At 61.2% G+C, this 57,671-nt stretch carries 49 protein-coding genes and 2 tRNA genes (2 of these 51 running past the window's edge); 36 read left to right on the plus strand and 15 right to left on the minus strand.

The annotated features are described in order from the left end of the window. The 3 genes in view from asd to HYE77_RS18920 are tightly spaced (at most 58 nt apart) and all read right to left on the minus strand, a layout consistent with a single transcriptional unit that may run on beyond the window. Positions 1-145, minus strand: the start of a protein-coding gene (gene asd, locus HYE77_RS18910) for an archaetidylserine decarboxylase (protein WP_003217535.1). 716 nt of this gene lie to the left of the window's left edge; only the first 145 of its 861 coding nucleotides appear in the window; the start codon lies at positions 143-145; its stop codon lies off the left edge, out of view. 16 nt (positions 146-161) lie between these two features. After that, on the minus strand, positions 162-977 hold the full coding sequence (locus tag HYE77_RS18915; protein ID WP_102367974.1) for a rhodanese-like domain-containing protein: 816 nt from the start codon (positions 975-977) through the stop codon (positions 162-164). A gap of 58 nt (positions 978-1,035) precedes the next feature. Next, positions 1,036-2,571, minus strand: coding sequence for an HDOD domain-containing protein (locus HYE77_RS18920; RefSeq protein WP_177028650.1), 1,536 nt, complete (start codon positions 2,569-2,571; stop codon positions 1,036-1,038). A gap of 166 nt (positions 2,572-2,737) precedes the next feature. Between HYE77_RS18920 and motA the strand changes: the two genes are divergently transcribed. Continuing rightward, positions 2,738-3,589: a flagellar motor stator protein MotA gene (gene motA, locus HYE77_RS18925; RefSeq protein ID WP_003217532.1), complete on the plus strand. Its 852-nt coding sequence runs from the start codon at positions 2,738-2,740 to the stop codon at positions 3,587-3,589. Positions 3,590-3,592: 3 nt separating this feature from the next. Further along, positions 3,593-4,615, plus strand: a complete 1,023-nt coding sequence (gene motB, locus HYE77_RS18930) for a flagellar motor protein MotB (protein ID WP_177069123.1) — start codon at positions 3,593-3,595, stop codon at positions 4,613-4,615. A gap of 75 nt (positions 4,616-4,690) precedes the next feature. Here motB and HYE77_RS18935 read toward each other — a convergent pair whose 3' ends face one another. Together HYE77_RS18935 and rsgA are read right to left on the minus strand one after the other, a co-directional pair. Beyond that, positions 4,691-5,086, minus strand: coding sequence for a type II toxin-antitoxin system PemK/MazF family toxin (locus tag HYE77_RS18935; protein WP_177069124.1), 396 nt, complete (start codon positions 5,084-5,086; stop codon positions 4,691-4,693). Between the two features lie 300 nt (positions 5,087-5,386). Continuing rightward, positions 5,387-6,418 (minus strand): small ribosomal subunit biogenesis GTPase RsgA, encoded by a 1,032-nt coding sequence (gene rsgA / locus HYE77_RS18940; protein WP_177028649.1) that lies wholly within the window; start codon positions 6,416-6,418, stop codon positions 5,387-5,389. A 106-nt stretch (positions 6,419-6,524) separates the two neighbouring features. On the opposite strand from rsgA, the gene orn reads away from it, so the two are divergent. Beyond that, a complete protein-coding gene (orn, locus tag HYE77_RS18945; protein ID WP_003217529.1) occupies positions 6,525-7,067 on the plus strand; it encodes an oligoribonuclease in 543 nt (180 codons plus the stop codon). A 205-nt stretch (positions 7,068-7,272) separates the two neighbouring features. Continuing rightward, positions 7,273-7,890 (plus strand): trimeric intracellular cation channel family protein, encoded by a 618-nt coding sequence (locus HYE77_RS18950; protein WP_172834585.1) that lies wholly within the window; start codon positions 7,273-7,275, stop codon positions 7,888-7,890. Here the strand turns inward: HYE77_RS18950 and queG are convergent. After that, positions 7,869-8,951, minus strand: coding sequence for a tRNA epoxyqueuosine(34) reductase QueG (gene queG / locus HYE77_RS18955; protein ID WP_003217527.1), 1,083 nt, complete (start codon positions 8,949-8,951; stop codon positions 7,869-7,871). The two genes, HYE77_RS18950 and queG, sit on opposite strands and share 22 nt — an antisense overlap. A 62-nt stretch (positions 8,952-9,013) precedes the next feature. Between queG and HYE77_RS18960 the strand changes: the two genes are divergently transcribed. The 12 genes from HYE77_RS18960 (at position 9,014) to HYE77_RS19015 (ending at position 23,369) form a co-directional block, all read left to right on the plus strand. Then, positions 9,014-9,874 (plus strand): NAD(P)H-hydrate dehydratase, encoded by an 861-nt coding sequence (locus HYE77_RS18960; protein WP_177069125.1) that lies wholly within the window; start codon positions 9,014-9,016, stop codon positions 9,872-9,874. Continuing rightward, positions 9,862-10,332 (plus strand): tRNA (adenosine(37)-N6)-threonylcarbamoyltransferase complex ATPase subunit type 1 TsaE, encoded by a 471-nt coding sequence (gene tsaE, locus HYE77_RS18965; protein ID WP_003217524.1) that lies wholly within the window; start codon positions 9,862-9,864, stop codon positions 10,330-10,332. Before HYE77_RS18960 ends, tsaE begins: the two co-directional genes overlap by 13 nt. A gap of 3 nt (positions 10,333-10,335) precedes the next feature. Beyond that, positions 10,336-11,769 carry an N-acetylmuramoyl-L-alanine amidase gene (locus tag HYE77_RS18970; protein WP_202948682.1) on the plus strand — a complete coding sequence of 478 codons (1,434 nt, stop codon included), beginning with the start codon at positions 10,336-10,338 and terminating at the stop codon, positions 11,767-11,769. Between the two features lie 14 nt (positions 11,770-11,783). Next, entirely contained in the window at positions 11,784-13,682 is a 1,899-nt protein-coding gene (mutL, locus tag HYE77_RS18975; protein ID WP_003217520.1) for a DNA mismatch repair endonuclease MutL, read from the plus strand. Next, positions 13,682-14,653, plus strand: coding sequence for a tRNA (adenosine(37)-N6)-dimethylallyltransferase MiaA (gene miaA / locus HYE77_RS18980; RefSeq protein WP_003217518.1), 972 nt, complete (start codon positions 13,682-13,684; stop codon positions 14,651-14,653). Before mutL ends, miaA begins: the two co-directional genes overlap by 1 nt. Positions 14,654-14,746: 93 nt before the next feature. Continuing rightward, positions 14,747-15,010: an RNA chaperone Hfq gene (hfq, locus tag HYE77_RS18985; RefSeq protein ID WP_003217515.1), complete on the plus strand. Its 264-nt coding sequence runs from the start codon at positions 14,747-14,749 to the stop codon at positions 15,008-15,010. 12 nt (positions 15,011-15,022) lie between these two features. Beyond that, on the plus strand, positions 15,023-16,324 hold the full coding sequence (gene hflX / locus HYE77_RS18990; protein WP_003217514.1) for a ribosome rescue GTPase HflX: 1,302 nt from the start codon (positions 15,023-15,025) through the stop codon (positions 16,322-16,324). Positions 16,325-16,420: 96 nt separating this feature from the next. Then, entirely contained in the window at positions 16,421-17,596 is a 1,176-nt protein-coding gene (gene hflK, locus HYE77_RS18995) for an FtsH protease activity modulator HflK (protein ID WP_087692480.1), read from the plus strand. Continuing rightward, positions 17,596-18,462 carry a protease modulator HflC gene (hflC, locus tag HYE77_RS19000; RefSeq protein ID WP_003217510.1) on the plus strand — a complete coding sequence of 289 codons (867 nt, stop codon included), beginning with the start codon at positions 17,596-17,598 and terminating at the stop codon, positions 18,460-18,462. The genes hflK and hflC overlap by 1 nt, the downstream gene beginning before the upstream one ends. A 301-nt stretch (positions 18,463-18,763) precedes the next feature. After that, positions 18,764-19,951: an ATP phosphoribosyltransferase regulatory subunit gene (locus HYE77_RS19005; RefSeq protein WP_003217507.1), complete on the plus strand. Its 1,188-nt coding sequence runs from the start codon at positions 18,764-18,766 to the stop codon at positions 19,949-19,951. 54 nt (positions 19,952-20,005) lie between these two features. Continuing rightward, complete coding sequence (locus HYE77_RS19010) at positions 20,006-21,295, plus strand: adenylosuccinate synthase (RefSeq protein ID WP_003217505.1); 1,290 nt, start codon at positions 20,006-20,008, stop codon at positions 21,293-21,295. A 139-nt stretch (positions 21,296-21,434) separates the two neighbouring features. Further along, positions 21,435-23,369 carry a methyl-accepting chemotaxis protein gene (locus HYE77_RS19015; protein ID WP_177069126.1) on the plus strand — a complete coding sequence of 645 codons (1,935 nt, stop codon included), beginning with the start codon at positions 21,435-21,437 and terminating at the stop codon, positions 23,367-23,369. A gap of 108 nt (positions 23,370-23,477) precedes the next feature. On the opposite strand, the gene HYE77_RS19020 is transcribed toward HYE77_RS19015, so the two are convergent. The 4 genes from HYE77_RS19020 to HYE77_RS19035 form a co-directional block, all read right to left on the minus strand. Next, the gene (locus HYE77_RS19020) at positions 23,478-25,043 is read right to left on the minus strand and encodes an iron ABC transporter permease (RefSeq protein ID WP_177069127.1); all 1,566 of its coding nucleotides are present in this window, start codon (positions 25,041-25,043) and stop codon (positions 23,478-23,480) included. Next, positions 25,043-26,068, minus strand: a complete 1,026-nt coding sequence (locus HYE77_RS19025) for an extracellular solute-binding protein (RefSeq protein ID WP_008439094.1) — start codon at positions 26,066-26,068, stop codon at positions 25,043-25,045. Before HYE77_RS19025 ends, HYE77_RS19020 begins: the two co-directional genes overlap by 1 nt. Before the next feature lie 145 nt (positions 26,069-26,213). Further along, positions 26,214-26,300, minus strand: a tRNA-Leu gene (locus tag HYE77_RS19030). 173 nt (positions 26,301-26,473) lie between these two features. Continuing rightward, positions 26,474-26,560, minus strand: a tRNA-Leu gene (locus HYE77_RS19035). A 224-nt stretch (positions 26,561-26,784) separates the two neighbouring features. Between HYE77_RS19035 and rnr the strand changes: the two genes are divergently transcribed. The 13 genes from rnr (at position 26,785) to HYE77_RS19100 (ending at position 45,042) form a co-directional block, all read left to right on the plus strand. Then, entirely contained in the window at positions 26,785-29,418 is a 2,634-nt protein-coding gene (gene rnr / locus HYE77_RS19040; RefSeq protein ID WP_177069128.1) for a ribonuclease R, read from the plus strand. Beyond that, positions 29,415-30,170, plus strand: coding sequence for a 23S rRNA (guanosine(2251)-2'-O)-methyltransferase RlmB (rlmB, locus tag HYE77_RS19045; RefSeq protein ID WP_003217493.1), 756 nt, complete (start codon positions 29,415-29,417; stop codon positions 30,168-30,170). Before rnr ends, rlmB begins: the two co-directional genes overlap by 4 nt. 307 nt (positions 30,171-30,477) lie before the next feature. Continuing rightward, positions 30,478-30,900, plus strand: a complete 423-nt coding sequence (rpsF, locus tag HYE77_RS19050; RefSeq protein ID WP_003217491.1) for a 30S ribosomal protein S6 — start codon at positions 30,478-30,480, stop codon at positions 30,898-30,900. 28 nt (positions 30,901-30,928) lie between these two features. Then, the gene (gene rpsR / locus HYE77_RS19055) at positions 30,929-31,159 is read left to right on the plus strand and encodes a 30S ribosomal protein S18 (RefSeq protein ID WP_002551829.1); all 231 of its coding nucleotides are present in this window, start codon (positions 30,929-30,931) and stop codon (positions 31,157-31,159) included. Positions 31,160-31,195: 36 nt separating this feature from the next. Beyond that, complete coding sequence (locus HYE77_RS19060; protein WP_003217488.1) at positions 31,196-32,083, plus strand: hypothetical protein; 888 nt, start codon at positions 31,196-31,198, stop codon at positions 32,081-32,083. An 18-nt stretch (positions 32,084-32,101) separates the two neighbouring features. After that, on the plus strand, positions 32,102-32,548 hold the full coding sequence (rplI, locus tag HYE77_RS19065; protein WP_003171376.1) for a 50S ribosomal protein L9: 447 nt from the start codon (positions 32,102-32,104) through the stop codon (positions 32,546-32,548). 120 nt (positions 32,549-32,668) lie between these two features. After that, entirely contained in the window at positions 32,669-34,063 is a 1,395-nt protein-coding gene (dnaB, locus tag HYE77_RS19070) for a replicative DNA helicase (RefSeq protein WP_003217484.1), read from the plus strand. Positions 34,064-34,162: 99 nt separating this feature from the next. Then, positions 34,163-36,466, plus strand: a complete 2,304-nt coding sequence (locus HYE77_RS19075; RefSeq protein ID WP_008439091.1) for a YgiQ family radical SAM protein — start codon at positions 34,163-34,165, stop codon at positions 36,464-36,466. Positions 36,467-36,688: 222 nt separating this feature from the next. After that, entirely contained in the window at positions 36,689-37,609 is a 921-nt protein-coding gene (locus tag HYE77_RS19080) for an NAD synthetase (RefSeq protein ID WP_177022497.1), read from the plus strand. Further along, positions 37,606-38,055, plus strand: a complete 450-nt coding sequence (locus HYE77_RS19085) for a hypothetical protein (RefSeq protein WP_177069129.1) — start codon at positions 37,606-37,608, stop codon at positions 38,053-38,055. The genes HYE77_RS19080 and HYE77_RS19085 overlap by 4 nt, the downstream gene beginning before the upstream one ends. A 187-nt stretch (positions 38,056-38,242) precedes the next feature. Beyond that, entirely contained in the window at positions 38,243-41,533 is a 3,291-nt protein-coding gene (locus HYE77_RS19090; protein WP_177069130.1) for a transglutaminase family protein, read from the plus strand. Between the two features lie 132 nt (positions 41,534-41,665). Further along, on the plus strand, positions 41,666-44,152 hold the full coding sequence (locus tag HYE77_RS19095; protein ID WP_177069131.1) for a circularly permuted type 2 ATP-grasp protein: 2,487 nt from the start codon (positions 41,666-41,668) through the stop codon (positions 44,150-44,152). Beyond that, entirely contained in the window at positions 44,152-45,042 is an 891-nt protein-coding gene (locus HYE77_RS19100) for a transglutaminase family protein (protein WP_003217471.1), read from the plus strand. The genes HYE77_RS19095 and HYE77_RS19100 overlap by 1 nt, the downstream gene beginning before the upstream one ends. Positions 45,043-45,112: 70 nt before the next feature. Here HYE77_RS19100 and HYE77_RS19105 read toward each other — a convergent pair whose 3' ends face one another. Continuing rightward, the gene (locus HYE77_RS19105) at positions 45,113-45,292 is read right to left on the minus strand and encodes a hypothetical protein (RefSeq protein ID WP_003217470.1); all 180 of its coding nucleotides are present in this window, start codon (positions 45,290-45,292) and stop codon (positions 45,113-45,115) included. A 68-nt stretch (positions 45,293-45,360) separates the two neighbouring features. Further along, positions 45,361-45,948, minus strand: a complete 588-nt coding sequence (locus HYE77_RS19110) for a TIGR00730 family Rossman fold protein (protein ID WP_177069132.1) — start codon at positions 45,946-45,948, stop codon at positions 45,361-45,363. Between the two features lie 337 nt (positions 45,949-46,285). Between HYE77_RS19110 and azu the strand changes: the two genes are divergently transcribed. After that, positions 46,286-46,732, plus strand: a complete 447-nt coding sequence (gene azu, locus HYE77_RS19115; protein WP_008439083.1) for an azurin — start codon at positions 46,286-46,288, stop codon at positions 46,730-46,732. 251 nt (positions 46,733-46,983) lie between these two features. On the opposite strand, the gene nadE is transcribed toward azu, so the two are convergent. The 3 genes from nadE to HYE77_RS19130 all read right to left on the minus strand — a co-directional run bounded on the left by nadE (position 46,984) and on the right by HYE77_RS19130 (position 50,068). After that, positions 46,984-47,811, minus strand: coding sequence for an ammonia-dependent NAD(+) synthetase (gene nadE, locus HYE77_RS19120; RefSeq protein ID WP_003217462.1), 828 nt, complete (start codon positions 47,809-47,811; stop codon positions 46,984-46,986). A gap of 3 nt (positions 47,812-47,814) precedes the next feature. After that, positions 47,815-49,029, minus strand: coding sequence for a nicotinate phosphoribosyltransferase (gene pncB, locus HYE77_RS19125; protein WP_003217456.1), 1,215 nt, complete (start codon positions 49,027-49,029; stop codon positions 47,815-47,817). A 142-nt stretch (positions 49,030-49,171) separates the two neighbouring features. Next, positions 49,172-50,068 (minus strand): LysR family transcriptional regulator, encoded by an 897-nt coding sequence (locus tag HYE77_RS19130; protein ID WP_177028643.1) that lies wholly within the window; start codon positions 50,066-50,068, stop codon positions 49,172-49,174. A gap of 154 nt (positions 50,069-50,222) precedes the next feature. On the opposite strand from HYE77_RS19130, the gene HYE77_RS19135 reads away from it, so the two are divergent. From HYE77_RS19135 to HYE77_RS19160, 6 genes are all read left to right on the plus strand, one after another. Next, positions 50,223-51,713, plus strand: coding sequence for an aldehyde dehydrogenase family protein (locus HYE77_RS19135; protein ID WP_003217452.1), 1,491 nt, complete (start codon positions 50,223-50,225; stop codon positions 51,711-51,713). A gap of 170 nt (positions 51,714-51,883) precedes the next feature. Then, entirely contained in the window at positions 51,884-53,167 is a 1,284-nt protein-coding gene (locus HYE77_RS19140; RefSeq protein ID WP_087692468.1) for an FAD-binding oxidoreductase, read from the plus strand. Between the two features lie 376 nt (positions 53,168-53,543). Further along, positions 53,544-54,680, plus strand: coding sequence for a branched-chain amino acid ABC transporter substrate-binding protein (locus HYE77_RS19145; RefSeq protein ID WP_003217449.1), 1,137 nt, complete (start codon positions 53,544-53,546; stop codon positions 54,678-54,680). 252 nt (positions 54,681-54,932) lie between these two features. Then, complete coding sequence (locus HYE77_RS19150; protein WP_003217447.1) at positions 54,933-55,847, plus strand: branched-chain amino acid ABC transporter permease; 915 nt, start codon at positions 54,933-54,935, stop codon at positions 55,845-55,847. 2 nt (positions 55,848-55,849) lie between these two features. After that, positions 55,850-57,127, plus strand: coding sequence for a high-affinity branched-chain amino acid ABC transporter permease LivM (gene livM, locus HYE77_RS19155; protein ID WP_177069133.1), 1,278 nt, complete (start codon positions 55,850-55,852; stop codon positions 57,125-57,127). After that, positions 57,124-57,671, plus strand: partial view of an ABC transporter ATP-binding protein gene (locus HYE77_RS19160; protein WP_003217442.1) — the 5' portion only. The gene runs 328 nt beyond the window's last position; 548 of the gene's 876 nt are visible here — the first part of the coding sequence; its start codon is at positions 57,124-57,126; its stop codon lies beyond the right edge, outside the window. Before livM ends, HYE77_RS19160 begins: the two co-directional genes overlap by 4 nt.

The following is a 57,671-nucleotide window of genomic DNA, read 5'->3' on the forward strand; positions in this document are numbered from 1 at the left end:
TGTCCACTTGATAACGCTTGGCAAACCAGCTGGTGAACGCATTCTTGAACCAGCGCACGCGGCATTCGGCAATGCAACCGGCCAGACGCGACAGCAGGTGGTGGGGCAGCAAGTACTGGCTGAGGATGAACAACTGCTTTTTCATTAACTGTCCTTAAACCTTAAATCTCAACGGGGGTGTCGGGGTGGTTACCCCATTCGCCCCAGGAACCGGCATAACCTTTGACTCGCGGATAACCGAGCGCCTTGGCCACCAGGTAGGTGAAGCCAGAACGGTGGTGAGTCTGGCAGTGGGTGATGATTTCTTTGTCGCGGGTCAGCCCGAGGTCTTCGAGGATCTGCGGCATGTCACGGCGGATGCGCAGTTGGCGTGCCTTGTCCATGCCGGCGGTCCATTCGAAGTTCACTGCGCCCGGGATGTGTCCACCCTTGGCCGCGAGGACTTTCTCGCCGGAGTATTCCAGCGGGCCACGGGCGTCCCAGATGCCGAGGTCGGCAGCGCCGAGACGGCTTTGCAGGTATTCGCGGGTGGCGGTGGGTTCTTCATGCAACGTCAGGCTGACCGGGCCGCCGGCGCTGGCCGGTACCTCGGTGGACACTGGGTGTTTTTCTTCCAGCCACGCCAGCAGGCCGCCGTCGAGGTAGTGGTATTTCTTGTGGCCGATGACGTCGAGCATCCAGATGAATCGCCCGGCCCAGCCACCGCCTTCGTCGTCATACACCACGTAAGTGGCATCAGGGGTGTGGCCCAGTTCGCCGAACAGCTTTTCAAGATCGGCCTTGCCCGGCAGCAGGCCCGGCGCTGGTGGCTGGCCCAGTTGAGTGCGTTTTGGATCAACGAAACGTGCGCCGGGGATATGCCCTTCGGCGTAACGCGCAGCGCTGGTGAGGTCCACCAGGATCAGGTGTTCGGCATCGAGGCGACCGAGCAGGTCACTGGCCTCGATGACCAGCGGCAAGCCAGAGAAGTCAGGCATGTGAGGTCTCCTGGGCATAAAAATTGGGCGCTAAGGGAGGGCGATTGTAGCGCAAGCGTCAGGCACTGCGGTTGGTAAAGCTGTGCAGGGCCTTTTCGATGCATTGGGCGGTTTTGCCGAAGGCCTGCACGGTGGTTTCCGAGAACGGCCCGCCGCCCTGGTCGGCCACCATCAGCATCACCACCCGGCCATTGCAGCTCAGGGAGCGCAGCAGCAGGTGTTCGCCCTTGAACAGGCGGCGCAGTTCCGGCGGCAGCAGTGCCGAGAACTGGGCGTGGTTGTCGGGGTTGAGGCGCACCTGGGCAGACTTGGCCAGCAGGCGTTGCAGCAGGGTGCTTTGCGCCACGTCGAGGCTCATGTGGTCGGCGTCCTTCGGCAGGCCGTCGACTTGATGCACACGCAAGGTGCTCAGGGTTTTGTCCGCCATCAGCAGCATCACCCGTTGCATGCCGCAGGCCACGAGGGCTTCCTTGGCGCAGGTGGTCAGGTGCATGGCATTGGCAAAGCGGCTCGGCTCTACGAGCAATTCGGTGCAGCGCTTGCGCCAGATCGCCAGGGCTTCGGCGGTGGGCGGGGGGGCCGGCAGCAAGCCGTGGTGAACGCGCTGCACATCCCATGGCCAGATCAACGACAGCGCCGGGTGCCACAGGTCGCGCATCAGGGTGCTGCGGGCGCTGATCGCCGCGTGTTGGTGGGACTGTTGCTGCACTTCGGCCAACGGTTGTTGAAGGTAAAGCGCAGTGAGGTATTGCCAGCGCTGGGTGTGCGGGCAGGTCCAGGACTCCTGCGCCGCCAGCGCCAGGCCGTTGGCCAACAGCACAGTGTTGGCCGGCTGGTTCAGCCAGCGGCGCAGGTTCGGGTCGGCATCCAGCAACTGCTGTTGGCGCAACGGCTCGTCTTCACGGGCAATGCTCAGCGCCTTGACCAGCAAGCGTTGTTCCGTCAGCAGCAACGTATAACCCTGAGATACCCAGATCGGCAGGCGCCAGGTGTTGGTCAACCCGAGGCACAGGTCCAGCAGGCGTACGCCGAACAGCTCCTGTTCGACTGTGCGGGCCGATTCACCCTTGTGGATCACCCGCAGCTCCCATTCTTCCAGCAGCTTGGGATAGGCAATCGCCATCGGCCACAGCGGCGAAAGGAACAGCAGGCTGCCCCAGTGAATGTCTTGCCATAATCGCGCCAGGCGGCTGGCGAACAGGCCGCTGGCTTGTTGCGACGCGTGCTGGCTGATCATCTGCAGCTGGCGCAGGGCCACGGGGATTTCATTCAGCGGCACGGAAGGCAGGCGCCGCAGCAGCTCCTCGGTGCGCTTGAGGCCGAGGCGATTGATCGCCACTTCGAGATTTTCTGCCGGCTCCGCGAGGCTGCCGTGGGCCTGGTTGTTGGCCTCGCGCATCACGCTCAGCACCAGCGCCGGGCTGTTCTGCATCAGCTCTGCAATATCCCGCAACGAACTGCGGTTGTCGCCGATGGCCTTGCAAACCCGGTCGTGGCTCGCCTGTGGAACAGGCAACAGCACATCGTCCAGGCGCTTTATCCAAGCGGCGAGGGTGGCGGGTTTTTGAGTTGGGACTGTCGTTTCATTTGCCATGATTGGGGCGCGATCATCACTTGCGGTCAACACGCCCGGGACGGGCCGAACTGGTTTTTCGCCATAACGGGCTATAGTCTGGCGCAGATTTGCCGATAAGTAGAACAAGAGTTTTCAACTCTTGCGAATATGACCCTGAACCCGACGGCGCAAGTACTCATCCCCTATGGCTAAAATTATCGGCATCATCGTCGTCATCGCGAGCGTGCTCGGCGGATACGTCCTTTCCCACGGCAAGATTGCGGCGCTGATCCAGCCTTTCGAAGTGCTGATTATCGGCGGTGCGGCGTTCGGCGCATTCCTGCAGGCCAACCCCGGCTACATGACGATGCACGTGATCAAGAAGTCGCTGGGCATGTTCAGCTCGCGCTTCTCCCACACCTTCTACCTGGAAGTGCTGGGGCTGATCTACGAGATCCTCAACAAGAGCCGCCGCGAAGGCATGATGGCCATCGAAGGCGACATCGAGGACGCCGCGGCGAGCCCGATTTTTGCCAAGTACCCGGCCGTGCTCAAAGACGAGCGCATGACCGCCTACATCTGTGATTACCTGCGCATCATGTCGTCCGGCAATATGGCGCCCCATGAGCTGGAAGGCCTGTTCGACATGGAACTGTTCAGCCTCAAGGAAGAGCTGGAGCACCCATCCCACGCCGTGACCGGCATCGCCGACGGCATGCCCGGTTTCGGTATTGTTGCCGCGGTGCTCGGGATCGTGGTGACCATGGCCTCCCTCGGTGAAGGCGACCAGAAAGCCATCGGCATGCACGTAGGTGCGGCACTGGTAGGTACCTTCTTCGGTATTCTCGCGGCCTACGGTTTCTTCGGCCCGCTGGCCACGTCCCTGGCCCACGATGCCAAGGAAGAAGTGAATCTGTACGAAGCCATCAAGGCCTGCCTGGTGGCTTCGGCTTCCGGCATGCCGCCATCGTTGGCAGTGGAGTTCGGGCGCAAGGTTCTGTATCCGAAGCACCGTCCAAGCTTCGCTGAGCTGGAACAAGCGGTTCGCGGTCGCTAAGCCATGGAAAACAACCAGCCGATCATCATCAAGCGCGTCAAGCGCTTCGCTGCGGGGCACCATGGCGGCGCCTGGAAAATCGCCTTCGCCGACTTTGCGACGGCGATGATGGCGTTCTTCCTGGTGCTGTGGCTGATGTCCACTGCCACGCCGGAACAGAAGATCGCCATCGCCGGGTACTTCAAGGACCCCATCGGTTTCTCCGAGAGCGGCACGCCTTTTGTGATCGACCTCGGTGGTTCGCCGCAACTGGCGCCCGAGCGCACCATCAACCCGGAAATCAAGACCGACTCGCCGCAGGAAAAGATCCCGATCGAGCGCGACACCGTCGAGAGCATGGCCGAACAGGTCGAGCAGGAACGCCTGGAATTGCTGCTGCAGGAACTGCAAACCAAGGTTGAGGAAAACCCGCAACTGCTGAAGTTCAAGGACCAGATTTCCTTCGAGATCACCCCGGATGGCTTGCGCATCCAGATCACGGACGCCGCCAACCGGCCGATGTTCGATTCCGGCAGTGCACGCTTGAAGCCGTACTTTGAAGACATCCTGCTGGCCATGGCCGACACCATCAAGGCGGTGCCGAACAAGATCAGCATCAGCGGCCACACCGACGCCAAGCCGTATGCGGGCCAGGGCGACTTCGGCAACTGGGAGCTCTCGGCCAACCGGGCCAATGCCGCGCGTCGTGCACTGGTGGCCGGCAGCTATCCGGACCCGCAAGTGGCACGGGTGGTGGGGTTTGCTTCCTCGCAGCTGTTTGATCCCAAGGATCCGTTCAATCCGATCAACCGACGCATCGATATCGTCGTGCTGACCAAAAAGGCCCAGCGTGCGATTGAAGGTGACCCGCCTGCGACGCCACCGGCGCCGACCCAGGGTGAAGGCGCGCCGGGCGAGGTGCCGGCAGACCCGAACGCACTGCCGCCGGAGCAGGAGCCGCTGCCAGCCCATGAACTGCGGCAGAAGCTGAACCTGTTTGATGACGGCGGGATGAAAGACCCGACTCTGCCCGCCACGGGTTCATGAGGCCGTCAGACTCAATCGGTTGCTTCGACGATTAAAAAAGCCCCGGGTTCTCGGGGCTTTTTTCTGTCGGTTGTTTCAGAGCGGGAGGTAGGCCTTCACACCGTCAATCACGCCTCGCATATCTTCCGCGCCCAAGCGCGGCACGAAATACTTTCGCCCAGTGGTCCTGGTCTTTCTGTGCAGTTTGTCCAGTCGTTCGAAACTGACCGTGTAGATCATGTCGCATTTCACCCACAGCGCTTTATAGCCATCGGTATGCAGTGGATTGGTTCGTAATAAATGGTGCCAGTCGTGCTGGATGTCAGGCGCTGTGGAGGAAATCGGGACCACTGTGCACAGTTTTCGGCTGTGGGTGACAGTCGGCGAGATCACAACGACTTTGCGGATCTTCAGCATTTCGGGCGCTACAAAGCCCCGAGTGAAGTCGCACAGAAGAACATCGCCTTGTTTGGGATGGTAGTAGAGAGGCAATCGTTGATTCCCCGGAAAAAGCAAAGCCGCCCGAAGGCGGCTTCATTCGACACGCAGTGGAGCTTGCTTCGCCCCTTCTGCGCCGCTGGATCAACCCCGAAAAGGATCCAGACTCCTGCCAGCTTGCGCTGGTGACGGAGCGAGTATGAGCATTGGGAAAATCGAATTCAAGCTGGCTTGCGTCATGGGCCGCCCAGTTGCAGCGGATTCTTGATGGCTGACTCGATTTAATCAATGGGGTCGGGGGTTCCGTGCCGTGCCTTATGTGTATCAAGGCATGGCACGGCACCGGTTTGCTGCTTAGTAACTGGTCTCGGGCAAGCTGGCGATGATCGAGCGATAGCTGTTCATCCGCTGCTGCTGCACGCGGCCGTCTTCCAGTGCCTTGAGCAGGGCGCAACCCGGCTCGCGGTCATGTTTGCAGTCACGGAAGCGGCAGGTGCCGATCAAGTCGTTGAACTCGATAAAGCCCGCTTCAACATCGGCACGGCTCACATGGCCCAGGCCGAATTCACGAATGCCGGGGGAGTCGATCAGTTCACCGCCGCCCGGGAAGTGGAACAATCGCGCGGTGGTGGTGGTGTGGGTGCCCTGGCCGGACAGCTCCGACAATGGACCCACACGGGTTTCGACTTCCGGCAACAGGCTGTTGACCAGGGACGACTTGCCCACACCCGACTGGCCGACGAACACGCTGATGCGCCCGTCCAGTTCAGTCTGTAACTGTTCCATGCCATTGCCGTGATGCGCCGAGACTTCCAGCACCGGGTAGCCGAGGGTGCGGTACACCGCCAGCAGCGCGTTGAGCGCCGGGGCGTTCTGTTGGTCGATCAGGTCGAATTTGTTCAGCAGCAACAGCGGGCGAATGCCGGCGTGTTCGGCGGCTACCAGGTAGCGGTCGATCAGGTTGGCATGGGGTTCGGGCAGTGGCGCGAAGACAATGACGATCATGTCGACGTTGGCCGCTACCGGCTTGAGCTGGCCACGGCTGTCGGGGCGACGCAGTTCGGTGGTGCGCGGCAACTGGGCGACGATCACGCCGATGCCCTGGTTGCCGGCACGCCATACCACCTTGTCGCCGGTCACCAGCGCAGGCAGGTTGGCGCGCAGGTGGCAACGGAACACCTGGCCGGCGTGATCGCCTTCGGTGGCCTCGACTTCGACCTGCACACCGAAGTGCGCGATCACCAGGCCCGTTTGCTCGGGGCCCAGGTCGCCGCCCTCAAGCGCTTCCACGGCGGAGGATTCACGTTTGGCGGCGCGGGCAGCGCGTTCGCCCTGAATCTTTTCGATGCGCCAGTTTTGGCGACGGTTGAGCTGGCGTTTGGCCATTGGTGTTCCGTGTCGATAATGCAAAGGTTAGGTGAAACGGTCGCGAGTCTAGCACGCCCTGCCTGCTAAACTGCGCAGCTACGCCAAGGTGCCAAGGAACCACGACATGCAAAACCCACAGAACCTGATTTGGATCGATCTGGAAATGACCGGTCTGAACCCTGACACCGACGTCATCATCGAGATGGCGACCATTGTCACCGACAGCAACCTCAACACCTTGGCCGAAGGTCCGGTGATTGCCATTCACCACAGCGACGCGGTGCTGGCCACCATGGACGAGTGGAACACCCGCACCCACGGCAACTCGGGCCTGACCCAGCGTGTGCGCGACAGCCGCGTGAGCATGGCTGAGGCTGAAGCCGAAACCATCGCCTTCCTGGAAAAGTGGGTACCCAAGGGCAAGTCGCCAATCTGCGGCAACAGCATTTGCCAGGACCGCCGCTTTCTCTATACCCACATGAAGGCGCTGGAAAGCTACTTCCACTACCGCAACCTGGACGTGTCGACCTTGAAGGAGCTGGCCGCGCGCTGGGCGCCGGAAGTCAAAGACAGCTTCCACAAGGGCAGCACCCACCTGGCGCTGGACGATATTCGCGAGTCGATTGCCGAGCTGCAGCATTACCGCAAGCATTTCATCAAGTTCTGACTTGAGTCGTGGTGAGGCGTTTTTGTGGCGAGGGAGCTTGCTCCCGCTGGGCTGCGAAGCGGCCCTGAAAAATGGGACTGCTGCGCAGTCCAACGGGAGCAAGCTCTCTCGCCACATCAGCAAGAGCTTTAAGCTCTTCAGCGCTCGCCCCCTTTTGGTGCCATCACCAAATGATTAGACTGCGCGCCTCTTTGCAAGGATCGCCATCATGCTGCTGATGCTCTACCTCATCGCCATCACCGCCGAAGCCATGACGGGTGCCTTGTCCGCCGGGCGGCGCGGGATGGACTGGTTCGGTGTGGTGCTGATCGCCTGCGTGACGGCGCTGGGCGGCGGTTCGGTGCGTGACGTGTTGCTCGGCCACTACCCGCTGACCTGGGTCAAACACCCGGAGTACCTGGTGCTGACCTCCGTCGCGGCCCTGGTGACCATCTTCATCGCTCCATTGATGCGCCACCTGCGCTCGCTGTTCCTCGCGTTGGACGCCGTGGGCCTGGTGGCCTTCACCCTGATCGGCAGCATGACCGCCCTGGAAATGGGCCACGGCATGCTGGTGGCGTCAGTCAGCGGTGTGATCACCGGGGTATTCGGCGGCATCCTGCGGGATATCTTCTGCAACGACATTCCGTTGATCTTCCGCCGCGAGCTGTACGCCAGCGTGTCGTTCCTGGCCGCCTGGTTCTACATGCTGTGCATCTACCTTGAGCTGCCAAGTGAGCAATCGATCCTGCTGACGCTGTTCAGCGGCTTTCTATTGCGCCTGCTGGCGATCCGTTTTCACTGGGAAATGCCCAAGTTCGTCTACAACGACGACGTGCACTGACGTTCGGCGTGCTGGTTCAGCGCCCATTCCACATGTTCGCGCACCAGTTCCGAGGGGTATTCCCGACGCGCCTTCAGCGCTTCCAGCACCGGAATGCTTGATGGCGCATTGCCCAGGCCCACCGCCAGGTTGCGCAGCCAGCGCTCATAGCCGGCGCGGCGCAGGGGAGAACCTTCGGTGCTGCTGAGGAATTTGTCCTCGTCCCACATAAACAACTCGGCGAGCTCTGCGTTATCCAGATTGTGCCGTGGCTTGAAATCGCCTTCGTCGGTAGGCCGCGCGAAACGATTCCACGGGCAAACGATCTGACAGTCATCGCAGCCGAATACCCGATTGCCGATCAGTGGGCGCAGTTCTTCGGGGATCGCGCTTTTCAGCTCGATGGTCAGGTAGGAAATGCAGCGCCGGGCGTCCAGCACGTAGGGCCCTACGAAGGCATTGGTAGGGCAGATATCCAGGCAGGCGGTGCAGCGGCCACAATGTTCGGTGGCGTGGGGTGGGTCGACCGGCAACGGCAGGTCGACAAACAGCTCGCTCAGGAAGAAGTAACTGCCCGCCTTGCGATTGAGTACCAGGGTGTTCTTGCCGATCCAGCCCAGCCCGGCCTGCTCGGCGATGGCTTTTTCCAGCACGGGGGCGCTGTCGACAAAGGCGCGGAAGCCGAACGGGCCGATTTGCGCCTGGATGCGGTCGGCCAGTTGCTGCACGCGCTTGCGGATCAGCTTGTGGTAGTCGCGGCCCAGGGCGTAGCGGGAGATGTAGGCTTTTTCGGGTTTGGCCAGCAGTTGGGCCATTTGGGTGTCGCCCGGCAAGTAGTCCATGCGCAGTGAGACCACGCGCAAGGTGCCGGGTACCAGCTCCTCCGGGTGTGAGCGCTTGCTGCCGTGGGCGCCCATGTAGTCCATTTCGCCGTGGTAGCCGGCGTCGAGCCAGCGTTGCAGGTGCTGTTCATGCTCGGCGAGGTCGAGGCCGCTGATGCCCACTTGTTGAAAGCCCAGCTCGCGGCCCCAGTCTTTGATCGATTGGGCGAGGGCGGGCAGGTCGTAGGTAATAGCAGGCATGAACAAGAGAAACCGCAGGTTAGATGCGTATAATTCTGCCAGACATCGGAGCTTGAAGACGCATGCCGCAGACAAAACACGAAATACCCGACGTTCAGCACCTGTTGCCCGGCCAATTGCCGCAACTCGCTGCGCGTTCCCCGGACGCCCATAAAGGCCAGTTCGGCCATGTATTGCTGATCGGCGGCGACCGGGGTTTTGGCGGCGCCGCCTTGCTCAGTGCTGAAAGTGCCCTGCGCAGTGGTGCCGGCATGGTTTCCCTGGCGACCCGTAGCGAACACGTCGGTGTGGCGCTGGCGCGGTTGCCGGAAGTGATGACGGTGGGCGTGCACTCGGCCAATCAATTGATGGGCCTGCTGGAAAAGATTTCCGTGATCGTCATCGGCCCGGGCCTGGGCGAGGTCTCCTGGGGCAAAAGCCTGCTGTCGGTAGCGGCCAATGCCAGGCAGCCGCAAGTCTGGGACGCCGATGCCTTGAACCTGCTGGCGGCGGGCAGCGTCAGCCTGCCGGCCAATTGCGTGATCACTCCGCATCCTGGCGAAGCGGCCCGCTTGATGGGTATTTCGACAGCCGAGGTTCAGGCCGACCGCCTTAACGTGGCGCGCGCCTTGAGTCAGAAATTCAATGCGGTGGCCATCCTCAAGGGCGCCGGCAGCTTGATCGCCAGCCCGGACGGTCGGGTTGCCCGCTGCGATCAGGGCCATCCTGCGATGGCGACCGCTGGCCTGGGCGATGTGTTGGCCGGCCTGGTCGGTGCTTTACTGGCGCAAGGCATGCCGGCATTTGATGCCGCCTGCCTGGCGGTCTGGCTGCATGCCACTGCCGGAGATCGCCAGGGTACCTACGGTCGCGGGCTGGCCGCCAGTGACCTGATTCCTGCCATTCGTCAGTTGCTGGAGGAGCAATCGCCGTGTCTGAAGTAGTTCTTTTCCTGCCTGATGAAGACGCCATGGTCGCCTTGGGCAACCGTATTGCCCGGGTCACTCAAGGCTCAGGGCTGATCTTTCTGGAAGGCGATCTCGGCGCCGGAAAAACCACCTTGTCCCGGGGCATCATTCGCGGGTTGGGGCACGCGGGTGCTGTGAAAAGCCCTACGTTCACCTTGGTAGAACCCTACGAAATCGGTGACGTACGAGCGTTCCACTTCGATCTGTATCGCCTGGTGGACCCGGAAGAACTGGAATACATGGGCATTCGTGATTACTTCGATGAGGACGCCTTGTGCCTGATCGAGTGGCCAGATAAAGGCACAGGCTTTTTGCCAAAGCCGGACCTGACCATTACCATTACCCCGCATAAGCAAGGACGTCAGCTGAAGTTGTTGTCCCAGAGCGCGCGCGGCGAGTCGTGGTGCGCCGCCTTGGCATTGGAATTCAAATAATTGATGGGGTTAGGTATGCGCTTTCGCGCGTTGGTTACTGTCGTAGGGGTGTTGCTTGCGGCAATGACTTTCAATGCACTGGCGGCCTCACAGGTGAAAAGTGTTCGCCTGTGGCGGGCACCGGATAACACGCGACTGGTATTCGACCTGTCTGGCCCGGTTCAGCACAGCGTCTTCACCCTCACGGCGCCCGATCGCCTGGTGATTGATATCAACGGTGCGACCCTGGCCGCGCCGTTGAAAGTCGCCATGGCCAATACCCCGATTACCGCGATGCGCTCGGCCCAACGTACGCCGACCGACCTGCGGGTGGTCATCGACCTGAAAAAGGCCGTGACCCCGAAAAGCTTCGTGCTGGCGCCCAACGCGCAGTATGGCAACCGGCTGGTGGTCGACCTGTTCGACAACGCCGCCGATGCCGCGCCGCCGCCTGCGCCAACTCCAAGCGTCGCGACGATACCTGCGGTGCCGGTCAACCAGTCGCAACCCCAGGTCAAATTGCCGCCGCTGCCACCGGCTCCGGCGGGCAAACGTGACATTATCGTGGTCATCGATGCCGGTCACGGCGGCGAAGACCCGGGTGCCTCGGGCTCGCGCGGCCAGCATGAAAAAGACGTAGTACTGGCCATCGCCCGCGAACTGCAGCGCCAGATCAATGGCATGAAAGGCTACCGCGCCGAGCTGACCCGGACCGGCGACTACTTTATTCCGCTGCGTGGCCGTACCGAAATCGCCCGCAAGAAGGGCGCCGACCTGTTCGTCTCGATCCACGCCGACGCCGCACCTTCGGCCGCGGCGTTTGGTGCCTCGGTGTTTGCCCTGTCTGATCGCGGCGCTACGTCCGAGACCGCCCGCTGGCTGGCGGACAGTGAAAACCGTTCCGACTTGATCGGCGGGGCTGGCAACGTATCCCTCGACGACAAGGACAAGATGCTCGCTGGCGTATTGCTCGATCTGTCGATGACTGCCTCGCTGACCTCCAGCCTGAACGTGGGGCAGAAAGTCCTGAGCAACATTGGTCGCGTCACCTCGCTGCACAAACAGCGCGTGGAACAGGCCGGGTTCATGGTGCTCAAGTCGCCGGATATTCCGTCGATCCTGGTGGAAACCGGGTTTATCTCCAACTCCAACGAAGCCTCGAAACTGGCCTCGGCCAGCCACCAGCAGGCGTTGGCGCGCTCCATCAGCGCCGGTGTTCGCCAGTTCTTCCAGCAGAACCCGCCGCCGGGCACTTATATAGCCTGGCTGCGTGACTCCGGGAAAATCGCCCAGGGCCCGCGTGACCATCGCGTGCAGCCGGGTGACACCCTGGCGATGCTGGCGGTGCGCTTCCAGGTGTCAGCGGCAACCTTGCGCAGTGCCAACAACCTCAAGACCGATGAATTGAAGGTCGGCCAGGTGTTGACCATCCCGGGCACTGAACTGGCGGCGCAATAATGAGCGAAACAGTCTTGAGCAATACCTCGCGCATCGAGCTGCTAAGCCCGCGTCTCGCCAACCAGATCGCGGCGGGTGAGGTGGTCGAGCGGCCAGCGTCGGTGATCAAGGAGTTGCTGGAAAACAGTATCGACTCCGGCGCCAGGCGCATTGATGTCGATGTTGAGCAAGGCGGCGTCAAGCTGCTGCGAGTGCGCGACGACGGCAGCGGGATTTCCTCCGATGACCTGCCGCTGGCCCTGGCCCGTCACGCCACCAGCAAGATTCGTGACCTGGAAGACCTGGAGCGGGTGATGAGCCTCGGGTTTCGTGGTGAGGCCCTGGCCTCCATCAGCTCCGTGGCTCGCCTGACCCTGACTTCCCGCACCCGCGACGCCGACCAGGCCTGGCAGGTTGAAACCGAAGGCCGCGACATGGCGCCCCGGGTCCAGCCGGCGGCACATCCGGTGGGCACCTCGGTGGAAGTACGCGACCTGTTCTTCAATACCCCGGCCCGGCGTAAATTCCTCAAGGCCGAAAAAACCGAATTCGATCACCTGCAGGAAGTCATCAAGCGCCTGGCCCTGGCGCGGTTTGATGTGGCTTTCCACCTGCGCCACAACGGCAAGACCATCCTCAGCCTGCACGAGGCCCATGATGATGCGGCCCGTGCGCGGCGTGTCTCGGCCATCTGCGGCGCGGGGTTCCTGGAGCAGGCGCTGCCGATCGAGATCGAGCGCAATGGCCTGCGGCTGTGGGGTTGGGTGGGGTTGCCGACTTTCTCCCGTAGCCAGGCGGACATGCAGTATTTCTTCGTGAATGGCCGGGCGGTGCGCGACAAGCTGGTGGCCCACGCGGTGCGCCAGGCGTATCGCGACGTGCTGTTCAACGGGCGGCATCCGACGTTTGTGCTGTTTTTCGAGGTCGACCCGTCGGTGGTCGACGTCAACGTGCACCCGACCAAGCACGAAGTGCGCTTCCGTGACGGTCGCATGGTCCACGACTTTCTTTACGGCACCCTGCACCGCGCCTTGGGCGATGTGCGGCCGGATGATCACCTGGCGGCGCCGATTGTCACGGCTGTTGTCCGTCCTTCAGGGCCGGAAGCCGGCGAGTTCGGGCCCCAGGGCGAAATGAGCCTGGCGGCCAACCTGCTGCAATCGCCGCAAGCCCAGCCGAGCTTTACCGCACCTGGTTCAGGCGCCGGCGCCGGTTATCAATACCAGTACACCCCGCGTCCGCAATCGGCGGTGCCGGTGGCCGAGGCCCAGGCGGCCTATCGCGAGTTTTTCGCGCCGCTGCCCGGCGCCGAGCCAGGCGCTGCCGCGTTGCCGGAAGGCCAGGGCGACGTGCCGCCGTTGGGTTACGCGCTGGCACAGCTCAAGGGTATCTATATTCTTGCGGAAAACGCCCATGGCCTGGTGCTGGTGGACATGCACGCCGCCCACGAGCGGATCATGTACGAGCGCCTGAAGATCGCCATGGCCAGCGAAGGCCTGAGCGGCCAGCCGCTGCTGGTGCCGGAATCCCTGGCGGTCAGCCAGCGGGAAGCGGATTGCGCCGAAGAGCACGTCAGCGTGTTCCAGAAGCTGGGCTTTGAGTTGCAACGCCTGGGGCCGGAAACCCTGGCTATCCGCCAGATTCCGGCTTTGCTCAAGCAGGCAGAGGCCAACCGGCTGGTGGCCGACGTACTGGCAGACCTGATGGAATACGGCACCAGTGACCGGATCCAGGCCCACATCAATGAACTGCTCGGCACCATGGCCTGTCACGGCGCCATCCGCGCCAACCGCCGGCTGGCCTTGCCGGAAATGAACGGCCTGCTGCGGGACATGGAAAACACCGAGCGCAGCGGCCAGTGCAACCATGGCCGCCCGACCTGGACCCAGATGGGCCTGGACGACCTCGACAAACTGTTCTTGCGCGGCCGTTGATGAGTGCCTTGCCCCCCGCCATCTTCCTGATGGGCCCGACGGCCGCCGGCAAGACCGACCTGGCCATCGAGCTGACCAAGGTCTTGCCGTGCGAGTTGATCAGTGTCGACTCTGCACTGGTTTACCGGGACATGGACATCGGCACTGCCAAACCTTCAAAAGAGCTGCTGGCCCAGTATCCGCACCGGTTGATCGACATTATTGATCCCAGCGAGAGCTATTCGGCGGCGGATTTTCGCATCGATGCGCTGGCCGCCATGGCCGATATCACCGCGCGGGGCAAGATTCCGCTGCTGGTCGGCGGCACGATGCTCTACTACAAGGCCTTGCAGGAAGGTCTGGCTGATATGCCGCCAGCTGATCCACAGGTGCGCGCCGAACTTGAAGAAGAGGCTGCGCGCCTTGGCTGGCAGGCCTTGCACGATCAGTTGGCCATTGTGGATCCGGTTTCCGCCGCGCGAATTCATCCCAATGACCCCCAGCGCCTGACGCGAGCGTTGGAAGTCTGGCGGGTCAGTGGCCAGACCATGACTGAACACAGGCTGAAACAAACTGCGCAAAGTGCTGAAGCAGGCGCCTCGGGACACTCACAATTGCCCTATACTGTGGCGAATCTGGCCATCGCTCCGACGGATCGCCAGGTGCTGCATGAACGAATTGCACAAAGATTCACAATTATGTTGGAACAGGGGTTTGTGGAGGAGGTCGTAGCACTGCGTTCAAGAGGTGACCTGCATCCAGGGCTGCCTTCGATACGTGCTGTAGGCTACCGCCAAGTCTGGGATCATCTGGATGGCAAGCTGACGTCAGCCGAAATGCAGGAGCGCGGCATCATTGCCACGCGCCAATTGGCGAAGCGTCAGTTCACCTGGTTGCGCAGTTGGAGCGATTTGCACTGGCTGGACAGCCTGGACAGCGACAATCTGTCACGCGCCTTGAAATACTTGGGAACGGTCTCCATATTGAGCTGAGTCCTTGCAATTGCCGTCTATCCTTGGGGGTGTGACGGCCATGAGCTATCTATTTTCCGATTTTTATTATTGATCCTTAAAGGAGTGCGGCACATGTCAAAAGGGCATTCGCTACAAGACCCTTACTTGAATACTTTACGTAAAGAGAAAGTTGGGGTTTCCATCTATCTGGTCAACGGTATCAAGCTGCAAGGTACGATCGAGTCGTTCGACCAGTTCGTGATCCTGCTGAAAAACACCGTAAGCCAAATGGTTTACAAGCACGCTATCTCGACCGTAGTGCCGGTTCGTCCAATTCGTCTGCCTAGCGCAACCGAAGAACAGGGTGACGCCGAGCCTGCACCAGGTAACGCCTGATAGGAGTCTCCTTTGTTCTTTGAGCGCCACGGTGGTGGTGAGCGAGTAATCCTCGTTCACTTGGATGGACAGGACCCTGAGGCGCGCGAAGATCCGCAGGAGTTTCAGGAGTTGGCAAATTCGGCCGGCGCCGAGACCGTCGCGTTTTTTAACGTGCCGCGTCATCGGCCAACCGCCAAATTCCTGATCGGCAGCGGCAAGGTCGAGGAACTGCGCGACCTGGTCCACGCCGAAAAGGCCGATCTGGTGATTTTCAATCACATCCTCACGCCCAGTCAGGAACGTAACCTCGAACGAGTTTTCGAGTGTCGCGTGATCGACCGCACGGGTCTGATTCTCGATATTTTCGCTCAACGCGCCCGTACCCATGAAGGCAAGCTCCAGGTAGAACTGGCCCAGCTTGACCACATGAGCACCCGGCTGGTTCGTGGCTGGACTCACCTTGAGCGCCAGGGTGGCGGCATCGGCATGCGCGGCCCGGGTGAAACCCAGCTGGAAACCGACCGGCGTCTGCTGCGGGTCCGCCTGCGACAGATCAAGGGCCGCCTGGAGAAGGTGCGCAGCCAGCGCGAACAATCGCGACGTGGCCGTATGCGTGCGGATATCCCGACCGTTTCCCTGGTGGGCTATACCAACGCCGGCAAATCCACACTCTTCAACAACGTGACGAAATCGGACGTGTACGCGGCCGACCAACTGTTCGCGACCCTCGACCCGACCTTGCGCCGTCTGGAACTGGACGACCTGGGGCCGATTGTCCTGGCCGATACCGTGGGTTTCATTCGTCACTTGCCCCACAAGCTGGTCGAGGCATTTCGGTCTACGCTCGAAGAGTCGAGTAATTCCGACCTGCTGTTGCACGTGATCGATGCGGCCGAACCGGATCGCATGTTGCAGATTGAACAGGTCATGGTGGTGCTGGGCGAGATTGGTGCCCAGGACTTGCCGATCCTCGAGGTCTATAACAAACTCGATTTGCTTGAAGGCGTTGAGCCACAAATCCAGCGCGACGAAAACGGCAAGCCCCAGCGGGTCTGGCTGTCGGCGCGTGATGGCAGTGGCCTGGAATTGCTTGAACAAGCCATTGCCGAGCTGTTGGGCAGCGATTTGTTCGTCGGCACCTTGCGCTTGCCGCAGCGTTTTGCTCGACTGCGTGCACAGTTTTTCGAGCTGGGCGCGGTACAGAAAGAAGAACACGACGAAGAAGGTGTCAGCTTGCTGGCCGTTCGATTGCCGCGCTCGGAGCTGAATCGGCTGGTCAGCCGTGAAGGCGTTGTGCCGACAGAGTTCATCGAACAACACACTTTGCAATAAAAGCCTGAGAAAGCGGTTGTGCCGCTGTGACAGGCATTCTGTAGCATTGGTCGGCGCGCCGTGGGTGCGTCTTTGCTTTATCAGATGGAGAGCGCTATGGCTTGGAATGAGCCGGGTGGCAACTCGAATAATCAGGATCCTTGGGGTGGTAAACGCCGCAATAATGGCGACCGCAAGGGGCCACCAGATCTCGACGAGGCCTTCCGAAAGCTGCAGGAAAGCCTGAATGGGTTGTTCGGTGGTGGAAAAAAACGTGGTGGTGACGAAGGCGGTCGTACGAGCAAGGGCGGTGGTTACGGCCTGCTCGGCATCGGCCTCGTCGTGCTGGCGGCCGTCTGGCTGTACAGCGCCGTCTATGTGGTGGACGAGCAGGAGCAAGCCGTGGTGCTGCGCTTCGGCAAGTACTACGAGACTGTCGGCCCTGGCCTGAACATCTACTTCCCGCCGATCGACAAGAAGTACATGGAAAACGTCACGCGTGAGCGTGCCTACACCAAGCAGGGCCAGATGCTGACCGAAGACGAGAACATCGTCGAAGTGCCGCTGACCGTGCAGTACAAGATCAGCAACCTGCAGGACTTCGTGCTGAACGTCGACCAGCCGGAGATCAGCCTGCAACATGCGACCGAAAGCGCCCTGCGCCACGTGGTGGGTTCCACCGCAATGGACCAGGTGCTGACTGAAGGCCGTGAATTGATGGCCAGCGAAATCAAGGAGCGCCTGCAACGATTCCTCGACACGTACCGCACCGGTATCACCGTGACCCAGGTCAACGTACAGAGCGCAGCGGCACCGCGTGAAGTGCAGGAAGCCTTCGATGACGTGATCCGTGCCCGTGAAGACGAGCAGCGTTCGCGCAACCAGGCTGAAACCTACGCCAACGGCGTGGTGCCGGAAGCCCGTGGCCAGGCCCAGCGCATCCTTGAGGATGCCAACGGTTACCGCGACGAAGTGGTCTCCCGCGCCAAGGGTGAGGCAGATCGTTTCACCAAGCTGGTGGCCGAGTACCGCAAGGCACCGGAAGTCACCCGTGAGCGTCTGTACCTGGACACCATGCAGGAAGTCTTCAGCAACACCAGCAAGGTTCTCGTGACCGGCAGCAAGGGCGGGCAGAACAATCTGCTGTACCTGCCGCTGGACAAGATGATCGAAGGTGGACGTAGCAGCACCAGCGCACCGGCTACCGGTTCCAATGCTGCTGCCAACGAAGCGAGCGCCCGTGCGGCCGCTGACCTGCTGCAACAGCAAACACGTACCAGGGAGAGTCGTTGATGAGCAATAAATCGCTGACCGCCCTGATTGTGGGTGTCGTCGTGGTCATCGCTGCCTGGAACTGCTTCTATATCGTGTCTCAGACCGAGCGCGCGGTGTTGCTGCAATTCGGTCGCGTGGTCCAGGCGGATGTCCAGCCGGGCCTGCATGTGAAAGTCCCCTACGTCAACCAGGTGCGCAAGTTCGACGGCCGCCTGATGACCCTGGATGCACCGACACAACGCTTCCTGACCCTGGAAAAGAAAGCTGTGATGGTTGACGCCTACGCCAAGTGGCGCGTCAAGGATGCCGAGCGCTTCTACACCGCGACCTCCGGCCTCAAGCAGATTGCCGACGAGCGTTTGTCGCGCCGTCTGGAATCGGGCCTGCGTGACCAGTTTGGTAAGCGCACCCTGCACGAGGTGGTATCCGGTGAACGTGACGCGCTGATGGCGGACATCACGCGTTCGTTGAATGCGATGGCGGAAAAAGAGCTGGGCATCGAGGTGATCGATGTTCGGGTCAAGGCCATCGACCTTCCGAAGGAAGTGAACCGCAGCGTGTTCGAGCGTATGAGCACCGAGCGTGAGCGCGAGGCTCGTGAGCACCGCGCCAAGGGTAACGAACTGGCAGAAGGGATCCGCGCGGATGCCGACCGTCAGCGTCGCGTACTGTTGGCTGAAGCCTATCGCGAGTCTGAAGAGGCCCGTGGTGATGGTGATGCTCAAGCCGCTTCGATCTACGCCAAGGCCTATGGCCAGGACCAGGAGTTCTACGCGTTCTACCGTAGCCTGCGCGCCTACCGTGAAAGCTTTGCGAACAAAACCGACGTCATGGTGCTGGACCCAAGTAGCGATTTCTTCCGCTACCTGGAAAAGTCCAAGTAACCCGCATGTAGTCTGAGAATCGCTCCGTCGGGCGGCTAAAATGCCGGGCGGGGTGATCCTTTCAGAAAACGGGTGTATGATGCGGCAGCCGGGAAATTCCCGGCTTTTTTGCGTCTGCATGTTTGATTGTGGTTTTGCTCCGCAGGCGCCACAGGTTTTTCGAGGAAAGTGCCCGACGAGGCCGATTGTTGGTCGTTCGTCACGTCGCTCTTGCGCGTGGTTTATGCAGGGGCCGGGTATTTTCTGCTTCACTCAAGGCTCGCCCGAGGGCTGGCCGCCCGGATCATAGGGGAATGGCGTAATGGCAACGGTAGACCGCTGGCTGCTGCCAGATGGCATCGAAGAAGTACTGCCACCAGAAGCTGCGCGCATTGAAATCGCGCGCCGCCAGGTGTTGGATCTGTTCCAGAGCTGGGGTTACGAGTTTGTCGTGACTCCGCATATCGAGTACCTGGAATCCCTGCTGACCGGCGCGGGCCAGGACCTGGATCTGCGCACCTTCAAGGTCATCGACCCGCAATCGGGCCGGCAAATGGGCTTTCGTGCCGACATCACGCCGCAAGTAGCGCGCATTGATGCGCACACCCTGCGTCGCGAAGGGCCAAGCCGCCTGTGCTACGCCGGCAGCGTGCTGCATGCGCAACCGCGTGCGTTGTCGTCGTCCCGCAGCCCGATCCAGTTGGGCGCCGAGTTGTACGGTGATGCCAGCCCGAGCAGCGACGTGGAAGTCATCAGCCTGATGCTGGCCATGTTGCAGCTGGCCGATGTGCCGGATGTGCACATGGACCTTGGGCATGTCGGTATCTACCGCGGCCTGGCCCGTGCGGCCGGCTTGTCGGGTGAAGTGGAACAACAGTTGTTCGATGCCTTGCAGCGCAAGGCCATCGATGAAGTGATTGCCCTGACGGCGGGCGTGCCTGCCGACCTGGCCGGCATGCTGCGTGCGCTGGTGGATCTGTGTGGCGGCCGTGAAGTACTGACCGCCGCCCGTGATCGCCTGGCGAATGCGCCGGCTGATGTATTGGCGGCCCTGGACGATGTGCTGGCGATTGCCGAGCAGTTGTCTGCGCGCTTCCCGCAGTTGCCGCTGTATTTTGATTTGGGTGAGTTGCGCGGCTACCACTACCACACCGGTGTGGTGTTCGCGGTGTTTGTCCCGGGTGTTGGCCAGGCCATCGCCCAGGGCGGTCGTTACGACGATATCGGCGCCGACTTCGGTCGCGCTCGTCCGGCGACCGGTTTTTCCACCGATTTGAAAACCCTGGTGACCCTGGGGCGTGCTGAGGTCGAACTGCCGTCTGGCGGTATCTGGATGCCCGACAGTACGGACGCAGCACTCTGGCAGCAGGTTTGCCAGTTGCGCAGTGAGGGTCAGCGTGTGGTCCAGGCCTTGCCTGGGCAGCCATTGGCCGCCGCCCGTGAAGCGGACTGCGACCGGCAATTGATTCAGCAGAACGGGCTTTGGCAAGTATCGCCACTGGCTTCTTGAGTTTTCCTGCCGGCCACTGCCGGCACCAAGTTTGCGCGAATGAGGACAAGTGTTATGGGTAAGAATGTCGTAGTCCTGGGCACCCAATGGGGTGATGAGGGCAAAGGCAAGATCGTTGATCTGCTGACCGAACATGCTGCCGCCGTAGTGCGCTACCAAGGTGGCCACAACGCTGGCCACACCCTGGTCATCGATGGCGAAAAAACCGTCTTGCACCTTATCCCGTCGGGTGTACTGCGCGAAGGCGTGCAGTGCCTGATCGGCAACGGCGTGGTGGTTGCACCTGACGCCCTGCTGCGCGAGATCACCAAGCTGGAAGAGAAAGGCGTGCCAGTGCGCGAGCGCCTGCGTATCAGCCCTTCCTGCCCGCTGATCCTGTCCTTCCACGTTGCGCTGGACCAGGCCCGTGAAAAGGCCCGTGGCGAGCTGAAGATCGGCACGACCGGTCGCGGCATCGGCCCGGCCTACGAAGACAAGGTTGCACGTCGTGGCCTGCGTGTGGGCGACCTGCTCAACATGCCGCGCTTTGAAGACAAGCTGCGTGAACTGGTGGATTACCACAACTTCATGCTGGTGGGTTACTACAAAGAGCCGGCCATCGAGTTTGAAAAGACCCTGGCCGAGTGCAAGGAATACGCCGAGCTGCTCAAGCCGCTGATGCTGGACGTGACTGCTGAGCTGCACGACCTGCGTCGCGCCGGCAAAGACATCATGTTCGAAGGCGCCCAGGGCTCGTTGCTGGACATCGACCACGGCACCTACCCTTACGTCACCAGTTCCAACACCACCGCTGGCGGCGTTGCGACGGGTTCGGGCGTTGGCCCGATGTTCCTGGACTACATCCTCGGCATCACCAAGGCATACACCACGCGTGTAGGTTCGGGACCATTCCCGACTGAACTGTTCGACGACGTCGGCGCGCACCTGGCCAAACAGGGTCACGAATTCGGCGCAACGACCGGCCGTGCCCGTCGTTGTGGCTGGTTCGACGCCGTTATCCTGCGTCGCGCTATCGATGTGAACAGCATCTCGGGCATCTGCCTGACCAAGCTGGACGTACTCGACGGCCTGGAAACCATCAACATCTGCATCGGCTACAAGGATGCGGAAGGCAAGGACGTTGCCCCGACTGACGCGGACAGCTACGTAGGCCTGCAGCCTGTGTACGAAGAAGTGCCAGGCTGGACCGAATCGACCGTGGGCGCCAAGACCCTGGAAGAACTGCCAGCCAACGCCCGCGCTTACATCAAGCGCGTCGAAGAGCTGATCGGTGCGCCGATCGACATTATTTCGACGGGCCCGGACCGCAACGAGACCATCGTTCTGCGTCACCCGTTCGCTTAATAAGCTGTTGATGTAAAAAGCAAAGGGCTCCTTCGGGAGCCCTTTGTCGTTTCCGCCTGGTAAACGGCACGACCCTTGCTATGGTTCTTTCTTTCGCGGTGCTATCAAATTAATGGCACCCGTGGTGGAGGGATTCCCAGTGTCTGCCGTTCTCTCATTGTTACAAAGCCGGCTGTTGCGGCCGGTGTTCGTTACCCTAGGTATCGCTCTTTTGGTGCAAGTACTGGTGGCCGTCGCCCTGACGCGAAGCACCGTCACTGCATTGGAAGCTGATTTGGGCAATCGCCTGGGCGTCGACAGCCAGAAACTGTCCGGCGAGTTGGCGCAAGCCGGCAAGGAAGTGACATCCAGCCTGGACAGTCTGTCTTCCAGCACGCGCCAGCGTCTGACGGCGGGGCTTTCCATGCGCCTGCAGGAAGAGCAGAAGCAACTGCGTGCGACCCTGGAAAAAGACCTGCAGGACTCTGCCAATGACATGGCGCAACTGCTCGCTTCGGTGGCGCCGCGCGCCATGTGGGACAGCGACGTGCCGACGCTGTCTGAGTTTGCCCGCAGAGCCCAGCGCAATCCCAACGTGTTGTTTGTGGTGTATGACGACGCGGCTGGTGAGCACCTGACCCGTTACCTCAATCGTGAAAACCCGATCAACCAGGCGCTGCTGGAAAAGGGCAAGGGCGAACGTGCCCTGGATAAAGTGCTGGATGCGGCGAAGAATGATCCCTCGGTGTTCTACGTCGAAGCGTCCATCAGCCCCAATGGCGTAGAGATCGGCAAGGTCCGCATGGGGGTTTCGACTGCCTCGGTCGAGGCTGACCTGGCCGCGCTGGACAAGCGTTTTGCTGCACTGATTGCCAGCGGTGACCAGTTGGTGGGCGACAGCCTCAAGGGTGCCGCGGCTGACAGCGCGGCGGCCATGGGCGCGCGTTTGCAGTCGGCGCAAGCCACCGCCACCCAGATGACCGCCAATACCACCAGCGCCGTGCAAGAGGCGGCGGGCACGTTGCGCTGGCGCATCGGCATGGGCCTGGCGGTGGTAGGTTTTGGTGTATTGCTGTTGATTGCTGTAGTGCTCGGCCGTCGGGTGGTCAATCGCCTGAAGCTGCTGATTGCAGCGATGGACGATCTGGCGGCAGGCGAGGGCGACCTGACCAAGCGTGTGCAGATCAACAGCCGGGACGAAATCGGCGACATGGCCTCGGCGGTCAATCGCTTTGTGGATAAATTGCAGCCGATCGTGCGTGAAGCCGGTGATGTGGCCCAGCGTACCGGTGTGGAAATCGGCGCGATGACCCTGCGCAATGCGGGTGCCGATGCGGCCGCCGGCTTGCAGCGTGATGAGGTTGCCGAAAGCCTGCGGGCGCTGTCGCAAATGGCGGATGAGGCCCAGGCGGAAAGCCATGCGATGCAGGCGGCCTTGCAGCAGGTGGTGGATATTCGCCAGGCGACTGATGAAAATTCCCGCACTTCAGCCGAAGTTGGCAGCTTGATCGAGGCGTTGGCGGGGCAGGTGCAGGCCGGTTCCAAGGTGATCGAGCGGCTGGCGCAGCAGAGCGAGCAGATCGAGGTGGTGTTGACGGTGATCCACGGGATTGCCGAGCAAACCAACCTGCTGGCGCTCAACGCGGCTATTGAGGCGGCGCGAGCCGGTGAGACCGGGCGCGGCTTTGCGGTGGTGGCGGACGAGGTTCGCGCCCTGGCCAGTAAAACCCAGAGTTCTACCGGCGACATCCAGGCCCACATCGTGGCCTTGCAGCAAGGCGCCCGTGAGGCCGTGGAAACCATCGGCAAGGCCGGGCGCCAGGCCAGCGAAGGTTTGCTGGTGTTGCGCGACAGCGTGCGCCTGCAGCAGTCGGTGCAGGCCTCGGTGGAGCAGGTGCATGCAGCGATTGGCCTGGCGACGCGGGCGGCTGAGCATCAGGCGCAGGGTGCGCATGCGGTGCGTGGGCGGGTGGAAATCATCCATGCCCAGGCAGAGCGGGCCGCTCAGGCGGTGGTAGAGACTACAGCCAGTGGCAAAGTGCTGGATGGGTTGGCGGCGCAGTTGAAGGCGAGCCTGGGGCAGTTCCGGGCTTGATATCGCCGGTTTCGGCCCTTTCGCGAGCAAGCCCGCTCCCACATTCGATCGAGTTCCACTTCTGGAATGCGAGCAAATGTGGGAGCGGGCTTGCTCGCGAAAGCTATTTCAGCGGCTCAGATACATCCGCGTCGTAAGCAGATACACCGGCAGCCCCGACACTAGAATCAACAGCGCCGCATACGGCGCCGCTGCCGCGAATTCCACATTCGAGGTGTGCGCCCACACGGCAGTTGCCAAGGTATTCAGCCCGGTCGGACTAAGCAGCAACGTCGCCGTCAATTCCTTCATTACATCCAGGAATACCAGCGCAAACGCCGCCCCCAATGCCGGGAAAATAATCGGCAGCGTCACCCGGCAAAACGCACTGAACGACGACGCGCCCAGCGTTCTCGCCGCCTCTTCCAGCTGGGGTGCTGCCTTGTTCAGCGCCGTGCGGATCGGCGCCTGGGCCAGGGGCAAAAACAGCAGCGCATAAGCGATCAGCAGCAATGCCGACGTTTGATACAGCGCCGGCACGTAATGCAGGGCGAAATACACCAGTGTCAGCGCAATCACCAGGCCGGGCAGGGCGTGCAGCAGGTACGGCAGGCGCTCGGCCCACAGTGCGAGCTGGCCCTTGTAGCGCACCACCAGCAAGCCCACCGGCACGGCAAACAACAGGCAAAGCGCGGCGCCGCCCAGGGATAGCGCCAACGAAGAAAGCAGCGCCTCGCTGATCTCGGCTATCGGAAATGCCGCCGAACTGCCCACTGCCAGCCAATAACCGAGCATGCCCAGTGGAATGCCGCTGCCGATGATCGCCAGGAGCAGGCAATACAGCTGCCCCAGCGCCGCCCATTTGCCGAGTCGAACCTGTTCGGCATGCCGCGCCGCGCCCTGGCCGGTACGCACGTGTCGGCCCTTGCCGCGCACCCGCAGCTCCAGCCAGAGCAGCGTCAGGCACATCACCAGCAGCACCGCCGAGAGCATCGCCGCATTGGCGTTGCTGAACTCCAGCTCGAATTGCTGGTAGATCGCGGTGGTAAACGTCTGCAAGCCGATGATCGACAGCGCGCCGAACTCCACCAGCATATGCAGGGCAATCAACAGTGCCCCGGCCAGCAGCGACGGCCACAGCAGCGGCAAGGTGATGCGAAAGAATACGCCCCAGCGATTCAGTCCGAGGGTGCGGGCCGATTCTTCCAGGGATGGATCAAGATTGCGCAGGGTTGCCGCCACCGGCAGAAACACCAGCGGGTATTTGGACAGGGTCATCACCAGGATCGCTCCGCCCAACCCTTCAAAGTTGGCGCTTAACGAAACCCAGGTAAAGCTGCTGACAAACGCCGGCACCGCGAACGGCAGGCACAGGATCACTCCCCAGATCCGCCGTCCCGGCAGGTTGCTGCGTTCCAGCAGCCAGGCCAGGGACAAGCCGATCACGCCGCAGGCCACGGTGACGCCGACCATCAGCGCCAGGGTGTTGCGCAGCAACCCGAATACATAGGGCCGCCACAGCAAATGCACCGCCTCGGCCCATCCTGCCTGCCAGGCCTTGAGGCCGACATACGCCAGCGGCAACAGGCTCAGGCCTACCAGCAGCAGGACTGGTAGCAGCAACCAGATCGAAGGGCGTTTGCGTCTCGGCGTAAAACCCCCGCGCAAGGCGGGGGCGGGGAGCGATGGGTTCATCAGTTCAAGCCAACGTCACGTTCCAGTTCCAGGGCTTCTTCGGCGTTGCCCAGGTCGGCAGGGGTGACTTTCGGCGGTTGCAGCTCGCTGAAAGGCTTGAGGCCACGGTTGGATTCCATGCCCTTGCGCAACGGGTATTCGGCGGAAGTGTTGGTGATCACCCGCTGGCCTTCTTCGCTGGCCATGAATGCCAGCAGTTGCTGGGCTTCCTTTGGATGCTTGCTGGATTTCAGTGCAGCCGCGGCAGACACGGTGATCAGGCCACCGGCATCGCCGTTGGTGAAGTAGTGCAGCTGCGAATCCAGGTTGGTTTTTTCTTTCTTCAGGGCGAACCAATAGTAGTTGTTCACCAAGACAGTGGCGACTTCGCCATTTTCCACGGCCTTGAGCGCAACCATGTTGTTGCTGTAGACCTTGCCGAAAGCGCGCAGGCCGGTCAGCCACTCTTCAGCCGCTTCGCGACCGTGCAGCTTGATGATCGCTACGGCTTGTTCCTGGAACGCGCCGCTGGTGGGCACGAAACCGACCTTGCCTTGCCACTCGGGCCCGGCGAAATCCAGTACCGACTTGGGCAGGTCTTTCTCGGCGATCAGTTTCGGGTTGAAGGCCACGACGCGGGTGCGTGCGGTCACGCCCATCCAGGCGCCGTTGGCGGCCACGTATTCCTTCGGCAGGACGTCGAGGGTGCTGGCGTCGATGGTTGCCAGCAGGCCTTGCTCGCCGAGTTTATTCAGCGGCGGCGATTCTTCGGTGTAGATCACGTCGGCAGGGGAGCGGTCACCTTCTTCGACGACCTGGCTGGCCAGCTGGTTGCTGCTGCCCTTGCGCACATTGACGTGGATGCCGGTCTTGGCTTCGAAGGCCTTGGCAAGTTCATCGCCGACCTCCTTGTGTTGGCCGTTGTACAAGGTCAGTGCAACCTTGTCGGCAGAATAGGCAGCGGGCGAGAGCAGGGTCAGGCCGAGCAGAGTGATGGTCAGGCCACGCAGAAGGGATGTCTTGAGACGGGTATCGCGGATCATCATCCGGGGTTTTCCTCACTTGAGTGCAACAAATCCTTACAAGGATAAACGATAAAACTTCTCAAGTGCGGACGAGGGGGGAAATCACCGGTCAGGTTTTCAAACCCCGGAAACGAAAAAACCCGCTTTCGCGGGTTTGATCTGAATTTGGTGCCCAGGAGAAGACTCGAACTTCCACGACCTTGCGATCACCAGCACCTGAAGCTGGCGTGTCTACCAATTTCACCACCTGGGCATTATCAACGCTTGCGCTGTTGATGGAGCGAACTATACGGAGGGCTTTTTGATCTGTAAACCCCTGATTCAAAAATATAAATCAAGATTCTTGTTAAAAATCAAAGACCTGAAACGCAAAAACCCGCTTTCGCGGGTTTTTGGAGACTCAAGGCATAACCTTGAGTTTGAAATTGGTGCCCAGGAGAAGACTCGAACTTCCACGACCTTGCGATCACCAGCACCTGAAGCTGGCGTGTCTACCAATTTCACCACCTGGGCAGCATCAACAACGTTGCCGTCGTCGATGGCGCGCACTATACGGAGGCTGTTTTGAGCTGTAAAGCCCTGCCATGAAAAAAGTCTGGAATATTTCGCCGACGGTCGCGCAAGGTGCATTCCAAGGGCTACAAAGTGCTTTTACGGGCTTGTTGACACCTGAAATTTCCCGTTTCAATACGCGTATGCCAAACTAACCCGCATATAGACAAGGTGAAAACTCTCTAATGGCCGATTGGCAGTCCCTCGATCCCGAGGCCGCTCGTGAAGCGGAAAAATATGAAAACCCTATTCCTAGCCGCGAACTGATCCTGGCGCACCTCGCCGATCGGGGTTCGCCTGCTAGCCGCGAGCAGCTGGTTGAAGAATTCGGTCTGACCACCGAAGACCAACTCGAAGCCCTGCGTCGCCGCCTGCGCGCCATGGAGCGCGATGCCCAGTTGATCTACACCCGCCGCGGCACCTACGCGCCGGTGGACAAGCTCGACCTGATCCTCGGCCGCATCGCCGGCCACCGTGACGGTTTCGGCTTCCTGATCCCGGACGATGGCAGCGACGACCTGTTCATGAGCCCTGCGCAAATGCGCCTGGTGTTCGATGGCGACCGTGCCCTGGCCCGCGTTTCCGGCCTCGACCGTCGCGGTCGCCGTGAAGGCGTGATCGTCGAAGTGGTGTCCCGTGCCCACGAGTCCATCGTCGGCCGTTACTTCGAAGAAGGCGGCATCGGCTTCGTGGTGCCGGATAACCCCAAGGTCCAGCAGGAAGTGCTGATCACTCCGGGGCGCAATGGCGCCGCCAAAGTGGGCCAGTTCGTCGAGGTGAAAATCACCCACTGGCCCACTGCGCGCTTCCAGCCACAGGGCGATATCGTTGAAGTGGTCGGCAACTACATGGCGCCGGGCATGGAAATCGATGTTGCGCTGCGCACCTACGATATCCCTCACGTCTGGCCTGAGGCTGTGCTCAAAGAAGCTGCCAAGCTCAAGCCGGAAGTCGAAGAAAAAGACAAAGAGAAGCGCATCGACCTGCGTCATCTGCCGTTCGTCACCATTGACGGCGAAGATGCCCGCGACTTCGACGATGCGGTCTACTGCGAAGCCAAGCCTGGCAAACTGCGCCTGTTCTCCGGCGGCTGGAAGTTGTTCGTCGCGATTGCCGACGTGTCCAGCTACGTGAAGATCGGTTCGGCCCTGGACAACGAAGCCCAGGTGCGCGGCAACTCGGTGTACTTCCCCGAGCGCGTCATCCCTATGCTGCCTGAGCAGCTGTCCAACGGCCTGTGCTCCCTGAACCCGAAAGTCGACCGTTTGGCCATGGTGTGCGAGATGACCATCTCGAAAACCGGCGAAATGACCGACTACCAGTTCTACGAAGCGGTGATCCACTCCCAGGCGCGCCTGACCTACAACAAGGTCAGCACCATCCTGGAACAGCCGAAAACCAGCGAAGCCAAAGCCTTGCGCGGTGAGTACGGGCATGTCGTGCCGCACCTCAAGCAGCTCTATGCGCTGTACAAAGTGCTGTTGGGCGCTCGTCACGTGCGTGGCGCGATCGACTTTGAAACTCAGGAAACCCGGATTGTCTTCGGTTCCGAGCGCAAGATCGCCGCAATCACCCCGACCACGCGCAACGATGCTCACAAGCTGATCGAGGAATGCATGCTGGCGGCCAACGTGGCCACCGCAGAATTCCTCAAAAAGCACGAGATTCCTGCGTTGTACCGGGTGCACGACGGCCCGCCGCCGGAGCGTCTGGAGAAGCTGCGCGCGTTCCTCGGTGAGCTCGGCCTGTCCCTGCACAAAGGCAAGGACGGCCCGACGCCGAAGGACTACCAGGCTCTGCTCGCGAGCATCAAGGACCGTCCGGATTACCACGTGATCCAGACCGTCATGCTGCGCTCCCTGAGCCAGGCGGTGTACAGCGCTGATAACCAGGGCCACTTCGGCCTGAATTACGAGGCGTACACTCACTTCACCTCGCCGATTCGCCGTTACCCGGACTTGCTCACGCACCGGGCGATCCGCAGCGTGATCCATTCCAAGCAGAACACCCCGCACGTCAAGCGCGCTGGTGCCATGACCATTCCGAAGGCACGGATCTATCCGTACGACGAAGCGGCCCTGGAACAGTTGGGCGAGCAGTGCTCCATGAGCGAGCGCCGTGCCGACGAAGCCACCCGCGACGTAGTGAACTGGCTCAAGTGCGAGTTCATGAAAGACCGCGTGGGCGAGTCGTTCCCGGGTGTGATCACTGCCGTGACCGGTTTTGGTTTGTTCGTCGAGCTGACCGACATCTACGTCGAGGGCCTGGTGCATGTCACCGCCTTGCCGGGTGACTACTACCACTTCGACCCTGTGCATCACCGCCTGGCGGGCGAGCGCACCGGTCGCAGCTTCCGTCTGGGCGATACCGTGGAAGTGCAGGTCATGCGCGTCGATCTCGACGAGCGCAAGATCGATTTCGGCATGCCCGACAAGCCGGCTGAACCGACTGGCCGTAAAAAACGTGGCAGCGAAACTGCAGCGCCGGCCAGCAAAGGCAAAGGCGCTCCTGCGAAAACAGCGGTCGCCGAGCCTGCGCCAGCCAAGCCTGCGCGTCGTTCGTCTGCCAAGGACAAGGCCCCCGAAGCCTACCGCCCTAGCGATGCCGCGGCGAAAAACGCCGAGCTGCGCAAGAGCCGCGAGTTGAAGCAGCAGTTGCTCAACGAAGCCAAAAGCGGTGGTAAAGCGGCGTCTGGGGGAAAGTCCCGCGAGGCGGAAAAGCCGTCGAGCAAGCCGAGTAAACACCGTAAAGGCCCGCCAAAAGCGGGTTCGGCCCCCGCGAAAAGCGGCGGGTCGCGCAAACCTAAGGCCAAGTCATGAGTCTGGAAAAAATCTACGGCGTGCACGCCGTAGAAGCATTGCTGCGTCACCACCCGAAACGCGTCAAGCAGGTGTGGTTGGCAGAGGGCCGCAGTGAGCCGCGTGTTCAAGCGCTGGTCGAACTGGCCAATCAGAACAAAGTTGCCATCGGCCAGGCCGAGCGTCGTGAGATGGACGTCTGGGTCGAAGGCGTTCACCAGGGCGTGGTAGCCGACGTCAGTCCAAGCCAGGTCTGGGGCGAAGCGATGCTCGACGAGCTGCTCGACCGCACCGAAGGCGCACCGCTGTTGCTGGTGCTCGACGGCGTGACCGATCCGCACAACCTCGGCGCCTGCCTGCGTTCGGCGGATGCTGCCGGTGCGTTGGCGGTGATCGTGCCTAAAGACAAGTCGGCAACCTTGACGCCTGTCGTGCGTAAAGTCGCCTGCGGTGCGGCGGAAGTGATTCCGTTGGTGGCCGTGACCAACCTGGCGCGCACCCTCGAGAAACTCCAGCAGCGCGGCCTGTGGGTCGTGGGTACGGCGGGGGAGGCTGAGGTCAGCATTTATGACCAGGACCTCACCGGCCCGACCATCCTGATCATGGGTGCCGAAGGCAAGGGCATGCGCCGCCTGACCCGCGAGCATTGCGATTACCTGGTGCACCTGCCGATGGCCGGTAGCGTCAGCAGCCTCAACGTTTCAGTCGCAACGGGCGTCTGCCTGTTCGAAGCCCAGCGCCAGCGCGGCGCCAAGGCTAAAGCCAAGAAATAACCAAGTCTGGCGCAGGTCAAAATGTGGGAGGGGGCTTGCTCCCGAATACGGTGTATCAGTCAGTGCATTTGGTGACTGGCACACCGTATTCGGGAGCAAGCCCCCTCCCACATTTGTTTTTGTGGTGTATGGGGGCTGTTCAAATAATCACCAATCACCTTGCACCCTTTCTCCCCCTTCTCTACAATTGCGCCCCTTGCCTTCATGGCAGGCACGCATGTGCCTCCCTTCGGCAAGATCCATAAGTGTCATTCACTCCTTGTCTGACCGTTTTTGAGCGGCAGGCTACAACCCGTAAGGAGCATTCATGCGTCATTACGAAATCATCTTTTTGGTCCACCCGGATCAAAGCGAGCAAGTCGGCGGCATGGTAGAGCGTTACACCAAGCTGATCGAAGAAGACGGCGGCAAAATCCACCGTCTGGAAGATTGGGGCCGTCGTCAACTGGCCTACGCAATCAACAATGTTCACAAGGCTCACTACGTGATGCTGAACGTTGAGTGCACTGGCAAGGCCCTGGCCGAGCTGGAAGACAACTTCCGCTACAACGATGCAGTGATCCGTAACCTGGTCATCCGTCGCGAAGAAGCCGTTACCGGCCAATCCGAGATGCTCAAGGCTGAAGAAAACCGCAGTGAGCGCCGTGAGCGTCGCGACCGTCCTGAGCACGAAGGCGCTGAAAGCGCTGATAGTGATGACAGCGACAACAGCGATAACGCTGACGAGTAATCCACGGACCTTTTAAGGAGCCTATCAAATGGCACGTTTCTTCCGTCGTCGTAAATTCTGCCGCTTCACCGCTGAAGACGTGAAGGAGATCGATTACAAAGATCTCAACACTCTGAAAGCCTACGTATCCGAGACCGGCAAAATTGTTCCAAGCCGCATCACCGGTACCAAAGCTCGTTATCAGCGTCAGCTGGCCACCGCTATCAAGCGCGCCCGCTTCCTGGCCCTGCTGGCCTACACCGACAGCCACGGCCGCTGAGACCGGGCAGTCGACAAGTAGTAAGGGATTGAATGCATGCGCGCCTTAGCTGAGTTCATCATGCGCGGTCGTGTGCAGGCCACTCTGGTAGTGGCTGGATGTGCAGCATTGCCGTTGTTGTATTGGTTGGGTGCTGCCGCGGGTTGCCTTGTGCTTCTGCGGCGCGGTTTGAAGGACGCCCTTGGCGTTCTTGCCCTGGGAATACTGCCGGCCTTGGTCTGGTGGTTGAAATTCGATGATCCACGGGTACTTCTGGTACTGCTCGGTTCATCGACCCTTGCGTTGGTTTTGCGCGCAAGTGAGTCCTGGGTCCGTACGCTGCTGGTCAGCGTGGCATTGGGGTTGGTGTATTCACTGGCGCTTGGCGCGGCTTTCCGCCCGCAAATCGAGGCGCTGGCGCAGGAGATCATAAAGATCCTGCCGCTGGCCCTCGGGGATCTCTACCAGCAGTTATCGGTAGAGGAGCGAGCGCGCTTTGCGTCAGTGGTTGCACCGATGCTTACCGGCCTGATAGCGGCACTGTTGCAGATTGTCAGCTTGCTGAGCCTGATTCTTGGGCGTTACTGGCAGGCGTTGTTGTATAACCCGGGTGGTTTTGGTCGCGAGTTTCGCAGTATCAGAATCCCCGCTGGACCGGCGATGTTGCTGCTGGCGTTCATGGTGGTCGGGCCGACTTTTGGCCTGGCGCTGTTGGTGCCGTTGTGCAGCGTACCGCTGGTATTCGCCGGCCTGTCCCTGATTCATGGGCTGGTGGCGCAAAAGCGACTGGGCAGATTCTGGCTGGTGGGGTTGTACGTGACGCTGTTGCTGTTCATGCAGCTGATCTATCCGTTACTCGTGGTCTTGGCCATTGTCGACGGCCTGATTGATTTTCGCGGTCGTCTGGCGCCGAAAGACGCCGATAACGCGAACGGTGAAGGTTAAAAGTTAGAGGATTTTCACATGCAACTGATCCTTCTGGAAAAAGTCGCCAACCTGGGCAACCTGGGCGACAAAGTGAACGTTAAGGCCGGCTACGGTCGTAACTACCTGCTGCCATACGGCAAAGCCACCGCTGCAACCGCTGCCAACCTGGCTGCGTTTGAAGAGCGTCGTGCCGAGCTGGAAAAAGCAGCAGCAGACAAAAAAGCTTCGGCCGAAACTCGCGCTGCCCAACTGGCTGAGCTGGAAGTGACTATCACTGCCACCGCCGGTGACGAAGGCAAGCTGTTCGGTTCGATCGGCACCCACGACATCGCTGATGCACTGACCGCCTCCGGCGTTGAAGTGCAGAAGAGCGAAGTTCGTCTGCCGAACGGCACCATCCGCAACGTTGGCGAATTCGATGTAGCCGTGCACCTGCACGCTGAAGTCGAAGCAACCGTACGCGTTGTTGTGGTAGCAGCTTAAGCAACACCTAACTGACTGGCACCTCGCGTGCCAGGCAGTTAACATCGGGCACGATCCTGTTCACAGGTCGTGCCTTTTGTTTTTCTGTAGCTCCTGATTCTCCAACTATTCCAAGTGGCCATGAACGATATCTCCGCTCCTGAGCAATATGACCTGCAAACCGCTGCCCTGAAGGTGCCGCCGCATTCCATCGAGGCCGAACAGGCCGTGCTCGGTGGCTTGATGCTGGACAACAACGCCTGGGAACGCGTGCTGGATCAAGTCTCGGACGGCGATTTCTACCGTCATGACCACCGCCTGATCTTCCGCGCCATTGCCAAGCTGGCCGACCAGAACTCACCGATCGACGTGGTGACCCTGGCCGAGCAATTGGACAAGGAAGGCCAAACGTCCCAAGTGGGCGGCCTGGGTTACCTGGGCGAGCTGGCGAAAAACACGCCATCGGTTGCCAACATCAAGGCCTATGCGCAGATCGTCCGTGCGCGGGCCACGTTGCGCCAGTTGATCGGCATCGCCACCGAGATCGCCGACAGCGCGTTCAACCCGGAAGGCCGCACCGCCGAAGAGATTCTCGACGAAGCCGAACGGCAGATCTTCCAGATCGCCGAGGCCCGGCCTAAAACCGGCGGCCCGGTCAGCGTCAACGACTTGCTGACCAAGGCCATCGACCGTATCGACACCTTGTTCAACACCGACAACGCCATCACCGGCCTGTCCACCGGCTACACCGACCTCGACGGCATGACCAGCGGCCTGCAGCCAGCCGACTTGATCATCGTCGCCGGCCGTCCGTCCATGGGTAAAACCACCTTCGCCATGAACCTGGTGGAAAACGCCGTGTTGCGCAGCGACAAGGCCGTACTGGTTTATTCCCTGGAGATGCCAGGCGAATCGCTGATCATGCGTATGTTGTCGTCCCTGGGCCGCATCGACCAGACCAAGGTGCGTGCCGGCCGCCTGGAAGACGACGATTGGCCGCGGCTGACCTCGGCGGTCAACCTGCTCAACGATCGCAAGCTGTTTATCGATGACACCGCGGGCATCAGTCCGTCGGAAATGCGCGCGCGTACCCGACGCCTGGTGCGTGAGCACGGCGATATTGCCCTGATCATGATCGACTACCTGCAGTTGATGCAGATCCCGGGTTCCAGCGGCGACAGCCGGACCAACGAGATTTCCGAGATTTCCCGCTCGTTGAAAGCCCTGGCCAAGGAATTCAACTGCCCGGTGGTTGCCCTGTCGCAGCTCAACCGATCTCTTGAGCAGCGTCCGAACAAACGCCCGATCAACTCCGACTTGCGGGAATCCGGAGCGATCGAGCAGGATGCTGACGTGATCATGTTCGTATACCGGGACGAGGTGTATCACCCGGAAACCGAGCATAAAGGCATCGCTGAAATCATTATCGGTAAACAGCGTAACGGGCCAATCGGCACCACGCGCCTGGCCTTCATCGGTAAATACACCCGCTTCGAGAACCTGGCGCCGGGCAGCTATAACTTCGAAGACGAGTAAAAGCGCTGCCCGCCAATTCCGACTGCAAAGGTCGGAATTGGTCAAATTTTGTGCTATATTCCGCGCCCGCGATTTTTCATCTCAACACCGGTCACCGTCATGCAAACAGCCAAGCCGTTATTTGACTATCCCAAGTACTGGGCCGAATGTTTCGGTCCTGCGCCATTCCTGCCGATGAGCAGGGAGGAGATGGATCAGCTTGGCTGGGATTCATGCGACATCATCATCGTCACCGGTGACGCGTACGTGGACCATCCGTCGTTCGGCATGGCAATCATCGGCCGGCTGCTGGAGTCCCAGGGCTTTCGCGTCGGGATCATTGCCCAGCCCAACTGGCAGTCCAAAGACGACTTCATGAAGCTCGGCGAGCCGAACCTGTTCTTCGGCGTCGCGGCCGGCAACATGGACTCGATGATCAACCGCTACACCGCCGACAAGAAAATCCGCTCCGATGACGCCTACACCCCAGGCGGCATGGCCGGCAAACGTCCGGACCGCGCGAGCCTGGTCTACAGCCAGCGCTGCAAGGAAGCCTACAAGCACGTGCCGATCGTGCTCGGCGGCATCGAAGCCTCCCTGCGCCGCATCGCCCACTACGACTACTGGCAGGACCGTGTACGCAACTCGATCCTGATCGACGCCTGTGCCGATATCCTGCTGTACGGCAACGCCGAGCGGGCCATCGTCGAAGTCGCCCAGCGCCTGTCGTGGGGCCACAAGATCGAAGACATCACCGACGTGCGCGGCACTGCGTTCATTCGCCGTGACACGCCTGAAGGCTGGTACGAGGTGGACTCCACCCGTATCGACCGTCCGGGCAAGATCGACAAGATCATCAACCCGTACGTGAATACCCAGGACACCCAGGCCTGCGCCATCGAGCAGGAAAAGGGCCCGGTGGAAGACCCGGAAGAGGCCAAGGTGGTACAGATCCTGGCCAGCCCACGCATGACCCGTGACAAGACCGTGATCCGTCTGCCGTCCGTGGAAAAAGTCCGTGGCGACTCGGTGCTGTATGCCCACGCCAACCGCGTGCTCCACCTGGAAACCAACCCGGGCAACGCCCGCGCGCTGGTACAGAAGCACGGCGAAGTGGATGTGTGGTTCAACCCGCCGCCCATTCCCATGACTACCGAAGAAATGGACTACGTGTTCGGCATGCCTTACGCCCGTGTTCCACACCCGGCGTACGGCAAGGAAAAGATCCCGGCCTACGACATGATCCGCTTCTCGGTGAACATCATGCGTGGCTGCTTCGGCGGCTGCACCTTCTGCTCGATCACCGAGCACGAAGGCCGGATCATCCAGAACCGTTCCGAAGAGTCGATCATTCGCGAAATCGAAGAGATCCGCGACAAGGTGCCAGGCTTCACCGGCGTCATTTCCGACCTCGGCGGCCCGACCGCGAACATGTACCGCATTGCCTGCAAGAGCCCGGAAATCGAATCCGCGTGCCGCAAGCCATCCTGCGTGTTCCCGGGCATCTGCCCGAACCTGAACACCGACCACTCGTCGTTGATCCAGCTGTACCGCAGCGCCCGTGCGTTGCCGGGTGTGAAGAAGATCCTGATCGCTTCCGGCCTGCGCTACGACCTCGCGGTCGAGTCGCCGGAGTACGTGAAGGAGCTGGTTACCCACCACGTCGGTGGTTACCTGAAGATCGCCCCGGAACACACCGAGGAAGGTCCGCTCAACCAGATGATGAAACCGGGCATCGGCAGCTATGACAAGTTTAAGCGCATGTTCGAGAAGTACACCAAGGAAGCGGGCAAGGAGCAGTACCTGATTCCTTACTTCATCGCCGCCCACCCGGGCACCACCGATGAAGACATGATGAACCTGGCCCTGTGGCTCAAGGGCAACGGCTTCCGCGCCGACCAGGTGCAGGCGTTCTACCCGTCGCCAATGGCCACCGCCACGGCGATGTACCACTCGGGCAAGAACCCGCTGCGCAAGGTCACCTACAAGAGCGACGCGGTGACCATCGTCAAGAGCGAAGAACAGCGCCGCCTGCACAAGGCCTTCCTGCGCTACCACGACCCGAAGGGCTGGCCGATGCTGCGTGAAGCATTGACTCGCATGGGCCGTGCAGACCTGATCGGGCCGGGCAAGGAGCAACTGATCCCGTTGCACCAACCGTCCACCGACAGCTACCAGAGCGCCCGTCGCAAAAACTCGACGCCGGCTGGCAGCCACAAGGTTGCGAAGGAAACCACCACCAGGATCCTCACCCAGCACACCGGCCTGCCGCCGCGTGGCAGTGATGGCAGCAACCCGTGGGACAAGCGCGAGCAAGCCAAGGCCGCGGCCATGGCGCGTAACAAGCAGGCCGCCAAGGAACGCACCGACGCCGCCAAGGGCAAAGGCAAGAAGCCAGCCCGCAAGCCGGTCGTGCCGCGTTGATCGCAGCCTGAAACGCAAAAACGCCAGCCTCGTGCTGGCGTTTTGCTTTCTAGCGGGTGGGTAGCCTGTTTGTTAAGGTGGCGCCCATTCGAGCGCCATCGCAGGCAAGCCAGCTCCCACATGTGACCGGGTTTCAGCATGAGAATGCGGTCGAATGTGGGAGCGGGCTTGCTCGCGAAAGCGCCAGTTCAGACACCACCCATTTCAAGGAAGAACACCCCCATGAGCAGCCCCCTGCTTGGCATCGGCATGGACTCCAACCGCTCCCAGTTCATGGCCCGCCAGCGCATCGAAAGCCAGATCAACCTGCCACGCCTGTTTGCCGCCATCGACGCCGACCCCGGCATCGTGGGGGCGGGTGTGGTGTATATCGATGCCGACTTCAACGTCGTCACCCTGCGCGAATTCCAACCCATCTGCAGCATTGCGCCCAAACGCGTGATCCTGCGGGAAGCGCAGCGGTACATAGCGCCGGCGCAGTTCGCCCAGCAGGTGCAAGACAATCCCCGTGAATCGCGGCTGGTGGGTGAAGCGATCAACACCACGCTGTCGTGTGCCGGTGCAGTCATCGGCTGGGTAGTGGTGCTCAGCGGCTCTGTCGCGATACCGTTTTCGGCGGGTGCCAGTACGGTGGTCGCAGCCCTCGGCTACACCGCTGCGGCAGCCAGTACCGTTCAGTGTTTTGCCGGTGGCTACCGGACCGTCAACGAAATAAGAAATCCGTCGCGCAACGACGAGCTCGACGGCGAGGAATGGTATCAATACACGATGATCGCGTTGGACGCCGCATCGTTGGTCGGAGTCGGTGCATCGTCACTCACCACCCTCAAGTTGGTCCGGCTGAATAAGGCGACCACCGGCAAAAGTGTTCGGGAGGTACTGAAAGGCTTGAATCGACAAGAGCGCGCCAAACTGACCAAGGAGTTGCTGAGCATTAACGACCCTCGCTTGAGCTCGAAGATGCTCAAGTTGCGACAGTTGTCAGGTGAGCTGCCCAAGCGCTTCACGCCCACACAGGTCAAGCACGCAACGGTCACGCAAATACAGGATGCGTTGGGCGCCTCGATTGGCTTCACGGGCAGTGCGCTTTCCGGGAATGTCCGAACCATTGCCGTAGGTCTATACGAGGAGATTGAGCAATGAACCAAGCACCGAGCATTCGTGCCTTTCTATCCCGGTACTTTCCGGTTTTCATGGGGGCGATATTTGCAGCGGTATTTTCCCTGGTCTTCGCGGTGCCTTTGTTTTTTGACAGCTATTTCCGGGACCTTCCCCTGGCGGATAACGCCAAGTACTCCTTTCTCGGCGGAATCGCTCTGACGTTGGTCATCGTGCACTGCAACTTCATGATCGCCCGCGGACGCCCGCAATGGGTGTGGCCGCTGGTGGCGTTGCTGGGGCTTTGTCTTGTGTGTGTGCTGCCTACGATCGAGTACCGACCGCATCCATTTATTTATGGCATGAGTGTGCTGTTGCCGTTGCTGGCGCTGCTGGTGCTTAACAGCAAGCGCCACCGCGAAATGCGCCAGAAACTGGTCGAAGTTCGCCACCTGCGTGAAGCCGTGATCGCCAGGCAAAAAGCCCGTTGACTGGGTAGATTCACCACCCACCCTCACACTCCCGCCACAAATATGTGCAACCCTCGCACCACGACGGCAGCCATCGCGCCGTTTTGGTGCTGTACTGCACCGGGTCCCACGATAAAGCGCAATGACCACTGCTCTGGCATAAGTCTTGCGCGCTTTGTTTCCATGCCCTGGCTCGCAGGAGGCCGCCGTGTCGATTCATGTCGCGTTGCACCACGTTACGCATTACCGCTACGACCGCGCGGTCGAACTCGGCCCACAGATTGTTCGTCTGCGTCCGGCGGCCCATAGCCGCACGCGGATTCTTTCCTACGCGCTGAAGGTGCTGCCGGAACAGCACTTCATCAATTGGCAGCAAGATCCCCAGGGCAATTACCTGGCGCGTCTGGTGTTCCCGGAAAAAACTGACGAGCTGCGCATCGAAGTCGACCTGGTCGCGGAGATGGCGGTATTCAATCCGTTCGATTTCTTCCTGGAACCCTACGCCGAAAAAATCCCGTTCAGCTACGCCGCCGATGAGCAGCGCGAGCTGGCGCCGTACCTGGAAACATTGCCGCTGACCCCGCGATTCGCCGCGTATCTGGCGGGTATCGACCGCACGCCGTTGCCGGCGGTGGATTTCCTGGTGGGCCTGAATCAGCGCCTGGCCGCCGATATCGGCTACCTGATCCGCATGGAGCCGGGGGTACAAACTCCGGAATTCACCCTGGAAAACGCCTCCGGTTCCTGCCGGGATTCGGCGTGGTTGCTGGTGCAACTGCTGCGTAATCTCGGTTTGGCGGCACGATTTGTGTCGGGCTATCTGATCCAGTTGACCGCCGACGTCAAAGCCCTCGACGGCCCGTCCGGCACCGAGGTGGATTTCACCGACCTGCACGCCTGGTGCGAAGTGTATTTGCCCGGCGCCGGCTGGATCGGCCTCGATGCCACCTCCGGTTTGTTCGCCGGTGAAGGTCATATCCCGTTGGCCTGTAGTCCTGATCCTTCTTCCGCGGCGCCCATCAGTGGCCTGGTGGAACCCTGCGAGTGCGAATTTACCCACGAGATGTCCGTGGAGCGGATTTGGGAAGCCCCCAGGGTTACCAAGCCCTACACCGAAGAGCAGTGGCTGGCGATCCAGGCCCTGGGCCGGCAGATCGACGGTGACCTGCACAAGGACGACGTACGCCTGACCATGGGCGGCGAACCCACCTTCGTTTCCATCGACGACCCCGACGGCGCCGAATGGAACACCGCCGCCCTGGGCCCGGACAAACGCCGGCTGTCCGCCGAGCTGTTCCAGCGCATGCGCAAGCACTACGCACCCAAGGGCCTGGTGCATTTCGGCCAGGGCAAGTGGTACCCCGGCGAGCAACTGCCGCGCTGGTCCCTCAACTGCTACTGGCGCCGCGACGGCGTGCCGATCTGGCACAACAGCGCGCTGATCGCCGATGAGCAGGAAAGCTATGGCGCCGACGGCGTGATGGCCGGGCGTTTTCTGGCCAGCGTTGCCGAGCGCCTGAAACTGCCCGCGCAGTTTGTATTCCCGGCCTACGAAGACAATTTCTATTACCTGTGGCGCGAAGGCGCCTTGCCGCAAAACGTCAGCGCCGAAGATCCGCGCCTGGAGGACAAGCTTGAGCGCGAGCGCCTGCGCAAGGTCTTCAGCCAGAGCCTGGATAAAGTCATCGGCCAGGTGCTGCCGCTGGCGCGCACGGCGGCCAATGACCGCTGGCAGAGCGGGCGCTGGTACCTGCGGGACAACCATTGCCGCCTGGTGCCGGGCGATTCACCGTTGGGTTATCGCCTGCCACTGGCCTCGCAACCGTGGGTAACGGCGGCGGACTATCCGTTCGTGCACCCCACCGATCCGAATCAGGACCTGGCAGACCTGCCGACCACCTCGCAACTGCAAAGCCATGGCGAGGCAGCTGCCAGCCAAGACCGTATCCCGAAGATCGACGAGTCTGCCGACTGGCTGACCCGCACCGCCCTGTGCGCCGAGGCACGGGACGGCCGCTTGTACCTGTTCATGCCGCCGCTGGAACGGGTCGAGGATTACCTGGAACTGGTGGCCGCCATCGAAGCCACCGCCGAAGAACTGCATTGCCCGGTGTTGCTGGAAGGTTATGAGCCGCCGAGCGACCCACGCCTGAGCAACTTCCGGGTGACGCCGGATCCGGGTGTGATCGAGGTCAACGTGCAGCCGTCCGCCACCTGGGACGAGTTGGTGGAACGCACCGAGTTTCTCTACGAAGAAGCCCGGCAAACCCGCCTCACCACAGAAAAATTCATGATCGACGGGCGCCACACCGGCACCGGCGGCGGTAACCACTTTGTGCTCGGTGGCGCTACGCCCAAGGATTCGCCGTTCCTGCGGCGTCCCGATCTGCTGCGCAGCCTGATCAGCTATTGGCATAACCACCCGTCGCTGTCCTACCTGTTTTCCGGCCTGTTCATCGGCCCGACTTCCCAGGCGCCACGGGTCGACGAAGCACGCAACGATGCGTTGTATGAGCTGGAAATCGCCTTCGCGCAGATGCCCGAAGCGGGCGAAGAATGCCCGCCATGGTTGGTGGACCGCCTGCTGCGCAACCTGCTGATCGATGTCACTGGCAATACCCACCGCGCCGAGTTCTGCATCGACAAGCTCTACTCGCCGGACGGTGCCACCGGCCGCCTGGGCCTGCTGGAATTGCGTGCCTTTGAAATGCCGCCCCACGCCCGCATGAGCCTGACCCAGCAGTTGCTGCTGCGGGCACTGGTCGCGCGGTTCTGGCGTGAACCCTATGCGCCGCCGAAGCTGGCGCGCTGGGGCACAGAGCTGCATGACCGCTTCCTGCTGCCGCACTTTATCGAGCAGGATTTTGCCGACGTGATCGTCGAGCTGAACGCTGCCGGTTATCCGCTGCGGGCCGAATGGTTTGCCGCGCACCTGGAGTTCCGTTTTCCCAAGGTCGGTGACTACGCCGTCAGCGGTATCGAACTGGAATTGCGCCAGGCCCTGGAGCCCTGGCATGTGCTGGGCGAGGAGGGCGCGGTGGGCGGTACGGTGCGTTACGTGGATTCGTCCCTGGAGCGCCTGCAGGTCAAGTTGAGTGGCCTGCCGCCCCAGCGTTACCTGCTGACCTGCAATGGCATCCCGGTGCCGCTGCAACCCACCGGGCGTGTCGGCGAGTTTGTGGCTGGCGTGCGTTATCGCGCCTGGCAACCGGCCAACTGTTTGCAGCCGACCATCCCGGTGCATGCGCCACTGGTGTTCGATCTTTTGGACACATGGATGCAGCGCTCGCTGGGCGGTTGCCAGTACCATGTCGCCCACCCGGGCGGGCGCAATTACGACAGCCTGCCGGTGAATGCCAATGAAGCTGAAAGCCGGCGGATGGCGCGGTTTTTCCGCTTGGGACACAGCCCCGGGAAATTGCCGGTGCCGAGTGTGGTGATCAATGATGAATTGCCGATGACCCTGGATTTGCGGCGCTTCCCCAATAAGAATGACTAAATGCGATTCAAAATGTGGGAGCAGGGTTTGTGTGGGGAGCAGGCAAGCCAGCTCCCACACAAGCCTGCTTGCACACTGGATTTGCAGTGTTTGTAAATTAATCTGACTTCCCTTGCCTCTGCCGAGCGTTCCATGCCCGACTTGCTCGACCGTTACCCGCTGACCGCGGGCACTTATCACGAACTGCTGGACGACAGCGGCGCGGTTCGCTCCCATTGGCAGCGGCTGCTCGATCACTTGCAACGCAGCACCCCGGCGCAACTGGCCCAGCGCCAAGCCTTGCTGACTCGGCAGATCCAGGAAAACGGCGTGACCTACAACGTCTACGCCGACCCCAAGGGCGCCGATCGCCCCTGGGAGCTGGACCTGCTGCCCCACGTGCTGGCCGCCGATGAATGGAAGCAACTCTCCGCCGGCATCGCCCAGCGTGCGCGCCTGCTGAACGCAGTACTGGCCGACCTCTACGGCCCGCAACGCCTGATCGCCGAAGGCTTGCTGCCGGCAGAACTGGTGTTCGGCCATAACAATTTCCTGTGGCCGTGCCAGGGGATCCAGCCGCCCGACGGCGCGTTCCTGCACCTGTACGCCGTGGACCTGGCGCGTACGCCGGATGGCCGCTGGTGGGTCACCGCCGACCGGACCCAGGCCCCGTCCGGCGCCGGTTATGCTTTGGAAAACCGCACCATCGTGTCCCGCGCCTTCCCGGACCTTTACCGCGACTTGCAGGTGCAGCACCTCACCGGGTTCTTCCGCACCCTGCAGGAAACCCTGGCCCGCCAGGCGCCGAGCGACGACCAGCCACCGCTGATCGTGCTGCTGACCCCGGGCCGTTTCAACGAAAGCTATTTCGAGCATCTGTACCTCGCCCGCCAGCTTGGCTACCCGCTGGTGGAAGGCGGCGACCTGACCGTGCGCGACGCCACGGTGTACCTCAAGACCCTCAGCGGCCTGCGCCGGGTGCACGCGATCATGCGCCGCCTGGACGACGACTTCTGCGACCCGCTGGAACTGCGCACCGACTCGGCCCTCGGCGTGCCCGGCCTGCTGGATGCCGTGCGCCAGGGCAATGTGCTGGTGGCCAACGCCCTGGGCAGTGGCGTGCTGGAATCCCCTGGCCTGTTGGGATTTCTGCCGAAGATCAATCAATTCCTGTTTGGCGAAAAACTGATCCTGCCGTCCATCGCCACCTGGTGGTGCGGTGAGGCGCCGGTGCTGGCCGAAGCCCTGGAGAAACTGCCGGAACTGCTGATCAAGCCGGCGTTTCCGTCGCAAAGCTTTACCCCGGTATTTGGCCGCGACTTGAACGACGAACAACGCGAGGCCCTGGCTGAGCGCATGCGCGCGCGGCCTTACGCCTATGTCGCCCAGGAACTTGCGCAGTTGTCCCAGGCGCCGGTCTGGCACACCGTTGACGATCACCTTCAGCACCGCGCCATCGGCATGCGTGTGTACGCCGTAGCCAGCGCCGACGGTTATCGGGTACTGCCCGGTGGCCTGACCCGTGTGGCCGCCGATGCCGATGCCGAAGTGGTGTCGATGCAGCGCGGCGGTGCGAGCAAGGACACCTGGGTGCTCGGCGAACGTGCCCATGGCACCGAGCAATGGCGCGCCCAACGGGCCATCGGCGCCCATGACCTGGTGCGGCGTGATCCGTACCTGCCGTCGCGGGTGGTGGAAAACCTGTTCTGGTTTGGCCGTTATTGCGAGCGCTGTGATGACAGTGCGCGCTGGTTGCGGATCGTCCTCGCCCGCTATGTCGACGGAGACGACCCGCTGGCGCTGCAGGCGGCCGTTGAGCTGGGCGAGAACCTGCGACTGTTGCCGGAGGAGGGCGAGTTGCCTGAGCGGCTTCAGGCGGCGTTGCTCGGTGATGACTGGCCCTCGAGCCTGCGGGCCAACTTGCAGCGCTTGCAGTGGGCGGCGTCCCAGGTGCGCGGCAAGCTGTCCCGGGAAAACTGGCAGGCGCTGGTGGAGTTGCAGCGCGAAGCCCTGGAGCTGGAAAGCGAAGAGCCGGACTTCGGCGAACTGCTGGATTTCCTCAACCGCCTGGTGATGTCCCTGGCCGCGCTGTCGGGCTTTGCCCTTGACGACATGACCCGCGACGAAGGCTGGCGCTTCCTGATGATGGGCCGGCGCATCGAGCGCCTGCAGTTTCTCAGCAGCAGCCTGGCGGCGTTCCTGCGCGGCGTGGCGGTGTTCGATCAGGCCGGGCTGGAGTGGTTGCTGGAGCTGGGCAACAGCAGCATCACCTATCGTTCGCGCTACCTCGCGGTACCGCAGCTGATTCCGGTGCTGGACCTGTTGCTGCTGGATGAGCAAAACCCTCACGCAGTGCTGTTCCAGCTGAAACTGGTGAGCCGCACCTTGCGTCGCTTGAATGACGATTTCAGCGTGCCCCGGGAAACCGGGTTGGCGCCGTTGGTGGAGCGCCTGGCGCGCTTTGACCTGGGCTGCCTGGAGAATCCGCTGTTCGGCGAGTCCAGTGTGCGCGCTGCGCTGGACGGCCTGGCCGACCTGCTGCAAGCGGTGGCCGATGAAAGTGGGCAAGTCTCGGATCGCCTGGCCTTGCGCCATTTTGCCCATGTGGACGATGTCAGCCAGCAAACGGTGTCTGTGTGATGAGTGCCCGCTACCAGATTTTCCACGATACCCACTACCACTACGACAGCCCGGTGTCCCTGGCCCAGCAGCTGGCGCACCTGTGGCCGCGGCCTTGCGCCTGGCAGCGCTGCAGCTCGCAGCAACTGGAGATCAGCCCAGAACCGACCTCGCGCCGGGATGAACTGGATGTGTTCGGCAACCCGATCACCCGGCTGGCATTCGAGCGGCCCCATGATGAACTGCTGGTGAACGCCGGGCTGACAGTGGAGGTGTTGGCGCGGCCGCTGCTGGATTTCAGCCTGTCGCCGGCCTGGGACCAGACCCGCAACGGCCTGACCTACAGCAGCCAGCCGCTGTCGGCCGAAGTGATCGAGGCGTGCCGCTATCGGTTCGAATCGCCCTATGTGCATTTGAAGAAAAGCTTCGTCGAGTTCTCCGAAGACTGTTTCCCGGCTGGTCGTCCGTTGCTGTTGGGTGTGCAGGCGCTGATGCAGAAGATCTTCAGCGAATTTACTTTCGATGCCGAAGCCACCCAGGTCGCCACGCCGTTGGTGGAAGTGCTGGAGCGCCGGCGCGGCGTGTGCCAGGACTTCGCCCACCTGATGCTCGCGTGCCTGCGTTCCCGGGGCCTGGCGGCGCGGTATATCAGCGGTTACCTGCTGACCCAGCCACCGCCCGGCCAACCACGGTTGATCGGCGCGGATGCGTCCCACGCGTGGGTTTCGGTGTTTTGCCCGGTGTCGGGTTGGGTGGATTTTGACCCGACCAACAATGTGCAGCCGGCACTGGAACACATCACCCTGGCCTGGGGCCGGGACTTTTCCGATGTTTCGCCGTTGCGGGGGGTGATTCTGGGGGGAGGGAGCCATGACCCGGAAGTGCGGGTGACGGTGATGCCGCTGGAGTAATGCACATATCTCAAATCGGGACGCGGAGCGCCCCAGGATGCATTCCCACGCGGAGCGTGGGAACGATCACCTATTCAGCGTCTTTCGGTGCTTCGGTTTCGTCTGTAGCCACTGTACCTTCAGCATCCGGGTTCAGTGCACCGGCTTCTTCGTCGGCTGCAATTTTCTTGCGCTGCAGCTTTTCCTCTTTCTTCTGCTCTTTGGCCAAGTCTCTCTGACGTTTGGCGAAGGAGTAATTAGGTTTTGCCATGGGCGATCCTCTGGGGTCGAAGGTGAGGTTGAGCGGCGCGTATTCTGCCTTTAATCGCGTCCCAAGGGTTAATCGGGTTTTTGGTCCACCCATTTGGGCAGGACCAGCGGTTGCCAGGCATCCAGTACGTCAAGCAGCTCAGCCGGCGATTCGCTCATTTGCAGCATGGCACGATGCGGTGCCCGGACGAAGCCTTCGCCGACGATATGATCAAGAAAATCGGTCAACTTGCGGTAAAAACCGTTCACTTCGAGCAAACCCAGCGGTTTGCCGTGGTAGCCGAGCTGGCCCCAGGTCCAGACTTCGAACAGTTCTTCCAGGGTGCCCAGGCCGCCCGGCAGCGCAATAAAGGCGTCGCTCAGCTCGGCCATGCGTGCCTTGCGGGCGTGCATGCCGTCGACCACCTCCAGGCGGGTCAGGCCTTTGTGGCCGATTTCGAGGTTTTTCAGGCTTTCGGGAATAATTCCGATCACCTCGCCGCCGGCTTCCAGCGCCGCATCGGCGACGATACCCATCAGGCCCACGGCGCCGCCGCCGTACACCAGGGTCAGCTTGCGCTCCGCCAGCGCGCGCCCGAGGACCACGGCTGCTTCACGGTAGGCCGGGTTGGTGCCGCTGCTGGCACCGCAAAACACACAGACAGACTTCAAGGACATACCTGACTCCACTCAGTTGTGGCTAAAGAGTAAAGGCTGGCTTGCGTCTCTCAAAGGATTAAACCTCGCGTTGAGGTGTTTCGCAGGTGCCGCTGGCACCACAGGCATAGGCGGCAAGCAGGCTGCGGAACAGGCTATTGAGGTGCATGGCTGGGACTCCGGATGGGTGATGGACCGATCATAGGCCGGCACCCGCACTTTGGCCGGTAGATTGTGTCGATGAGTCTGATAGCCTAAAGTTGTATACAATCTGTTGATACAGATCATATGAAGTCCTGCCTGACTCAGGCACCCTTGTCGCAATATGCGTTTTTTAAACCCTGCCCTGGAGATTCACATGTTTGCCAAACTCGTTGCTGTTTCCCTGCTGACTCTGGCTAGCGGCCAGTTGCTTGCTGCAGAGTGCAAGGTCACTGTCGACTCCACTGACCAGATGTCCTTCAACACCAAGGCCATCGAAATCGACAAGAGCTGCAAGACGTTCACCGTTGAGTTGACCCACTCCGGCAGCTTGCCGAAAAACGTCATGGGCCATAACTGGGTGCTGAGTTCCGCCGCCGACATGCCTGGCATCGCCAGCGACGGCATGGCCGCCGGTATCGACAAGAACTACCTGAAAGACGGCGACACCCGCATCATCGCCCACACCAAGATCATCGGTGCCGGCGAGAAAGACTCCGTGACCTTCGATGTGTCGAAGCTGGCGGCAGGCACTGACTACGCGTTCTTCTGCTCGTTCCCAGGCCACATCTCGATGATGAAAGGCACTGTGACCCTGAAGTAAGCAATCTTCAGGCAAAAAAAAGCGCCCTTCGGGGCGCTTTTTTTTGCCTGTAGGCAGGCTGCTCTTGTGGCGAGGGAGCTTGCTCCCGCTGGGCTGCGGAGCAGCCCCAATAAGCTCACCGCGTAGCATCAGAAAAAGCAGTAAGCAGGTTTCAGGGGCCGCTTCGCGCCCCAGCGGGAGCAAGCTCCCTCGCCACAGCAAGCTCTTTCACCACAACAAGCCCTTTTGCCAGAATGAGCTGCTACGTCAGATCAGGGTGCAAACGGCATCACTCGCTTGTGCTCGGTCTTGCGATAGGTGTCGCAGATGATCTTGAAGGCTTCCTCGCGCACCGGCTCGCCGTGCAGGAACGCGTCGATCTCGGCATAGGTCACGCCATGGGACGCTTCGTCCGGCTTGCCCGGCGACAGGTCTTCCAGGTCGGCCGTCGGGATCTTCTCTACCAGCGATTCCGGAGCACCAAAGTGCCGGGCAATCGCGCGCACCTGGTTCTTCACCAGCCCGCTCAGCGGTGCCAGGTCGCAGGCGCCGTCACCGAACTTGGTGAAAAAGCCCATCACGGCTTCCGCCGCATGGTCGGTACCGATCACCAAACCACCGGCCGCGCCGGCGATGGTGTACTGCGCCACCATGCGCATGCGCGCCTTGGTGTTGCCCAGCACGAAGTCCCGGGAGACTGCGGCCTTGCCTTCAAACGCCGCCACTTCATTGGCCAGGGATTTCACCGCCGGGCCGATGTTCACTGTGTGGCGTTCGTCGGGTTCGATAAAGTCCACGGACGCCTGGGCGTCGTGTTCGTCGAACTGGGTTTCGTAGGGCAGGCGCACCGCGATAAAGCGGTACGCATCGTCACCCTTGGCAGCCCGCAACTCTTGCATTGCACGCTGGGCCAGCAGGCCGGCGGTCAGGGAGTCGACGCCGCCGCTGATGCCCAGCACCAACGTCTTGAGGCCTGAATTGAGCAGGCAATCCTGGATAAAGGTAACGCGCCGGGCGACCTCCGCCTCAAGGGCGGCCTGGTCCTTGAACGGTGGTTGGACCTTGAGCTGTTCAGCAATCTCGCGCTGTACGGCTTGCATGATTCACTCCTTGCTGGGTAGGGCAGGTACTTTGAAAACGTGGCGCAAATAGGCGACAAAGTTCGGATCGGTGCAGTGGGTCTTGCCCGCTTCATCGGAAATCTTCGCGACGGGCTGGCCATTACAGGCAGTCATTTTAAGCACGATGCTCATCGGTTCCACACCTGGAATATCACAGGTCAGGTTGGTGCCGATGCCGAAGCTCACATTGATCCGACCACGCAGCGCGCGGAAAATCTCCAGCGCCTTGGGCAGCGACAGGCTGTCGGAGAACACCAGGGTCTTGCTCATGGGCTCGATCCCCAGCTTGTGATAGTGGGCGATCGCCTTTTCGGCCCATTGCACCGGGTCACCGGAGTCGTGGCGCAGGCCGTCGAAGAGCTTGGCGAAGTACAGGTCGAAATCGCTGAGAAACGCATCGGTGGTGATGCAATCGGTCAGGGCGATGCCCAGCAGGCCACGGTACTCGCGCACCCAGCAGTCGAGGGCGGCGATCTGGCTGTCGATCAGGCGCGGGCCGAGTTGCTGGTGGGCCATGATCCATTCGTGGGCCATGGTGCCCAGCGGCTTCATGTTCAGCTCGCGGGCCAGGTGCACGTTGCTGGTGCCGACAAAACGCCCGGGGAAGTCGTGCTTGAGCACGTTCACCACTTCTTCCTGCACGCGGTAGGAGAAGCGTCGACGCGTGCCGAAATCCGCGACCTGCAGTTCGGACAGTTCTTCGACGCTGGCGTTGGCCGTCAGCCAGTCGAACTTGCGATACAGCTGCTCGCGGGCCTGTTCGAGGATCACGCTTTGGTAGCGATAGCGGTTACGCACTTCGCTGACGATGGCCAGCATCGGCACTTCAAACAGGATCACGTGCAGCCATGGCCCGCGCAGGCGGATAAACAGCTCACCGTTTTCGATACCGGTGTGCACGTAGCGCAGGTTGAAGCGAAACAGCCCGAGGAAGCGCAGGAAATCCGGCTTCATGAAGCTGATGCGTTCCAGGAAGCCCAGTTGGTCGGGGCTCAGGCTCAGCTCGGCGAGGCGCTCGATCTGGTAGCGGATCTCCGCCAGGTACGGGCGCAGGTCTTCACTGTTGCGGCAACGAAACTCCCATTCAACTTCCACGTTCGGGTAGTTGTGCAGCACCGCCTGCATCATGGTCAGCTTGTAGAAGTCGGTGTCGAGCAGGTTCTGCACGATGCGATCGGCAAACACACTCTCGCTCATAACGGGAATCTCCAGACGGGTCGGCGATGGGCGCCGACCTTTACGCACAATTAAGGAATGGCGCTAGTGGCGCATAGACCCGTGCTGTTTTGCCAGTGATTTTTTTGGGGATGACTACTGGCGCCATCGCAGGCAAAAAAGGTCAATCAGACTCAACCCGCTCCATCATCCACTTCACAAAATCCCGCACCTTGGGCACTTCAGCCGAGTGCTCGGGGTAGGCCAGGTAATAGGCATCCTGGCTCGGCATCGCATGCTGCCAGGGGATCACCAGCTTGCCTTCGGCGAGCTCTTCTTCCACCAGAAACCTGGGCAGCAGCGCCACACCGCAGCCAACCTGTGCGGCGCGAATGCACATATAAAAGGTCTCGAAGCGCGGCCCATGGTAGCTGTGCTCGGTGTGATGACCCTGGGCGGCGAACCAGTCATGCCAGCCTTGCGGGCGCGAGGCGTTTTGCAGCAACACCAGTTCGCTCAGTTGCGTGGGATCGGTAAATGCTTGGGCGGGCAGGCTGTCGGGTGAGCACACGGGCACCAGTTCTTCGCTGAACAGCTTGAGGCTCTCGGTGCCGGGCCGTGAGCCCTGGCCAAAGTAGAAGGCCAGGTCGGCCTTGCCTTGCAGCAGCTCGTCGGGCTCCTGTTCGTTGCACAGGTCCAGGTGAATCTGCGGATGGCGCAGTCGCCAGCCCTTGAGGCGCGGCACCAGCCAGCGGGCGCCGAAGGTGTAGGGCGTGGACACCCGCAGCACTTCAGTCTCGCCGCCGTAGGAGCGCAGGTAATGGGTGGACATCTCCACCTGGGTGAGGATCTTGCGCACTTCCACCAGGTACAGATCGCCCGCCGGGGTCATCTGCAAGCGGCGGCGCACCCGGCGAAACAGCAGGTGCTGCAACAGTTCTTCCAGCTGCGCGACCTGTTTGCTGACAGCGCTCTGGGTGAGGTTCAGCTCTTCGGCGGCGCGGGTAAAACTCAGGTGGCGGGTGACCGCTTCGAAGCACTGCAGGGCGGTGATCGAGGGCAAATGTCTTTTATTCAGCACGGCACGCCTCTTTTTGTTCTTAGCATGAATAAACGGAATGATATCTCGCCTAATCGTCGTTTGTTGGCAAGTCTTGGGCCAGCTACAAATAAGGTCTGGATCGCCGCGACCGCTGGCGGCGCAAATTTCTGTTTGTAGATTGAAGGAGTGACCCATGGTTGCCGCATTGCTTGATCGTCTCGGGGTAAACCCGGCGCTGTACCAGTCGGGTAAACAACCCGTGCATTCGCCCATTGATGGCAGCCGGATTGCCAGTGTGCACTGGGAAGGCGCCGCCGAGGTGGAGCAGCAGGTCAGTCGCGCCGAGCATGCATTCGAGGCCTGGCGCAAGGTGCCGGCCCCGCGTCGTGGTGAGCTGGTGCGCCAGTTCGGCGACGTGTTGCGCGAGTACAAGGCCGACCTCGGCGAGCTGGTGTCGTGGGAAGCCGGCAAGATCACCCAGGAAGGTTTGGGTGAAGTGCAGGAAATGATCGACATCTGCGACTTCGCCGTCGGCCTGTCGCGCCAGTTGTACGGCTTGACCATCGCCTCCGAGCGTCCGGGCCACCACATGCGTGAAACCTGGCACCCGCTGGGCGTGGTTGGCGTGATCAGCGCCTTCAACTTCCCGGTCGCCGTATGGGCGTGGAACACCGCGCTGGCGCTGGTGTGCGGCAACGCAGTGATCTGGAAACCGTCGGAAAAAACCCCGCTTACCGCCCTGGCCTGCCAGGCACTGTTCGAGCGCGTACTGAAGAACTTCAGCGATGCGCCGCCGTACCTCAGCCAGGTGATCATCGGTGGCCGCGATGCCGGCGCCGCACTGGTGGATGACCCGCGTGTTGCGCTGATCAGCGCCACCGGCAGCACCCGCATGGGCCGCGAAGTAGCGCCGAAAGTCGCTGCACGTTTTGCCCGCAGCATTCTCGAACTGGGCGGCAACAACGCGATGATCCTCGGCCCAAGCGCCGACCTGGACATGGCCGTGCGCGCCATCCTGTTCAGCGCCGTCGGTACCGCCGGGCAGCGCTGCACCAGCCTGCGCCGCTTGATCGCCCATGAGTCGGTGAAGGAGGAAATCGTCACCCGCCTCAAGGCTGCGTATTCCAAAGTGCGCATCGGCCATCCGCTGGAAGGCAACCTGATCGGCCCGCTGATCGACAAGCACAGCTTCGAAAACATGCAGGACGCCCTGGAGCAGGCCTTGAGCGAAGGCGGCCGGGTGTTTGGCGGCAAGCGCCAGTTGGAAGACACGTTCCCCAACGCTTACTACGTGTCGCCGGCCATCGTGGAAATGCCGGAGCAGAGTGATGTGGTGTGCACCGAGACGTTCGCGCCGATTCTGTATGTGGTCGGCTATACCGATTTCGCTGAAGCGCTGCGCCTGAACAATGCGGTGCCACAAGGCCTGTCTTCGTGCATCTTTACCACTGACGTGCGCGAGGCCGAGCAGTTCATGTCGGCGGTGGGCAGTGACTGCGGGATTGCCAACGTCAACATCGGCCCGAGCGGCGCGGAGATTGGTGGCGCGTTTGGCGGTGAGAAAGAGACCGGTGGCGGGCGTGAGTCGGGCTCGGATGCATGGCGCGGGTACATGCGTCGCCAGACCAATACCGTGAACTACTCGCTGGAACTGCCGCTGGCCCAGGGTATTACCTTCGACTGATACCTCAAGTCGGAGTGAGGTCAATGTGGGAGCGGGCTTGCTCGCGAAAGCGGTGTGTCAGTCAACGAATGCTTATCTGATCCACCGCTTTCGCGAGCAAGCCCGCTCCCACATTTGACCGTATTTACAATTCGGAAAAGTGGTTTGTTAGGTCTCATCGGAGTCTGGCAATGGCATTACGCGAAGCATGTTTGTGGGAACAACTCACTCCTGGCCGGCCGGATCGTGCCGCGCTCAAGGGCGAGGTAAAAGTGGATGTGTGCGTGATCGGCGCCGGCATCACCGGTTTGTCGGCAGCCATACACTTGCTGGAACAAGGAAAAAGTGTCGCCGTACTCGAGGCCCATCGCACCGGCCACGGTGGTTCGGGGCGCAACGTAGGGCTGGTCAATGCAGGGATGTGGATTCCCCCGGACGAGATCGAAGCCGGTTTTGGTACCGCGGTGGGCAGCCAGCTCAACCGCATGCTCGGCGCGGCACCGTCCCTGGTGTTCAGCCTGATCGACAAATACAACATCGACTGCCAACTGCGTCGCGAGGGCACCTTGCACATGGCGCACAACGCCCGTGGCGAGGCGGATTTGCGCAGTCGTGAGGAACAATGGAAGCGTCGCGGTGCACCGGTGGAGCTGTTGACCGGCGCTGCATGCGAACAAGCCACCGGTACCAAAAAGATTGCTGCCGCCTTGCTCGACCGGCGGGCCGGCACCTTGAACCCGATGGCCTACACCAGTGGTTTGGCCAATGCCGCCGTCGGGCTCGGCGGACAGTTGTTCGATCACTCCCCAGTCACCCAACTGGAACGCCAGGGCCAGCACTGGTCAGTGCAGACTGCCCAAGGCTCGGTGCAGGCTGAACAGGTGGTGATCGCTTCGAACGCCTACACCGAAGGCGAGTGGACCGAACTGCGCCGCAACTTCTTCCCCGGTTATTACTATCAGGTGGCGTCGGCCCCTCTGACCGACGACGCCGCCCAACAAATCCTTCCGGGCGGCCAAGGCTCCTGGGACACTCGCCAGGTACTCAGCAGCATCCGCCGCGACGCCGAAGGCCGCCTGCTGCTCGGCAGCCTGGGCAACGGCAACCAGAAACCCGCGTGGTTCCTCAAGGCCTGGGCCGATCGGGTGCAACAGCACTACTTCCCGTACCTCAAACCGGTGCAGTGGGAGTGCACCTGGACCGGCTGCATCGCGTTCACCCCGGACCACTTGATGCGCCTGTTCGAGCCGGCGCCCGGGCTGGTGGCGGTCACCGGTTACAACGGGCGCGGGGTGACGACCGGCAGTGTCGTGGGCAAGGCCTTCGCGGATTATCTGTGTCACCAGGATCCACAGGCACTGCCGATCCCCTTTGCGCCGATGCAGCCGTTGGCCGGTGTGGGCCTGCGCAGCTGTTTGTACGAGGCGGGATTCTCGCTGTATCACGCGGGCCAATGCCTGCGGATCGTGATCTGATCAACGAAATACCCCTCAGAAGCCTGCATTTTCTTAGCCGGCTACTAATCTGTATTGGTGCGAGTCGTAGCAGTAACGCACTGTAAATGTGCACTTCCGTTACGCACGCTGTTACATGTTTAAGGGTGGCCGTTTAGTGGCCGGGTTGCAGTGCTTGATTGGTCGGGTTGCACTTTATAGGTCCAATGGTTGCACCTGGTTGAGATAGACGGTTGCACGTCCAATCAAAAGGCGCCCAAAAACCTGCAATAACAATGACACCGTGTCTTTTTGAATAATAAAAACGTAATGGCACGACGCTTGCTCTGGGCTTTCTCCGAAAGTTTTTGAAGTGAAGCTGCAGTGCCAATTCAACAAAAACCTCGGAGCACCACTCATGTCCCAGACGTTTTACAAGAAAGGTTTTCTAGCCCTCGCCGTTGCTGCGGCGCTGGGTGTTTCTGCGTTTGCTCAAGCTGATGTGAAGATTGGCGTAGCGGGGCCGATGACCGGCGCCAACGCGGCATTTGGTGAGCAGTACATGAAAGGTGCCCAGGCGGCAGCCGATGTCATCAACAAGGCCGGCGGCATCAACGGCGAGCAGATCAAGCTGGTGGCCGGCGATGACGCCTGCGAACCCAAGCAGGCTGTAGCCGTGGCCAACCGCCTGGTTGACCAGGACAAAGTGATTGGCGTGGTCGGGCACTTCTGCTCGTCGAACACTATCCCAGCCTCCGAGGTGTATGCCGATGCGGGCGTGATCATGATCACCCCGGGCTCCACCAACCCGCAGGTTACCGAGCGTGGCCTGTCGGCCGTGTTCCGCATGTGTGGTCGTGACGATCAGCAAGGCATCGTGGCCGGCGACTACATCGTCGACGTGCTCAAGGGCAAGAAAGTTGCCGTTATCAACGACAAGGACACCTACGGCAAAGGCCTGGCCGACGCCACTGCGGCGCAGTTGACCAAGCGCGGCGTGAAGCCGGTGCTGGAAGAAGGCCTGACCCGTGGCGAGAAAGATTTCAGCGCCTTGGTCACCAAGATCCGCTCCACCGGTGCTGACGTCGTGTACTTCGGCGGCCTGCACCCGGAAGCCGGCCCACTGGTTCGGCAGATTCGTGAAGCCGGCCTGAAAGACGTCAAGTTCATGTCCGATGACGGCGTGGTGACCGACGAACTGGTAGCCACCGCCGGTGGTGCACAGTATGTGGATGGTGTGTACATGACCTTCGGCGCCGACCCACGCCTGCTGCCAGACAGCAAGACCGTGGTGGAAGAGTTCCGCAAAAATGGCACCGAGCCTGAAGGCTACACCCTGTACGCCTACGCCTCGATCCAGGCCCTGGCCGCCGGTTTCAATGGCGCCAAGTCCGACAAGGGCGAAGACGCAGCCAAATGGCTGAAATCCCACCCGGTCAAAACCGTCATGGGCGAGAAGAACTGGGACGCCAAGGGCGACCTGAAAATCTCCGACTATGTGGTTTACCAGTGGGACAAGGACGGCAAGTATCACCAGCTGGAAAAGCAGAAGTAATAGTTAGCGCGATGGGTTAGACGCCACTTGACCCTGTGGGAACCGGGCTTTTGTGGGGGCTGGCTTGCCTGCGATAGCGTCACCTCGGGTTGACTGACATTCCGAGGTGTCGCTATCGCGGGCAAGCCAGCCCCCACACACGCCAGCTCCCACACGGGGACTTGGTTGCCAGCCCCTTTTGTGTCTGTCTTTTCCTCCTAGAAGATCCGCACACCCACAGGTGTGCAGGCTCTCACTGCGTGAGATTGCGTTATGGATGGTATTTTCCTGCAGCAACTGGTCAATGGGCTGACCCTCGGGTCGGTCTATGGCTTGATCGCCATCGGCTACACAATGGTCTATGGCATCATTGGCATGATCAACTTCGCCCATGGCGAGGTTTATATGATTTCCGCTTACCTCGCGGCGATCAGTCTGGCACTGCTGGCTTACTTCGGCATCGAATCCTTCCCGCTGCTCATCCTTGGCACCCTGATCTTCACCGTCGTCGTCACCGGCGTCTACGGCTGGGTCATCGAGCGTGTCGCCTACAAACCGCTGCGCAACTCCACCCGACTGGCACCGCTGATCAGCGCCATCGGTATTTCGCTGATCCTGCAGAACTACGCGCAGATCGCCCAGGGCGCCAAGCAACAAGGCATCCCGACGCTGCTGGCCGGCGCCTGGAGAGTCGATATCGGCACCGGCTTCGTGCAATTGACCTACACCAAGGTGTTCATCCTGGTGGCCGCGTTCGTCGGCATGGGCCTGCTGACCTACATCATCAAGTACACCAAGCTCGGCCGCATGTGCCGCGCTACCCAGCAAGACCGCAAGATGGCGTCGATCCTCGGTATCAACACCGACCGGGTCATCTCCTACGTATTCGTGATTGGTGCCGCCATGGCCGCGCTGGCCGGTGTGCTGATCACCCTGAACTACGGCACGTTCGACTTCTATGCCGGCTTCATCATCGGCATCAAGGCATTTACCGCAGCGGTACTCGGCGGCATCGGCTCCCTGCCTGGGGCCATGCTGGGCGGGATCATCCTGGGTATTTCCGAGTCGCTGTTCTCGGGGTTGATCAACTCTGACTACAAAGACGTGTTCAGTTTCTCCCTGCTGGTGGTGATCCTTATTTTCCGTCCCCAGGGCCTGCTCGGTCGCCCACTCGTGGCGAAGGTATAACTATGTCTGCTGCCTACTCTATCGATATCAAGAAAAGTGTCGTCGATGCGGTACTCGCCGGGCTGATTTCGCTGATCGTGTTCGGTCCGATCGTCGGCGTGGTCCTCGACGGCTACAGCTTCAACCTGCAACCGGCGCGTGTCGGCATCCTGGTGGCCATCGTGATGGTCGGCCGGTTCGCCATGAGCCTGTTCCTGCAAACCCCAAGGGGCCTGCGGATTCTGCAAGGGTTTGAAAGCACCGGCTCCGGTGTGCATGTGCTCAAGCCGGACTACAAGTCGCGCCTGCGCTGGATCATCCCGGCGTTGATCGTGATTGCTATCGTGTTCCCGTTCTTTGCCAACAAATACCTGCTGACCGTGGTGATCCTCGGGTTGATCTACGTGTTGCTGGGCCTTGGCCTGAACATCGTGGTCGGCCTGGCCGGGCTGCTCGACCTGGGTTACGTGGCGTTCTACGCCATCGGTGCCTACGGCCTGGCGCTGGGTTATCAATACCTCGGTTTGGGCTTCTGGACGGTGCTGCCGCTGGCGGCGATCTGTGCGGCGTTGGCGGGATGCATACTCGGGTTCCCGGTGTTGCGAATGCACGGTGACTACCTGGCGATCGTGACCCTGGGCTTCGGTGAAATCATCCGCCTGGTGCTGAATAACTGGCTGTCGTTTACCGGTGGCCCGAACGGCATGCCGGTGCCCTCGCCAACGTTTTTCGGCCTGGAGTTCGTGCGCAAGGCGAAGGATGGCGGGGTGCCGTTCCACGAGTTCTTCGGCATCGACTACAACCCCAACATCAAATTCCTGTTCATCTACATCGTGCTGTTCCTGGTGGTGCTGCTGGTGCTGTACATCAAGCACCGCCTGACCCGCATGCCGGTGGGCCGCGCGTGGGAAGCCTTGCGCGAAGACGAAATCGCCTGCCGTTCCATGGGCCTCAACCACGTGCTGGTGAAGCTCTCGGCGTTCACCATCGGCGCGTCCACTGCCGGTCTGGCCGGGGTGTTTTTCGCCAGCTACCAGGGCTTCGTCAACCCGTCGTCGTTCACTTTCTTCGAGTCGGCGCTGATCCTCGCCATCGTGGTATTGGGCGGCATGGGCTCGACCGTCGGCGTGGTGATTGCCGCGTTCGTGCTGACGGTGGCGCCGGAGCTGCTGCGCAGCTTCTCCGAGTACCGCGTGCTGCTCTTCGGCGTGTTGATGGTGGTGATGATGATCTGGCGACCACGAGGCCTGATTCGTATCAGCCGTACCGGTGTCGTCCCGCGTAAAGGAGTGGCGCCATGAGCAAGGAAGTCGTTCTTTCCGTGGAACACCTGATGATGCACTTTGGTGGCATCAAGGCCTTGAGCGACGTAAGTCTCAAGGTCAAGCGCAACTCGATCTTCGCCCTGATCGGTCCCAACGGTGCCGGCAAGACCACCGTGTTCAACTGCCTGACCGGTTTCTACAAAGCCTCCGGCGGCAAGATCGAACTCAATGTGCGCGGCAAGCAGACCAACGTGATCCAACTGCTGGGCGAGCGCTTCAAGGCCACCGACTTTGTCTCGCCGAAAAGCTTCGTCAGCCGGGTGTTCTACAAGATGTTCGGCGGCACTCACCTGGTGAACCGGGCGGGTTTGGCGCGCACCTTCCAGAACATTCGCCTGTTCAAGGAAATGTCGGTGGTGGAGAACCTGCTGGTGGCCCAGCACATGTGGGTCAACCGCAATATGCTCGCGGGCATCCTCAATACCAAGGGCTACCGCAAGGCTGAAAGCGACGCCCTCGACCATGCGTTCTACTGGCTGGAAGTGGTGGACCTGGTGGACTGCGCCAACCGCCTGGCCGG

The organism is Pseudomonas sp. IPO3774 (assembly GCF_013386835.1).
Lineage (GTDB): Bacteria > Pseudomonadota > Gammaproteobacteria > Pseudomonadales > Pseudomonadaceae > Aquipseudomonas.

What these genes read in the sequence shown, in the direction of transcription:
- HYE77_RS18915 (WP_102367974.1), bottom strand. Translation starts at nt 977, where the DNA reads ATGCCTGACTTCTCTGGCTTGCCGCTGGTCATCGAGGCCAGTGACCTG.
- HYE77_RS18920 (WP_177028650.1), bottom strand. Translation starts at nt 2,571, where the DNA reads ATGGCAAATGAAACGACAGTCCCAACTCAAAAACCCGCCACCCTCGCC.
- motA (WP_003217532.1), top strand. Translation starts at nt 2,738, where the DNA reads ATGGCTAAAATTATCGGCATCATCGTCGTCATCGCGAGCGTGCTCGGC.
- motB (WP_177069123.1), top strand. Translation starts at nt 3,593, where the DNA reads ATGGAAAACAACCAGCCGATCATCATCAAGCGCGTCAAGCGCTTCGCT.
- rsgA (WP_177028649.1), bottom strand. Translation starts at nt 6,418, where the DNA reads ATGGCCAAACGCCAGCTCAACCGTCGCCAAAACTGGCGCATCGAAAAG.
- orn (WP_003217529.1), top strand. Translation starts at nt 6,525, where the DNA reads ATGCAAAACCCACAGAACCTGATTTGGATCGATCTGGAAATGACCGGT.
- queG (WP_003217527.1), bottom strand. Translation starts at nt 8,951, where the DNA reads ATGCCTGCTATTACCTACGACCTGCCCGCCCTCGCCCAATCGATCAAA.
- HYE77_RS18960 (WP_177069125.1), top strand. Translation starts at nt 9,014, where the DNA reads ATGCCGCAGACAAAACACGAAATACCCGACGTTCAGCACCTGTTGCCC.
- HYE77_RS18970 (WP_202948682.1), top strand. Translation starts at nt 10,336, where the DNA reads ATGGGGTTAGGTATGCGCTTTCGCGCGTTGGTTACTGTCGTAGGGGTG.
- miaA (WP_003217518.1), top strand. Translation starts at nt 13,682, where the DNA reads ATGAGTGCCTTGCCCCCCGCCATCTTCCTGATGGGCCCGACGGCCGCC.
- hfq (WP_003217515.1), top strand. Translation starts at nt 14,747, where the DNA reads ATGTCAAAAGGGCATTCGCTACAAGACCCTTACTTGAATACTTTACGT.
- hflK (WP_087692480.1), top strand. Translation starts at nt 16,421, where the DNA reads ATGGCTTGGAATGAGCCGGGTGGCAACTCGAATAATCAGGATCCTTGG.
- hflC (WP_003217510.1), top strand. Translation starts at nt 17,596, where the DNA reads ATGAGCAATAAATCGCTGACCGCCCTGATTGTGGGTGTCGTCGTGGTC.
- HYE77_RS19005 (WP_003217507.1), top strand. Translation starts at nt 18,764, where the DNA reads ATGGCAACGGTAGACCGCTGGCTGCTGCCAGATGGCATCGAAGAAGTA.
- HYE77_RS19010 (WP_003217505.1), top strand. Translation starts at nt 20,006, where the DNA reads ATGGGTAAGAATGTCGTAGTCCTGGGCACCCAATGGGGTGATGAGGGC.
- HYE77_RS19020 (WP_177069127.1), bottom strand. Translation starts at nt 25,043, where the DNA reads ATGAACCCATCGCTCCCCGCCCCCGCCTTGCGCGGGGGTTTTACGCCG.
- HYE77_RS19025 (WP_008439094.1), bottom strand. Translation starts at nt 26,068, where the DNA reads ATGATGATCCGCGATACCCGTCTCAAGACATCCCTTCTGCGTGGCCTG.
- rnr (WP_177069128.1), top strand. Translation starts at nt 26,785, where the DNA reads ATGGCCGATTGGCAGTCCCTCGATCCCGAGGCCGCTCGTGAAGCGGAA.
- rlmB (WP_003217493.1), top strand. Translation starts at nt 29,415, where the DNA reads ATGAGTCTGGAAAAAATCTACGGCGTGCACGCCGTAGAAGCATTGCTG.
- rpsF (WP_003217491.1), top strand. Translation starts at nt 30,478, where the DNA reads ATGCGTCATTACGAAATCATCTTTTTGGTCCACCCGGATCAAAGCGAG.
- rpsR (WP_002551829.1), top strand. Translation starts at nt 30,929, where the DNA reads ATGGCACGTTTCTTCCGTCGTCGTAAATTCTGCCGCTTCACCGCTGAA.
- HYE77_RS19060 (WP_003217488.1), top strand. Translation starts at nt 31,196, where the DNA reads ATGCGCGCCTTAGCTGAGTTCATCATGCGCGGTCGTGTGCAGGCCACT.
- rplI (WP_003171376.1), top strand. Translation starts at nt 32,102, where the DNA reads ATGCAACTGATCCTTCTGGAAAAAGTCGCCAACCTGGGCAACCTGGGC.
- dnaB (WP_003217484.1), top strand. Translation starts at nt 32,669, where the DNA reads ATGAACGATATCTCCGCTCCTGAGCAATATGACCTGCAAACCGCTGCC.
- HYE77_RS19075 (WP_008439091.1), top strand. Translation starts at nt 34,163, where the DNA reads ATGCAAACAGCCAAGCCGTTATTTGACTATCCCAAGTACTGGGCCGAA.
- HYE77_RS19080 (WP_177022497.1), top strand. Translation starts at nt 36,689, where the DNA reads ATGAGCAGCCCCCTGCTTGGCATCGGCATGGACTCCAACCGCTCCCAG.
- HYE77_RS19085 (WP_177069129.1), top strand. Translation starts at nt 37,606, where the DNA reads ATGAACCAAGCACCGAGCATTCGTGCCTTTCTATCCCGGTACTTTCCG.
- HYE77_RS19095 (WP_177069131.1), top strand. Translation starts at nt 41,666, where the DNA reads ATGCCCGACTTGCTCGACCGTTACCCGCTGACCGCGGGCACTTATCAC.
- HYE77_RS19100 (WP_003217471.1), top strand. Translation starts at nt 44,152, where the DNA reads ATGAGTGCCCGCTACCAGATTTTCCACGATACCCACTACCACTACGAC.
- HYE77_RS19105 (WP_003217470.1), bottom strand. Translation starts at nt 45,292, where the DNA reads ATGGCAAAACCTAATTACTCCTTCGCCAAACGTCAGAGAGACTTGGCC.
- HYE77_RS19110 (WP_177069132.1), bottom strand. Translation starts at nt 45,948, where the DNA reads ATGTCCTTGAAGTCTGTCTGTGTGTTTTGCGGTGCCAGCAGCGGCACC.
- azu (WP_008439083.1), top strand. Translation starts at nt 46,286, where the DNA reads ATGTTTGCCAAACTCGTTGCTGTTTCCCTGCTGACTCTGGCTAGCGGC.
- nadE (WP_003217462.1), bottom strand. Translation starts at nt 47,811, where the DNA reads ATGCAAGCCGTACAGCGCGAGATTGCTGAACAGCTCAAGGTCCAACCA.
- pncB (WP_003217456.1), bottom strand. Translation starts at nt 49,029, where the DNA reads ATGAGCGAGAGTGTGTTTGCCGATCGCATCGTGCAGAACCTGCTCGAC.
- HYE77_RS19135 (WP_003217452.1), top strand. Translation starts at nt 50,223, where the DNA reads ATGGTTGCCGCATTGCTTGATCGTCTCGGGGTAAACCCGGCGCTGTAC.
- HYE77_RS19140 (WP_087692468.1), top strand. Translation starts at nt 51,884, where the DNA reads ATGGCATTACGCGAAGCATGTTTGTGGGAACAACTCACTCCTGGCCGG.
- HYE77_RS19145 (WP_003217449.1), top strand. Translation starts at nt 53,544, where the DNA reads ATGTCCCAGACGTTTTACAAGAAAGGTTTTCTAGCCCTCGCCGTTGCT.
- HYE77_RS19150 (WP_003217447.1), top strand. Translation starts at nt 54,933, where the DNA reads ATGGATGGTATTTTCCTGCAGCAACTGGTCAATGGGCTGACCCTCGGG.
- livM (WP_177069133.1), top strand. Translation starts at nt 55,850, where the DNA reads ATGTCTGCTGCCTACTCTATCGATATCAAGAAAAGTGTCGTCGATGCG.